The organism is Planomonospora parontospora, assembly GCA_014647935.1.
Taxonomy (GTDB): Bacteria; Actinomycetota; Actinomycetes; order Streptosporangiales; family Streptosporangiaceae; genus Planomonospora; species Planomonospora parontospora.
This window is the reverse complement of sequence record BMQD01000010.1, coordinates 1-56,329: the sequence shown is the minus strand read 5'-3', so window position 1 is coordinate 56,329 and position 56,329 is coordinate 1. Positions and strand designations below refer to the sequence as shown.

The following is a 56,329-nucleotide window of genomic DNA, read 5'->3' as shown; positions in this document are numbered from 1 at the left end:
CTCGGCGAGCTCCTCCCGGTCGAGCGTCTCGATGCGCTCGGCCGGGCCGGAGACCGACATCGCGGCGACCGTCCGGGAGCCGTCGTGCACCCCGACGGCCAGGCAGTGCACGCCCAGCTCCTCCTCACCCAGGTCCATCGCGTACCCCCGGGCGCGGACCCGCTCCAGTTCGGCGAGCATGTCGGACAGGTCGGTGATGGTGTTGGCGGTCCGCCGGGGCATGCCGGTCCGCTCGACGAGCGCGGCGACCTCACCGGCCGGCCGGTCGGCCAGCAGCACCTTGCCCACCGCCGTGCTGTGCGGCAGGACCCGCCTGCCCACCTCGGCGAACATCCGCAGCCGCCGGGGGGAGGGCACCTGCGCGACGTAGACGATGAAGTCGCCCTCCAGCACCGCCAGGTTCGCCGTCTCGCCGGACAGCGCGACCATCTTCTCCAGGTACGGCTGCGCCCACGCGCCCACCATGCGCTCGGCCACCCCGCCGAGCCGTACCAGCGCCCCGCCCAGCGCGTAGCGCCGGTCGGACTCCTGGCGCACGTACCCCCGGGCCAGCAGCGTGCGCAGCAACCGGTGGATGGTCCCGTACGGCAGGCCGGTCGCGGCGGACAGCTCGGAGATCCCGGCCTCGCCGCCCTTCCCGGCGAGCGCCTCCAGCAGGTCCAGCGCCCGGTCGACGGACTGCACCGTGCCCATGGCACCGCCCGTCCCGCTCACCCGATCTCCCGCAGGGCCCGCAGGGAGGCGTCCAGGACCTGGGCGGTGTGGGCGACCGGGATCGGGGTCGCGCCGGCGCGGCGGATCGCCGCGGTGATCTGCATGGTGCAGCCGGGGTTGGCCGAGACCAGCAGGTCGGCGCCGGTGGCGAGCACCCGCTCCGCCTTGCGGTCGCCGAGCTCGCGGGCGGCCTCGGGCTGGAGGATGTTGTAGGTCCCGGCGGAGCCGCAGCAGATCGCCGACTCGGCGATCTCCCTCAGCTCCAGGCCGGGCACGGCGGCCAGCAGCTCGCGCGGCTGCGACCGGATCCCCTGGGCGTGGGCCAGGTGGCATGCGTCGTGGTAGGCGGCCGTCAGCGGGAGCGGGTGCCGTGTGGCGACCGGCCCCAGCTCGACGAGGTACTCGGCCAGGTCCGCGACCCTGATCGCGGCGGCCCGGTCGGCCCACCCGCCGTCGAGGATCCCGGTGTAATCCTTCATGGTGGAGCCGCACCCGGCCGCGTTGACCACGACCGTGTCCACGCCGGCCCGCTCGAAGGCGGCGATCGTCCGCCGGGCGAACCGCGCGGCCTGCCCGGGGCGGCCGGAGTGCAGCGACAGGGCGCCGCAGCACCCCTGGGCGGGCGGGATCACCACCTCGCAGCCCTCCATCGCCAGCACCCGGGCGGTGGCCGCATTGACCTGGGGGAAGAACTCCCCCTGCACGCATCCGGTGAGCAGGCCGACCGTGGCCCGGCGCCTGCCGACCGCCCGGACCCGGCGCGGCAGCCGCCGGTGCCGTACCGGCTCGGGGGCGAGGTCGGCGAGCGCGGCCAGGGACGGGCTGACCCGCTCCAGCGCCGGTGCGATCCGTCGCCGCAGGCCGGTGCCCAGCCGCAGCGGCAGCCGCATCGCCCGCAGCCGCCGGGGATAGGGGAACAGCCGGAAGACCAGCTCCCGCACGGCCCGGTCGGCGGGCGGGCGGACGTGCTCGCGCTCCACCACGGCCCGGGTCTGCTCGATCAGCCGGTCGTAGCGCACCCCGGACGGGCAGGCCGTCACGCACGCCATGCAGCCCAGGCAGGCGTCGAAGTGCCCGGCCATCTCGCCGGTCACCGGGGTGCCCGCCACGTGCTGGCCCATCAGGTGGATCCGGCCGCGGGGGGAGTCCATCTCCTCGCCCCACAGGACGTAGGTGGGACAGGACGGCAGGCAGAACCCGCAGTGCACGCAGTCGCCGATCAACCCGGGGTCGATGCCGGGCCCGATGCGGGGGTCGATGTCGGGGTCCACGTCAGAGGCCTTCCGCCAGCCGGCCGGGGGACATCCTCCGGCCGGGGTCGAACCGTTCCTTCACCCGCCGCATCAGCGGGAGCGCCCCGACCGGGCCCCAGGGGTCCACCCGCCGGGCGAGCTCCGGCGGCGCGGCGAGCACGGTCAGCCTGCCGCCGAGCGGACGGACGTCGTCGCGCACCCCGGACACGAACGCCGCGAACTCCGGCCCGCCGGTCTCCGCGGGCAGGGCGACGTGCAGGACCGCCGAGGCCAGCGAACCGCGCACCCGGGCGGGCAGCCCCCTGGCGGCGACCGCCCGCAGCGCGCGGTCGGCGGACGCGGGCGGGACGCGCAGCTCCAGCAGGATCTCACCCGGAACCCCGTTTCCCGGCGTCTCCCCCCACCACGCGGGCGCCTCCCCGGCGACCTCCCACGGTCCGCAGGCTCCGGCGAGGCCCTGTACGGCCTGCGCCCGCGCGTCCGCCGCGGCCCCCTCGAACAGCGCGGAGACCGTGACGCCCCCGGAGGGCGCGGCCCAGTCCAGCTCGACCGCGCTCGGTTCGGCCTGCGCGGCGGCGAGCGCTGACGCGAGCGCGGCCGGGCCGATCGGGCCGGCGGTATCAGCAGGGCCGACCGGATCGCCCATGCCCGCCGGTCCCGCCGGTCCCGCCGGTCCCGTCGGGCCGATCGGGCCGATCGGAGCCTCGAGCCGTCCGGAGCCGTCCGGAACCGTCCAGGAGTCCGGGCCGGGGAGGCGGACGGTGGTCCAGCGGCGGACCGGGGAGACCGGGTGGAGGCGGAAGGCGGCCTCGGTGATGATCCCGAGCGTGCCGTACGAGCCGGTGAAGAGCTTGCCGAGGTCGTAGCCCGCGACGTTCTTCACGACCTTCCCGCCGGACCGGGCGACCGTGCCGTCCGCGAGCACGACGGTGATCCCGATCAGCAGGTCGCGGGCGGTGCCGTAGCGGAGCCTGCGCGGCCCGGCGGCGGCCGTGGCGAGCACGCCTCCGACGGTGGAGCCGCCGGCGGGGACGTCCAGGGCGAGCTCCTGGCCGGCGGCGGCGAGGGCCCCGGCCAGGGCCTCTGCGGTCACGCCCGCTTGCGTCCGCACGACGAGGTCGCCGGAGGCGTGCTCCAGGATCCCGTCCAGGTGGCGGGTGCCGACCAGCAGGTCGCACCGCTCCGGCGGGCGCCCCCAGTGCAGCCGGGTGCCGCCGCCGGTGGGCACGGCCGCCAGGTCGAGGGAGGCGCAGACCCGCATCAGCGCCGCGACCTCCTCGGTGCTTCCCGGCAGGGCCACCCAGCGGGGCACGACTCCGGCGACGGTGTCGCCGGGACCCGCGTCCCGGATCTCCGCACCGGTCCCGCGCAGCGCCGCCACCGCGGCGCTCCCGTACGGCGCGCCCATCAGAACTGCTCCGCCCTGCCGGACTCCACCAGGGGGTGCGCCCCCCGGCGGACGCCCGGGACCTCGCCGCACAGGCGCGGGGTCGGGAAGACCTTGCCCGGGTTGGACAGGCCGCGGGAGTCGAAGGCGCAGCGGACCAGTTGCATGGTGTCCAGATCGTCGTCGGTGAACATCTTCGGCATATATCGTGCCTTGTCAACACCGACCCCGTGCTCACCGGTGATGGATCCGCCGTGCTCCACGCACAGGTCGAGGATCCTGCCCGAGACGGCCTCGGCCCGCTCGGCCGCGCCCGGCTCGGCGTCGTCGAAGAGCACCAGCGGGTGCAGGTTGCCGTCCCCGGCGTGGAAGACGTTGGCCACCCGGATGCCGTGCTCGGCCGAGAGCCGGTCGATGCTCGCCAGGACGCCCGGCAGCGCGGTCCGGGGGACCACGCCGTCCTGCACGATGTAGGCGGGGCTGATCCGGCCGACCGCGGCGAAGGCGGACCTGCGGCCCTTCCAGATCGCGGCCCGCTCCGCGGGATCGGCGGCGGTCCGCAGCTCGAACGCGCCGCTCTCGAGGCAGACCCGCTCCACCTCGGCGGATTGGAGCGCCGTCTCGGCGGCCGGCCCGTCCAGCTCCACGATGAGGACCGCGCCCGCGCCGGCGGGGTAGGCGCAGGCCACGGCCGCCTCCGCGGCCTCGATCGCCAGCGCGTCCATCATCTCGATCGCCGCCGGGACGATGCCGCCGCCGATGATCGCCGAGACGGCCCGCCCGCCCTGCTCGATGCTCCCGAACGCCGCCAGCAGCGTGGTCACGGCCTCCGGCGCGCGCAGCAGCCGTACGGTGACCTTCGTGGTGATCCCGAGCGTGCCCTCCGAGCCGACGAACGCGCCCAGCAGGTCGTAGCCCGGGTCGTCGGCGTCCAGGGTGACGATGTCGCCGTCCGGGGTGACGATCTCCAGGGCCAGCACGTGGTTGACCGTGAAGCCGTACTTCAGGCAGTGGGCGCCGCCGGAGTTCTCCGCCACGTTCCCGCCGATCGTGCAGACCTGCTGGCTGGAGGGGTCGGGCGCGTAGTAGTAGCCGTGCGGGCGGACCGCCTCGGTGATCGCCAGGTTGGTCACGCCGGGCTCCACCACGGCCCGCCGGTTCGGCAGGTCGACCTCCAGGACGCGCCGCATCCTGGAGGTGACGACCAGCACGCCGTCGGTCCGCGGGAGCGCGCCGCCGGACAGCCCGGTGCCCGCGCCCCGGGCCACGAACGGCACGCCGTACTCGTTGCAGATCCGCACCACGGCGGCGATCTGCCCGGCGGTCTCCGGGAGCACGACGACCCCGGGGACGGCCCGGTGGTGGGTCAGCCCGTCGCACTCGTAGGTGCGCAGCCGCACCGGATCGGTGATCACCGCCCCGGGCGGCAGGACCGCCGCCAGCCGCCGGGCGATCCTGTCGAGCGCGGGGCCGCGCACGGGTGTCGCGCCTGTCGTGTCCGTCAACGCGCCTCCTCCGGCGGCCGCGGGGCCGCGGTGGGATCCTCTCCGGACGAGGAGGATCCCACCGCGGGATCCCCCGTGTCACGGCATGCGGGCATACGCGGGCAGGGTGAGGAACTCGGCGAAGTCGTCGTCGAGGGCGACCTCCTTGAACAGCGCGGTGGCCTGGGCGTAGAGGGCCTCGTCGTAGCCCGGCTCGGCCTCGATCCTGGCGAGCTCCTCGTCGATGATCCGCTCGACGAGCTCCTTGGTGACCACGGCCCCGGTGTCGGCGAGCTCGATGTCGTTGTGGATCCACTGCCAGATCTGGGAGCGGGAGATCTCGGCGGTGGCGGCGTCCTCCATCAGGTTGTGGATCGCCACCGCGCCCAGGCCGCCCATCCAGGCGGCGAGGTAGCGCAGCGCCACGTCCACGTTGTTGCGCAGGCCGGCCTCGGTGATGTCGCCCGGGGTCTTGGAGATCGCGAGCAGGTCGGCGGCGGAGACGGAGACGTCCTCGCGGAGCCGGGCGAGCTGGTTGGGCTCGTCGCCGAGCACGCCGTCGAAGACCTCGCGGCAGATCGGGACCAGGTCGGGGTGGGCGACCCAGGAGCCGTCGAAGCCGTCGCCGGACTCGCGGGTCTTGTCGGCGGTGACCTTCTCCAGGGCGACCCTGTTGACCTCGGCGTCGCGGCGGGAGGGGATGAAGGCGGCCATGCCGCCGATAGCGTGCGCGCCGCGCTTGTGGCAGGTGCGGACCAGCAGCTCGGTGTAGGCGCGCATGAAGGGGGCGGTCATGGTCACCGCGTTCCGCTCGGGCAGCAGGAACTCCCGGCCCCGGGTCCGGAACTTCTTGATGACGCTGAACAGGTAGTCCCAGCGGCCCGCGTTGAGCCCGGCCGAGTGGTCGCGGAGCTCGTAGAGGATCTCCTCCATCTCGAACGCGGCCGGGTAGGTCTCGATCAGCACGGTCGCGCGGATCGTGCCCTGCGGGACGCCGAGCAGGTCCTGCGCCCGGACGAAGACGTCGTTCCAGAGGCGGGCCTCCAGGTGCGACTCCATTTTCGGCAGGTAGAAGTAGGGGCCCTTGCCCTTGGCGAGCTGCCGGGCGGCGCAGTGGAAGAAGTAGAGGCCGAAGTCGACGAGCGAACCGGAGAACGGGGCGCCGTCGCAGGTGAGGTGCTTCTCCTCCAGGTGCCAGCCGCGCGGGCGGACCACGATGGTGGCCAGCTCCTCGTCGTGCTTGAGCGCGTAGCTCTTGCCGCCGGTCTCGAAGTCGATGGTCCGGTCCAGCGCGTCCCGCAGGTTGAGCTGGCCGTTGACGGTGTTCTCCCAGGTGGGGGCGTTGGCGTCCTCGAAGTCCGCCAGCCAGACCTTGGCCCCGGAGTTCAGCGCGTTGATCGTCATCTTCCGGTCGACCGGGCCGGTGATCTCCACCCGGCGGTCCACCAGGCCGGGCGCGGGCGGGGCGACCTTCCACTCGGACTCGCGCACGTGCCTGGTCTCGGGAAGGAAGTCCAGGGTGCCGCCGGCCGACAGCTCCTCCTGCCGCGCCCGGCGGGCGGCCAGCAGCTCCAGCCGCCGGGCGCCGAACTCGCGCTGGAGGGCGGCGACGAAGGCCAGCGCCTCCGGCGTGAGGATCTGGTCGAACCGCTCCAGCATGGGGCCGGTGATCTCAACGCCGTCCATGAGCTTCCTTTCCGTCTGGTGGAAAACGACTTCTGAATTGTGGAATCGACGCTACTGGACGGTCACTTACGGGTCAAAGGCCGGGGTCCTCTCAGGGCCCCCTCCGGGGTCTCCCGGATGGGATCATGAGGACGGCCGGGCCACAGTTGGATCAGTTCCCTCCGACGGAGAGGGCGCGGAACCGGTCGTGAGGGGGAGGCGGAGCGCCTCCCGGAAGTCGAGGATCAGTCTCATGAAGAAGAACATGCTGGCCGCGGGGGCGCTCCTGGGATCGGCACTGGTGCTCTCCGGCTGCGGGGTCGGTCCTCTGGCCACTCAGCAGACCGCCGTCTCCTACGACGTGGCCGACGAGGTGCTGGTGCTCTCCGTGGACGCGGAGGCCGGGGACATCGTGGTGAACGAGTCCGGCCGGAGCGGGATCGGCGTCACCGAGACCCTCCACTGGAGCAACGACAAGCCGAAGACGGAGCACTCCGTCGACGGCGGCACCCTCACGCTGAAGTACACCTGCCCGTCCGGGTTCAGCCTGGGGAGTTGCAGCGTCGACTACAAGGTCGAGATCCCCAAGGGGGTGCGGGTCCGGGTCGAGACCGGCGCGGGCGACATCACGCTGCGCTCCCTCACCGGCGAGGTGGAGGCGGGCAGCGGGGCCGGTGACATCGAGGCCGGCGGCCTGGCGGCCAAGACGTTCACCGCCGACACGGGGGCCGGCGACGTCGAGGCGGAGTTCACCGCCGCACCGGACCGGGTCGACGTGGAGACCGGCGCGGGCGACGCCACGGTACGGCTGCCCAAGGGCCCCTACCGGGTGGACCTCGGCAGCGGCGCCGGGGACGAGACGATCCAGGTCGAGCAGGACCCGTCCGCGACCCGCACCGTGAAGGTGAGCAGCGGTGCCGGGGACGCGAAGGTGCTCCCGGTCTGAGCCCCGCCCGCCGGCTCCGGGCCCCGTCCGCCGATCCCGGGGCCCGCCCGCCGGTCTGAGCCCCGCGGCCGGCCCCGGGCTCGCCCGCCGGGTCCGGGTCCCGCCCATCCGGGCGGGCGGGCCGCAGGGGATAACCAGGTGAGGTCCGGACGTCGACATGGCACCATCGGCGGGAAGACATCCGAGGAGTCCGGGCGTTGTCATAGGTGTCACGCCATGGGCGTCACAGGATGACGCACACGGAAACCGAGCATCCGAACAGGAGCAACGACATAGACACTCGTGAGTCGCTGGACTTTGACCAGTTCGACGATCTGCCCGAGACCGGTGAGATGGACCTGGCCGAGCGCCAGGCGCTGCGCCGGGTGGCAGGGCTCTCCACCGAGCTCGAGGACGTCACCGAGGTCGAATACCGTCAGCTGCGGCTCGAGAGGGTCGTCCTGGTCGGTGTCTGGACCTCGGGCACGGTGACCGACGCCGAGAACTCCCTCCTGGAGCTCAAGCTCCTCGCGGAGACGGCGGGCTCGGAGGTGCTGGAAGGACTGATCCAGCGCCGCCAGAAGCCCGACACGGCGACCTACATCGGCTCCGGCAAGGCGCAGGAGCTGGCGGACATCGTGGCGGCGACCGGCGCCGACACCGTGGTCTGCGACGGTGAGCTGAGCCCCGGCCAGCTGCGGCAGCTGGAGGAGGTCGTCAAGGTCAAGGTCATCGACCGGACCATGCTGATCCTCGACATCTTCGCCCAGCACGCCAAGAGCCGGGAGGGCAAGGCCCAGGTCGAGCTCGCCCAGCTCAACTACCTCCTGCCGCGCCTGCGCGGCTGGGGCGGAAACCTGTCCCGCCAGGTCGGCGGCCGGGCCGCGGGCGGCGTCGGCATCGGCGGACGCGGTCCAGGTGAGACCAAGATCGAGCTGGACCGCCGCCGCATCCGCGAGCGGATGGCCAAGCTCCGCCGGCAGATCGGCGAGATGACCACCGCGCGCGAGACCAAGCGCGCGCGGCGGGTGCAGCGCGAGGTCCCGGCCGTGGCCATCGCCGGCTACACCAACGCCGGCAAGTCCTCGCTGCTGAACCGGCTGACCGGCGCGGGCGTGCTGGTGGAGAACGCGCTCTTCGCCACCCTCGACCCGACCGTCCGCAGGGCCTACACCCCCGAGGGGCGGCTGTTCACGCTGGCCGACACCGTCGGGTTCGTCCGGCACCTGCCGCACCAGCTGGTCGAGGCCTTCCGCTCCACGCTGGAGGAGGTCGGCGACGCCGACCTGATCCTGCACGTGGTCGACGGCTCGCACCCCGACCCGGAGTCGCAGCTCGCCGCAGTGCGGGAGGTCTTCTCCGAGATCGAGGGCGCGGGGGACATCCCCGAGATCGTGGTCGTCAACAAGGCCGACGCCGCCGACCCGGTGGTGCTGGCCCAGCTGACCGCGCGGGAGAAGCACACCGTCGTCGTCTCGGCCCGCACCGGCGCCGGGATCGACGAGCTGAGGGCCGTGATCGAGCGCGAACTGCCGCGTTTCGACCGGGAGGTCCGGATGCTCGTGCCGTACCAGCGCGGAGACCTGGTCTCCCGGGTGCACCAGGAGGGCGAGGTCCTCGACGTCGAGCACACCGAGGAGGGCACGATCCTGCACGCCAGGGTCCTGCCCGGTCTGTTCGCCGAACTGGAGCGGACCGCCAGGCCGGTCGAGACCGTCTGAGGCGGCCGGAGCGGCGCGGCGGCGGCCCGCAGGAGCGATCCGTGAGCCGGGCCGGGGACGTGCGGACGTCCCCGGCCCGGCTCCCGTGCGTTCCGAGGGCGTTCAGGAGCCGTCCGGTCCGTCCGCCGTGCGGCGGAAGATCACGAGCGCCACGTCGTCCTCGCGGGCCCCGAAACGGGTGATCAGGCGGTCGCAGAACGGCTCCAGGTCCTCCGTGACCGCCTCCGCCACCTGCCGGGCGGTCTCCAGGCTCTCGTCGAGCAGCGTGTCGCGGTCCTCGATGAGGCCGTCGGTGAACAGCAGCACCGAGCCTCCCGAAGGGACCGAGAGCCGGTCGACGCGGTAGGTCTCCTCGGCCACGCCCAGCAGCAGGTTGCCCAGGCCGTGGTAACGGGCCCCGCCGCGGCCGTCGGTGAGGAGCGGCGGGATGTGCCCCGCGTTGGCGATCTGTGCCTCCCCGGTCGCCGGGTCGATGAGGACCAGGCACACGGTGGCGGTCATCCCGGGGTGGTAGCGCCGCAGCACGTCGTTGAGCAGCGCCATGGAGGCGCCCAGGTCCACCGCAGGCCCGAGGAGCGAGGCGCGCAGCGCGTGGCGGAGCTCGGCCATCACGGTGGCGGCGAGCAGTGAGTGCCCCTGGACGTCGCCGATGCCGACGAGGACCCGCTCACCGAGCTGGACGACCTCGTAGAAGTCCCCGCCGACCTCGACGTTGTCCACCGCGGGCTGGTAGCGCCAGCTGATGTCCAGCCCGGCGACCTCGGGGATCCGGGCCGGCAGGAGGCTGCGCTGCAGGGTGAGCGCGATCGCGTGCTCCTCGGCGTACGCGCGCAGGTTGTCGACCGTCAGGGCGAGCGCCTGCCCGAGCTGGCGCAGGATGTTGCACTCGTCCTGGTCGAGCGGGGGGACCGCCTCCACTCCCAGGGCGACCGGGGGACGGCCGGGTTTGGTCCGGGAGAGCACGGACAGGATCTCGTTCTCGACGAGCGTGTCGGGCATCAGCTCCGCCCAGAACGCGGGGGAGAAGGTGAGGATCTCCGTTCCCACGGCGTTCCCCGTGGCGCGGGCGCTCAGTTCGGTCAGGACGCCGGGGGCGGCGGCCCTCGGCACGGCGGTGCCGTCCGGGGGCATGGCGGTGAACCTGCGGACCCGGCCGTCGGGCGGGAGGACCAGCACGCCCGCGTGCCTGCCCAGGATCCGGCAGGTGCCCTCGACGGCGGAGGCGACGAGCTCGTCGAACGTTCCGGCGGCGTTCATCGCCAGGGTGACCTCGGTCAGGGCGGCGAGCCGCCGGGCCATGCGCTCGGCACGCTGCCGCGCGCGGTAGTAGCGCAGCGTGGCCTCGATCGTCGCCGCGAACTCGTCCGGTTCGACGGGTTCCGCCAGATAGGCGTCCGCGCCGCGTTCCAGTCCCCGGGCCCGGTCGGCGGCGGTGATCGCCGCCCCCGAGATCTGGACGACCGGGATCGCCGAGGTGGCGGGATCGGCCTTGATCTGTTCGCAGACCTCGTAGCCGCTGAGGTCGGGCAGGCGGACGTCGAGGACCACGAGGTCGGGGTGGACCTCCCTGACCCTGGCCAGCGCCTCCAGGCCGCCCGCCGCCTCCACGACCCGGTGCCCGGCCCGCCGCAGCCAGCTGGACAGGATGTAGAGCTTGGTCGGCGTGTCGTCCACGACGAGCACCGTCGCCTGCTCCGTGCCGGCCGTCCGGCCCGCCCGCTCGTCGGTCATCCCCGGTCGTCCTCGTGTTCCAGTGCGTGCCGTACGGTCTCCAGCAGGACGTCCCGGCGCAGCCCGTGCTTGGGGAGGACCGCGCGGACGTTCGGCGGGTGGTGCTGGGAGGTCGCGGCGGTGACCATGACCACGGGGACGTCGCGCAGCCGCTCGTCGTCGGCCATCCGCTGCATCAGGGCCGCCCCGTCCATCCGGGGCATCAGCAGGTCCACCAGCGCGAGGTCCGGAGGGGCGGCCGCCATCGCCTCCAGCGCGGCCAGCCCGTCGGAGGCCTCGTCGATGCGGGCGGCGAAACCGGTGAGCATCCGCCGTACGTCCTCGCGGAACTCCGCGTCGTCGTCGGCGACGAGGACGCGGCCGACCACCGGTACGGCGTCGTGGCCGTGCGGGAGCCGTACCACGACGGTGGTGCCCCGCCCCGGCGCGCTGCTGAGCCGGAGCGTGCCGCCCATCGCCTCGGTCAGGCGCCGGGCGTACGGCAGGCCGAGCCCGGTGCCCCGGGCCCGCACCTGGATCGGGCCCGGAACCTGGTAGAACTCCTCGAAGACGCGGTCGAGGTGCTCGGCGGGGATGCCGATGCCGGTGTCGGTCACCGTGAACACCACCTCGCGGGTCGTCTCGTCGTACGTCACGTCGAGCCGGACCTCTCCCTCCTCGGTGAACTTCAGGCCGTTGGCGAGCAGGTTGCGCAGGACCCTGGTGAGCATGACCTCGTCGGCCAGGATCTCGGGCGGCCCTCCGGTCACCCGGACCGAGAGCGCGACCCCGCCGGCCTCGCCGGTCGGGTGCAGCGTCATGCGCAGCCGCTCGGCCAGCTCGACCAGGTCCACTGCGGCGGGCTGGGGGTCCAGCCGTCCCGACTCGGCCTTGGCCATGTCGAGCAGCTCGCTGACCAGCGCCAGGAGCGTCTCGGCGGAGGAGCCGATGAGCTGGACCTGGTGGAGCTGCTCGGCGCCGAGCGGGTCCCCGCCGGGCCCCACCAGCAGGCGGACCAGGCCGATGATCGAGTTGAGCGGGGTGCGCAGCTCGTGGCTGACGGTGGCCCAGAACCGCTTCCTGGCGTCGCTCGCCTCCCGCAGCTGCCGGGACTTCTCGTCCAGCTCCGCGTAGAGCGCCACGACGCCGCGGTTGGTCTCCTCTAGCTCCGCCGAGAGCTGGTTGTACAGGGCGAGGACGCCCTGGTTGGTCTCCTCCAGCTCGGTGTTGAGCTGCCGCACCTCCTCCAGGGTCTCGGCGAGCTCGCGGTTCTGCTGGCGGAGTTCGTCCAGGGCGGTCGCCGGCGTCAGCCGGTCGAGCCTGGCGCGGATCTCCGCGGCGGAGAGCCGGACCCGGCCGGGCGGGAGCCGCTTGCGCATGCTCACCCGCCCGCCGGCGGGATCGGCCTCGATCGAGTCCATGAGGCGGCCCGCCAGCGTCACGCCGGTGGTCGGGCGGAAGCCGCCGTCCGCGGTGAAGGTGAGGGAGACGACGAGCTCGTCCTGGTCGAGCAGGAAGACGACGGCGACGTCGTCGAGCCCCTCGATGGCGATCTCCCGCCCCAGCTCGCTCAGCGCCGTGGCGACCCGGATCTGGTCCTGTGCCGTCATCCCGGCCGTCTCGGCGACCTCGCGGCCCAGCCGGCGCATCGCGAACACGTCCTGATCGTCCAGGACGCGGATCCTGATCAGCTCCTCACCGGTCATGCGGCCGGTCTCACCGTCACCACGCAGGCGTCGTCCCGGCGGGTCCCGGCGTCGCGCAGCAGGGTGACGGCGGCGACGGAGGGCGTGCGCGCCACCAGCCCCGGATCGGCGGCGACGTCCCAGCGGTCGGAGAGCCCGTCGGAGTGGAGCACGACCATGGCGTTCTCCGGCAGGGTGTACTCGTACTGCCGGAGGGTGCGGCCCTGGTGGCCGGCGATGCCCGGCACCGAGATCATCCCCTGGCGGCCCTCCGGATGGGCGATCCACGCCGAGACGTTGCCCAGACCGGCGAAGCTCACCGGGCCGCCGGCCGCGCCGATCCGGGCCACGGCGACGGCGCCCCCGCGCGTGCGGGCGATGCCGCGGTGGATCCGCTCCAGGGCGGAGACCGGCTCGAAGCCGGGATGCCGGTCGGCGTGCTCCAGGAAGACCCGCACCGCCTCGCGCGAGGCCAGGGCCGCGGCCTCGCCGTGCCCCAGCCCGTCGCACACCATCACGGTGGTCGACGTGCCGCTCTCGACGACCGCGAAGGCGTCGCCGCAGACGACCTCCTCCCCGATCGGGCGGGTCACCCCGCTGACCCGCGACGGGGGGAGGACCGCGCTCCGGGCGGTGAAGCACATGCCCACCACCGTGCCGCGGCCGGGCACGGAGTGCACGTCGTACCCGCTGGCCATGCGCGCGATGCCGCCCAGCCCGATGCCGAGCGTGCCCTTGGTGGAGTATCCGTCCCGCAGGGCACGGGAGAAGTCGTGCATGCCCGGTCCCCGGTCCATGGCGACCACCTCGACCGCGGAGGCCAGCTCCGGGTGCGGCCGGATCAGCATGACGCCCTCGACCGCGTGCTTGACCAGGTTCGAGGCGGCCTCGCTCACCGCGACGGCGACCCGGCCGGTGTCCTGCTCGTCGAACCCGCACGCCTCGGCCAGCGCGACGGCGGTACGGCGGAGCGAGCCGACGGCGCTCTCCTCCTCGGTCCTGATCCAGACGTCGTTGTGGGAACGGATCACCTGGCCCATTTCGTCACCGTCACCAGCGTCCCCTCGCCGGGAGCCGATCTCAGGTCGAACTCGTCGACGAGGCGGCGGGAGCCGCTCAGGCCGAGTCCCAGACCGCCGCCGGTGGTCCAGCCGTCGGTGAGCGCCTGCTCGATGTCGGGGATGCCGGGCCCGTCGTCGCTGAAGGTGAGCCGCAGGCCCGAGCGCGCGCCGTTGTGCACGATCTCGATCCGGGCCCGGCCGCCCCCCGCGTAGACCAGGGCGTTGCGGGCCAGCTCGCTGGCCGCGGTCACCACCTTGGTCTGGTCCACGAGGGACAGCCCGACCTCGACGGCGGTGGCGCGGACCTGCTGGCGCACCAGTACGACGTCGCCGTTGCCGGTGATGGGCAGTTCCGCGGGAGACGTCACCGCGTCGCCGCAGTCGTCCGCGGGCCGCCGCGGCGGTCGCGCTGGTCGAGCAGGGCGACGCCCTTCTCGAGGTTGAGCGCGGTGCGCACGCCCCCGAGGGAGAGCCCGAGCTCCACCAGGGTGATCGCGACGGCCGGGCGCATGCCCACCACGATGGTCTCGGCGTCGAGCATGCGGGAGATCGAGGCGATGGTGGCGAGCATGCGGCCGATGAACGAGTCGACGATCTCCACGGCGGTGATGTCGATGATCACTCCGCGTGCGCCCGTCGCGACCACCCGGTCCGCCAGGTCCTCCTGGAGCGCCAGGACGCTCTGGTCCTGCAGGTCGATCTGGATGGAGACGATGAGGATGTCCCCGAGCTTGAGAACGGGCACGCGGTCCATCAGACCTCCTCGGCCCGTACGGCGATGCGGGTCCTGCGGCCCGAGTCGATCTCGACCCCGCTCCGGCGCAGCGCGTGGGCCAGGGCGTCGGCCAGGGAGGCCTTGGTCACGATGTCGCCGAACTCGATGCCGAGGGTCACGATGGTGTGGGCGATCTGCGGGCGGATGCCGGAGATCACGCACTCGGCGCCCATCAGCCGGGCCGCCACCACGGTCTTGAGCAGGTGCTGGGCGACCTGGGTGTCGACCGCGGGCACGCCGGTGATGTCGATCACCGCGTGCTCGGAGCCGGTGTCCACCAGGGTCTGCAGCAGCTTCTCCATGACCACCTGGGTCCTGGCCGAGTCGAGGGTGCCGACCAGCGGCACCGCGACGATGCCCTCCCAGAGTTTCACCACCGGGGTCGACAGCTCCAGGAGCTGCTCGGCCTGATCGATGATGATCTTCTCCCTGGCCGCCGCGTAGGTCTCGAAGGTGAAGAGCCCGAGGTCGTCGACGATCTTGGTGAACCAGATGAAGCCCCGCAGGGCCTCCGCGCCGCCGTCGGCCTCGACGATCTCGTAGACCGCCTCCTTCACCCCGAAGACCGCGACGGCGGTCGCCGTCGGGCTGTGCCCCTCGCGGGCGCGGGACCGGGACAGGTCCGCGAGCAGGCCTCGAAGGTCGCTGGTGTCGCCGGACTCCAGGGAGTCGCGCAGGGCGTGGTAGACGTCGCGGAGCCGGCCCGCGAGGTCGCTCCGGTCCGCCGGTCCACCGGAGGCGCTCTCCAGCCAGCGCTTGAGGATGCGCTCCTCGTGGTCCCGGAGAAGCTCTTCGATGCGACGCCGACCGGCGTCCGCGTGGACGGTCAAGATCACTCCCAATGCATACGAGGCGCTCGCAGGCAAGGCTACAGCGCTTGTCGTGATGCGCCCCATTCGTGAAGCGGGGCCGGGAAGGAGCCGCAGAACTCGTGGAGCGGGGCCGGGAGAAGGCTTCGGAGTGGTGCCGGAGTGCCGGTGACGCGGCCGGTCGCTGTGTGAGATTAGAAGGACATCGGCTTTGAGGGCAATGCCGATGCTTGCGCTGCAGGTCCCGATTGGGAAGAACTGACACTTCCTAAAAACCGTATATATCCCCGTAAATCGGGCACTGGCCGGTCAAGGTTTAGGTTGCTACCATGGGGCAAACCTAACGAGATGTTAGGGCACAGGTCTGTTTGTCGCCCGATGTTACAGGTGGGGAACAAGTGATCTGAGCTGCGGAAACATGCTCGCTGTGGGCTGCGGGCGCGGGGCCGGCGAACCGGCGGCGGTTACGGCGAATCGGCGTTCTTCCCCATTAGCCTGTACAGCGGGCCAAGCTGTGAAATAACGTAACTGAACCGAAACCGCCGGATCATGGCTCCGGCGCTACTGTCGCCGCACACACATGAGCGGATGAGAGCAGGAGACCCCCCAATGTCGTCCGGACTCGGAGCGGACCCGGTGGGCACCACGCCCGGCACCGGCCGGGCTCCCTCGTCGTCTCCGGAGACGCCCTCCGCTCCGGTGCCCTTCCCTGCGCACAAGGCGGTGATGCGATGACGGTCCGCCTGCTGACCAACATCGGCCGGCTCTGGACCGGCAACGACGTCTGCAGCAATGCCGCGATCCTCGTGCACAACGACCGCATCGCCTGGGTCGGCCGCGCCGCGGACCTGCCGCAGAGCGTCCCCGGCGTGGTGGACGACATCGTCGACGTCGACCACGTCGAGAACCTGGGCGGCGCGCTCGTCACGCCCGGTCTGATCGACGCCCACACCCATCCCGTCTACGCGGGCAACCGCTACGCGGAGATGGCCATGCGCTCGGGCGGCTCCACCCCGTCCGCGATCACCGCGGCCGGCGGGGGCATCGGTTCCACCGTCACGGTCACCCGCGGGACCGACCCGTGGACCCTGTGCAACGGCGTCCGCGAGCGCCTGCGCGAGTGGCTGCTCAGCGGCACCACCACGGTCGAGGCGAAGACCGGCTACCACCTCACCCGCGACGGCGAGCTCGCCGACGTGCGGCTCCTGCGCGAGCTGGAGAAGGAGCCGATGATGCCGCGCGTGCACGTCACGTTCCTCGCCGCGCACGTCGTCCCGCCGGAGTACTTCGGACGCCAGCGCGACTACGTCGAGGCCGTCGGGGCCTGGTGCGCCGACGCCGCCGCGGCCGGTGCCGACAGCGTGGACGTCTACTGCGACGAGGGCCACTTCACCACCGACGAGGCCCGCTGGGTGCTCGCCTCGGGGCGCAACGTGGGCCTGCTTCCCCGCCTCCACGCCGGCGCCTACAGCCGCCGGGGCGCGGTCCAGCTCGCGGCCGAACTCGGATGCGCCTCGGCGGACCTGCTCCACCACACCTCCGACGAGGACATCGCGGTCCTGTCCCGCTACGGGGTCCCCGCCGTGCTCTGTCCCGGCACCGCGCTCCAGCGCGGCAGCCTGCCCCCCGTGCGCCGGATGCTGGCCCAGGGCGTCACGGTGGCCCTCGGCAGCGACCACAACCCCGGCCACTGCGGCATCACCTCGATGTCCCTGGTCGTCAGCCTCGCGGTGGCGGCCTTCGGCATGAGCGTGGGCGACGCCCTGCGCGCTGCCACCCTGGGCGGAGCCACCGTTCTCGGGGCCCCCGACCGGGGTGTCCTGGCTCCCGGCCGCCTGGCCGACATCGTCCAGTGGGACGCGGACCACGAGGGCGCCTTCGCCTGGGCCTTCGGACTCAAGCCCCGGCGCGTCTGGCGGGGCGGCACCCCCGTCCAGTAGCACCCGGCGCGGGCTCCCGCCCCGGCCTGCGGGCCGGAGCTCCGGCCCGCAGGCCGACGGCACTCCGGTACGGAGCACCGCCCGTCCGCTCCACCCCCGATCATGCGATCTCCTGCGGATAATCTCTGGACATGCCACCATCGGTCGCCGTCGTCACCGACTCCACCGCGTACCTCCCACCCGAGGAGGCCGCCGGGCTGGGGATCGTCGTGGTGCCGCTCCAGGTGATCGTCGGCGGCAGGGCCTTCGACGACGGGGTGCGGGCGGGCGGGGCGGAGCCGGGTGGGGGAGGGCGGAGCGGTACGGAGCCGCCGACCGGGGGAGGGCCGGGCGGTACGGGGACGGCCGGCGCGGGCACCGTGGGGGCGGGCGATACGGAGACGGCCGCCGCCGATGCGGGCACCGCGGGAGCGGACGGAGCCGTGCCGGGCGGCGCCGGCGCGGGCAGGCGCGGAACGCGCGGAGGTGGAGCCGGCGGCGGTGAAACGGTCAGGGCGTTCTGGGAGCGGACTCCGGTCACGACCTCCCGCCCCGCGCCCCGGCGTTTCACGGACGCCTACGCCGAGGCGGCCGCCGCCGGCGCCGAGGCGGTGGTCTCCATCCACCTGTCCGGGAAGATGTCGGGCACCGTCGAGGCGGCCAGAGCCGGCGCCGTCGACTCCCCGATCCCGGTGGAGGTCGTCGACAGCGGGTCCGTCGCGATGGGACTCGGCTTCCCGGTCCTCGCCGCGGCGGAGGCCGCCGCGCGGGGGGCGGCCCGTGGCGACGTGGCCGGGGCCGCGCGCCGTCGGATGGCGGAGACCCGCAGCTTCTTCTACCTCGACACCCTGGAGTACCTGCGCAGAGGAGGCCGTATCGGCGCGGCGGCGACCATGCTCGGCTCCGCTCTGATGATCAAACCGCTGCTCCACATCACCGACGGCGTGATCGCCCCCCTGGAGAAGGTGCGTACGGCGAGCCGGGCCATCGCCCGCCTGGAGGACCTCGCGGTCCGGGCCGCCGCGGACGCCGGGCCGGTCGAGGTGGCCGTCCAGCACATCTCCTCCCGTCCCCGGGCCGAGGCGCTGGCCGCACGGCTTCCCGAGCGCCTCCCCGGCCTCGTCAGGGTGGTCGTGGTCGAGGTCGGGGCGGTCCTCGGCGCCCACGCGGGACCGGGCATGCTCGGGGTGACGGTCTCCCCGGTCTCCCCGGTCTCCCCTGTCTCTGCATGACGCCCGTCCACAGGGAGCCCGGGATCCGGCCGGTCGTCCACAGAACCGGATTCGGCCGACGGTCGTGCCGAGGCGGCGGCCTAGCGTTCCGCACGTGGGCACAGATCAGGACAGCGAGCGGTTCCGCGCGGAGTCGCGGCTGCGGACGCTGACGGCGTTCCGCGATCCCGTCGTCGCCGGGCCGGCCACGGGGCCCGGGGCGGATCCCGGCGCCGCCGGCCACGCCGCTGCCGTCGGCGGGACCGGCTCCATCGGTCGCACCGACGCCGGCGGTCCCGGCGGCCGGGCGCCTTCCGTGCCGGTCCCGCCCTCCTTCGAAGCACTCCGGGCGGCTGTCGCCGCCCAGCGTCCCGCGTTCGATCCCGGCCGCCCAGGTCTGAAGGTGCTGCTCCTGGTCGCCCTGGTGGCGGTCGTCGCCGGAGGCGTCCACGCCTGGCGGTCCCAGCCGGAGCCCGAGCCCCTCGCCCCGCCCGCGCCGATGTCCGGCCCCTCCGTCACGGAGGCCGCCGTTCCCCGGCCGCTGCACTCGGCGGTGGCCGAGGTCACCGTCCACGTCGCGGGGAAGGTCCGCCGTCCCGGTGTCGTCGTCCTGCCCGGCGGCTCGCGGGTCGCCGACGCGGTCAGGGCTGCCGGAGGCGCGCGCGGAGGGTCCGCCTCGAGCTCCCTGAACCTCGCCCGGAAGCTCGTCGACGGAGAGCAGATCGTCGTCGGCGCCCCGGCCCGGGGGGTGCCCGGAGCTGCCGGTCCGGCGCTTCCCTCCGATCCCGCTGATCCCGCCGCGATGATCCTCGACCTCAACAGCGCCACGCCGGAGCAACTGGAGGAGCTGCCGGGTGTCGGAGAGGTGCTCGCCCGCCGCATCACCGAATACCGCGACGGCCACGGCGGATTCCGGAGCGTCGAGCAACTTCGCGAGGTCAGCGGCATCGGCGAGCGGAAATACGCCGAGATGAAAGACAAGGTCCGCATATGACTCCGCCCGCCTTTCCCGGTGCCTCTACGACCGGAGCCGGTGGCCGCACCGCCGGGCGCGGTCCCGCTCCCACGCCAGTCCTCCGCTCCGGCCCCGGCCCCGACCCTGACGTCGGCCCCGGCTCCGATCCCGGCCTTGATTCCGGCCCCGGCCACCGTGCGGGAGGCGCCGTCCCAGAGGGCTCGGCGCACGCTCTCCGACTCGTCCTGCCCGCCCTCGCCGCCTGGGCGACCGCGCTCGTCCTCCTGGGCTGTCCGGTTCCGGCGGGCGCCGCGGTGAGCGTCATCGCCGCGGCCGGTGCGCTGCTGGCCGCCGTGCCGGTCCGCCGCGCCGGTGCGCGCCCGGTCAGGAGGGCACCCGGCCCCGCGCCCGCAGGAAGGAACACGGTGATCGCGGTGCTCGGTTGCGTGGCGGCGACGGCCGCGACCGTGACGTTCCGGGTCCACGCCGCCGACACGGGACCGGTGGCGGACCTGGTACGGAAGGGGGCCTCGGCGACGGCGGAAGCGGTGCTGACGGACGATCCCCGGGAGATGAGGGGGCAGGCGTCGGTCTTCCGGAGGGAGAGCTTCGTCGTGCCCGCCAGGATCGAGGCGGTGATCACGGCCGCGGGCAGGACGCGGGTGCGGGCTCCGGTGGTGCTGCTCACCTCGGGGAGGGAGTGGCGGCCCCTGCTGCCGAGTCAGCGGATCGAGATCCGGGGGCGGTTCGGCCCGGCCGAGTCGGGAGAGCTGCTCGCCGCGGTGGTCCTCGTCCGGGACCTGCCGAGGGTGCTGAGCGGGCCGTCGGTGGTGCAGAACGCGGCGGGCGCGTTCCGGGCCGGCCTCCGGGCCGCCGCCGACGTGCTGCCACCGGACCGGCGCGGCCTGCTTCCCGGCCTGGTCGTCGGAGACGTGTCCCGCATGGACGAGGAGGTCAGGGCCGATTTCAAGGCGGCAGGGCTCAGCCACCTGACGGCGGTCAGCGGTGCCAACCTGGCCATCGTGGCCGGGGCCGCGGTCGCGCTGGCCCGGACGGCGGGTCTGCCGCTCGCCGCCAGAGCGGTGCTCGCCGTCCTGGCGATGCTCGCCTTCGCGGTCATCGCCCGGCCGTCGCCCAGCGTGCTCCGGGCCCTCCTCATGGGCTCCGTCGCCGCACTGGCACTCGGCACGGGCCGGTCCCGCGACGGTGTCGCGGCCCTGTCGGTGACCGTCCTGCTGCTGATCCTGTTCGACCCCGCGCTCGCCCGTTCGTACGGCTTCGCCCTGTCCGTGTGCGCCACCGGCGGCATCCTGGTGCTCGCTCCGCGCTGGCGCGACCGGATCTCGGGACGGATGCCCCGGGTGCCCCGCTGGGCGGCCGAGGCGATCGCCGTGCCCGCCGCCGCGCAGGCCGCCGTCACCCCGGTGCTCGTGCTGATGTCGGGTCAGCTCGCCCCCGTCGCGATCCCCGCCAACCTCCTCGCGGGTCCGGCCGTCGCTCCGGCGACCCTGCTCGGCTTCGCCGCCGCGCTGGTCGCACCCGTGCTGATGCCGGCGGCCCGGTTGCTGGTCCATCCGGCGGGGCTGGCGACCGGATGGATCATCGAGGTGGCGGAGCACGCGGCGGGTTTCCCGCTGGCGGTGCTGCCCTGGCCGGCCGGGCTCACCGGGCTGGTCCTGCTGGCCGCCGCCGCGCCGGTGGCCGTCCTGGCGCTGAGGCGCCGCCGGGTGCGGTGGATCGCCGGTGCCCTGGCGGCCGGAGCGCTGGCGGCGGTCGTTCTCGTCGGGCCGGTGGTGTCCCGCTGGCCGCCACGGGACTGGCTGCTGGTGGTCTGCGACGTCGGCCAGGGGGACGCCTTGCTGGTCGCCGCGGGACGGGGCCGGGCGGTGGTCGTGGATGCGGGGCCGGATCCGGTGCAGGTGGACCGCTGTCTGCGCACCATGGGGGTCGAGGCGGTCCCACTGGTCGTCCTGACCCATCCCCACTTCGACCATGTCGGCGGCCTGGACGGTGTGTTCCGCGGGCGCAGGGTGGGCGCCGCGCTGCTCGGCCCCGGTGGGGAGGGGAGGGAGAGCGCGAGGCTGCACGGTGATCTCGACCGGCGCGGGGTCACCCGGTGGACGGCCCGGCCGGGGATGCGCTGGCGCTTCGGGCCGTCCGAGTTCACGGTCATCGGCCCGGTGGAAGAAGGCGGACGGGCCGCCCGCGGTGGAGGGGAGGGGACGGAGGTCAACAACGCCAGTGTCGTGATGCACGTGCGCTGGGCGGCCGGGACGGCGCTGCTCACCGGTGACATCGAGACCGAGGCCCAGGAGGACCTGCTCCGGCGAGGACTCCCGACCGCCGACATCATCAAGATCCCGCATCACGGATCCGGAGGCCACCACCCGGGCTTCTTCGCGGCCTCCGGCGCCCGTGCGGCACTGATCAGCGTCGGGGCGGGCAACGGCTACGGCCATCCGGCCTCCGCGACCCTGGCCCGGCTGAACCGGCTCGGTGTGCGAACCCACCGGACCGACGTGTCGGGGGATCTGGCGGTGGTGCTCCGTGACGGAGGCCTGGCGGTCGTCCCCCGGGGACGCTGAGCCGCCCGCGGCGGGTGCGTCGTCACGGGGGAGGTCCTGGGGGGAGGTGCAGGACCTCGTCCGGGCCGGCCGTCCAGGGGGAGGGCGGGGGTCCTCTAGGCGGGCGTCCTGGCCTGGCGGCGGAACTCGGTGTTCACATCGGCGGCGTAGACCGAGCGCTTGCACCGCGCACAGCGGTACATGATGGGGCCCTCGTCGAGGACCGTTCCGCAGCGCGGGCAGGTGTGACGGCGAATGGTGGACGTCATCATGGTTTTCACCTCCTCTGTCCTCATCTGATACTGCCCCGGAGCGCCTGCACTCCGATTGCGGATGGCTTGCTGATTGCGATTCGGTCGCCGTCACATGGCATGCTGCTCGGCATGGCGGCAACCGATCCAGCACCCGTGACCCTGGTGACCGGCGACGAGGAACTGCTGGCAGACCGCGCGGTGGGCGAGGTGATCGCGGCGGTCCGGGCGGCGGACCCCGGTGCGGACGTCGTCGATCTGGTGGGCGGAAAGGTGGAATCGGGCGAGGTGACCCGCTTGACCTCGCCATCGCTGTTCGGTGACCGCTCCGTGGTGGTCATCCGCTCGGCACAGGACCTGACGAAGGACGTCGTCTCCGAGATCGTCTCCTACGCGGCGGACCCCTCCGACGACGCCGTGCTGGTTCTCGTCCATCCCGGAGGGGTGAAGGGCAAGGCCCTGGTCGACGGGGTGAAGAAGGCCGGAGCCCGGGTGGTCACCGTCAGCAAGCTGACCAAGCCCGCCGAACGGCTGGCCTTCGTGAAGGCCGAACTGAAGCGTGCGGGGCGGACCGTCAGCGCAGACGCGGCCGGAGCCCTGCTCGACGCGGTCGGCAACGACCTGCGGGAGCTCGCGGCGGCCTGCAGTCAGCTCGCCTTCGACACTCCGGGCAAGGCCATCGACGAGGCCGCCGTGGCCCGTTACCACCGGGGCCGGGCGGAGGTCAGCGGGTTCACCGTGGCCGACTCCGCCATCGCGGGCAGACTGGGTGACGCGCTCGAACAGGTGCGGTGGGCCCTGGCCACGGGGACCGCGCCGGTGCTGCTGGTGAGCGCACTCGCCAGGGGGTTGCGCTCGCTGGCCAAGGTGGGCGGAGCCCCGCGCAACCTGCGGGGCGGACAGCTCGCCGCCCACCTCGGCATGCCGCCCTGGCAGGTCGGCCGGGTCCAGGAGCAGCTGAACGGCTGGGGGCCCGTCGGCATCGCGCGTGCGCTCCAGGCGGTCGCCGCAGCGGACGAGCAGGTCAAGGGCGGCGGCGCGGACCCGGCCTATGCGCTGGAGCGGGCCGTGCAGACCATCGTGGCCAGTCGCGACGGCCGCTGACGGCCGTGCCGCGCGAAGCGGCCGGGCCTCGTGCGAGGAGGTCCGGCCCCGCTCAGGGTTCCAGCGGTGCGCGGGCATCCGAGGGCCCGGCCTCCGGGACGGGGAGCGGAGCCGTGGAACGCCGAAGCGCCACGACCCGTTACGGGGCCGCGGCGCTTCGGTGAAGAACCGGGACTGACTACTTGGCGGCCGTCAGGGTGGCGGCGCGCTGGGCGATCGCCGACTTGCGGTTGGCGGCCTGGTTCTTGTGGATGACGCCCTTGCTGGCGGCCTTGTCCAGCTGACGGGAGGCGGCGCGCTGGAGCGCGATGGCCTCGTCGACGTTGCCCTGCTCGGCGGCCTCGCGGAACTTGCGGATCGCCGTCTTGAGGGACGACTTGACAGCCTTGTTGCGCAGCCGGGCCTTCTCGTTCTGCCGGTTGCGCTTGATCTGGGACTTGATGTTCGCCACGAAGAAGCCTCGGTGATGTCGTCGGATGGGGCGCGCGGGCAGAGAGGGCGCGCCACACGCAGTTGAACAGGCTACCAACTGCCCAAGTGGTCGCTCAAATCGACGGCCGGGGCAGAAGGATGCATGTACAGCTTACCGTGCCGGTCTCAGGGCCGGTACCAGGAACCGACGTATTCGGCCCAGTCCTCGTCCGTGGCGGCGAAGTCCACGTAGAGCGCGAGCCCGAACCTCTCTCGCGGCCTTCCGTGGTGGGTCAGCGCCAGCCGCGCGCCCTCGGCCGCCGCGGCGACGCTCTCGGCCGCGTCGCCCCAGGGGAAACCGTGGTCGTGGTAGGCGGGCGCGCCCAGCAGCAGGGTCTTGCCCTCGGGCGCGAGCTCCAGCGCGATCTCGCCCTGCTGCACGACGTAGCCGCCGTAGAGCGAGCCGAGCGGCAGGTAGGAGTCGTAGGTCATGATCGCCACCTGGTCGGTGCGGGCCACGACCTCGCCGAAGTAGTCCCGCAGCCAGTACTTGTCGTGGCCGATGACGGCGCGGGAGACCGGGCGGAGACCGGGGAGGGGCTCGATCTGCGGGGTCGAGGTGGACAGGAGGCCGTCGCCGACGAGGGGGCGGGTCCTGTCCAGCAGGTCGAGGAAGTCCGCGTCGCCGCTGGTGACCGGCTCGAAGTTGTAGTGCACGCCGTCGAACCCGGCGGCCATGACGTCCCGCGCGCCGTCGAGCACACGCTGCCGGGCGGCCGGGTCCCCCAGGTCGAGTCTTCCGCCGTTGACCTTCTGCCCGAGCCAGGCGGAGACGCGGACGTCCGGCAGTTCGGCCCGCCACCATCTCAGCAGATCCCGTGCGTTGGGATACTTCGCGGGCGGGAGTCCCCCGTCGAAGTCGAACGGGCCGGCGTGGACGTAGGCGTCCCGGATCCCGGTGCCGCGCAACCGTACGGCCAGGGCCTTCACGTCGGCCTCGGTCCTGCGGCCGTCCACCCAGGCGTGGCCCAGCCAGAGGGCGTCGTGGCCGGTGCTCCGCGCCCAGGAGGCGGGTGTGCCGGCGAACTGGATCCAGAAGAAGGCGGCGGCCATCGAGGGAAGCGCCAGGAGGACGGCCGTCACCGCGGCGAGCACGCGCAGGCAGCGCCGTACCGTGATCTTTTCCGCCAGCCGGAATTTCGTCATCCGGACATGTCATCCTGACCCGCCCGTTCCGTCAACGAGCGGGCGGCGGGAGCGGCGGGCGGGCGCCGGGGTGGACGGGTACGGCTGAGCGGTACGGCGAGCACCGGGGTGAGCGGCGGGAGGGACGGCTGAGCGGTACGGCGAGCACCGGGGTGAGCGGCGGGAGGGACGGCTGGGCGGTACGGCGAGCGGTGCGTGGACGGCGCCGCGGGTGGTGAGGGAAGCGTGGCGGCGGAACGGCTCGCCCGGCGGCGTGAAGTCATCGCCCCTCTCGCTAAACTTGCTGGGAAGATAGCTGGATTTGCCAGCCCCTTGATCAACATCAATCCCGTCGAAACGGACACCGGTGCGTAATCAGCCTGGCCAGACCGATCCCGCGGTGATCCGCAACTTCTGCATCATCGCGCACATCGACCACGGCAAGTCGACGCTTGCCGACCGCATGCTGCAGCTCACCGGCGTGGTCGACGACCGTTCCATGCGCGCCCAGTACCTCGACCGGATGGACATCGAGCGCGAGCGCGGCATCACCATCAAGTCCCAGGCGGTCCGGCTGCCGTGGAAGGTCGGCGGGACCGACCACGTCCTCAACATGATCGACACCCCGGGGCACGTGGACTTCACCTACGAGGTCTCCCGGTCGCTGCAGGCGTGCGAGGGCGCGATCCTGCTGGTCGACGCGGCGCAGGGGATCGAGGCGCAGACGCTGGCCAACCTCTACCTGGCCATGAACGCCGACATGACGATCATCCCGGTGCTCAACAAGATCGACCTGCCCGCGGCCCAGCCGGAGAAGTACGCCGCGGAGATCGCGCACCTCATCGGCTGCGAGCCGGAGGACGTGCTGAAGGTCTCCGGCAAGACCGGTGCCGGCGTCCGCGAGCTCCTGGACCACGTGGTCGAGCGCGTCCCGGCCCCGGTCGGCGCGGCCGAGGCGCCCGCCCGTGCGCTGATCTTCGACTCGGTCTACGACACCTACCGCGGCGTCATCACCTACGTCCGGGTGATGGACGGCCACCTGGGCAAGCGCGAGCGCATCCTGATGATGTCCACCGCCGCGACCCACGAGACGCTGGAGATCGGCGTCATCTCGCCGGAGCCGAAGATCGCCGACCAGGGCCTCGGCGTCGGCGAGGTGGGCTACCTGATCACCGGGGTGAAGGACGTCCGCCAGTCGCGCGTGGGCGACACCGTGACCTCCGTGGGGCGTCCCGCCGCAGAGGCGCTCGGCGGCTACGAGCACCCCAAGCCGATGGTCTTCTCCGGCCTCTACCCGGTCGACGGCGACGACTACCCGGAGCTGCGCGAGGCCCTCGACAAGCTCCAGCTCAACGACGCCGCCCTGGTCTACGAGCCCGAGACGTCGGCGGCGCTGGGCTTCGGCTTCCGCTGCGGCTTCCTCGGCCTGCTCCACATGGAGATCGTCCGCGAGCGCCTGGAGCGGGAGTTCAACCTCTCGCTCATCTCCACGGCGCCGAACGTGGTCTACCGGGTGATCATGGAGGACGGCAAGGAGGTCGTCGTCACCAACCCGTCGGAGTTCCCCACCGGCAAGGTGGACAAGGTCTTCGAGCCGATGGTGAAGTCGACCGTGCTGGTCCCCTCGGAGTTCATCGGCGCGATCATGGAGCTCTGCCAGAACCGGCGCGGCAACCTGCAGGGCATGGACTACCTGTCGGAGGACCGCGTCGAGATCCGCTACACCATGCCGCTCGGCGAGATCATCTTCGACTTCTTCGACCAGCTCAAGTCCCGCACGCGCGGTTACGCCTCGCTCGACTACGAGCCCTCCGGCGAGCAGGAGTCGGAGCTGGTCAAGGTCGACATCCTGCTGCAGGGCGAGGCCGTCGACGCCTTCAGCGCCATCGTGCACAAGGACAAGGCGTACGGCTACGGCGTCGAGATGGCCAAGAAGCTCCGCGAGCTGATCCCGCGGCAGCAGTTCGAGGTGCCGATCCAGGCCGCCATCGGCGCCCGGGTCATCGCCCGGGAGAACATCCGCGCCATCCGCAAGGACGTCCTCGCCAAGTGCTACGGCGGCGACATCTCCCGTAAGCGCAAGCTGCTGGAGAAGCAGAAGGAGGGCAAGAAGCGGATGAAGATGGTCGGCCGGGTGGAGGTCCCCCAGGAGGCCTTCGTCGCCGCGCTGTCCACCGAGTCCTCCACCGACAAGCCCAAGAAGTAGCGCCGCAGGGCGAGCCGGGGGCGGGCACCGGTCGGTGCCCGCCCCCGGCCTCCGTCTCCCGCGGCGGTTCACACCGCGGGCGACCTCCGGCAGGCCCCCGCGTTCGTGGGCGGGGGTCCCGCGGAGCCGCCTGGGCGGGGGCCCTGCGGAGCCGTCAGCGCAGGACCCTGTACAGCGCCGAGGTGAGCGAGCCCTTGGCGTCGTCCTGGTCGAGCGACCACATCATGGAGCCGCCGAGGCCCTTCAGGCGGACGTAGAGCGCCTTCTGGGTCACGACCGCCGGGTCGTCGTAGGACCAGAACTCGTTGCCGTCGTAGAGCCACATGGCGCCGGTGCGCAGGTCGCGGTAGCGCCTGCCGGGCTTGTTCACCAGTTCCTTGTAGTCGTCGGTGCCGGCGGCCCACTTGCCCTGGGCGGGGCCGGTGCTGGTGCCGTACAGGCCGTTCCTGCCGCCCTTGACGCCCGTCCAGCCCTGGCCGTAGGCGGGCACGCCGACCACGATCTTCCTGGCGGGGGCGCCGCGCGACAGGTAGTCGCGGACGGTCTGGTCCACGCTGTAGGTGAACTCGTGCGGGTCGCGCCGGTCGGTGAACAGGTTGCCGTTGTGACCGGTGACCTTCTCCCACGAGCCCTGCAGGTCGTAGCCCTGGATGTTGCCGAAGGTCAGGTTCCTGAAGACCTCCCGGACGTCGAAGCCCGCGTCGATCTTCGCCGCCGAGGCGGGCAGGTAGGCGGTGATCTCGCTCTTCGGGTCGTACTCGTTCATCTGGCGGCGGAGCTCGGCGAGGAACAGGGTGAAGTTCCACCGGTCCTCGGGCCGGATCACGTTGCCCTCGTTGCCCTCGGAGCCGGGCCACTCCCAGTCGAGGTCGATGCCGTCGAAGACGCCGGCGCCGCTCCCGGCCGGCATGCCGGTCAGGTCGCCCTTGAGCCAGAGGTCGATGCAGGAGGCGGCCAGCTTGCTGCGGCCCTCGGGGGTGAGGACGGCGTCGGAGAAGTACTTCGAGCCGCTCCACCCGCCGAGCGAGATCAGCGCCTTGAGGCCCGGGTGCTTGGCCTTGAGCTCCTTGATCTGGTTCAGGTTGCCCTTGAGCACCTGGTCGGCGGTGTCGCCGACGCCGTCCACGCTGTGCGCGTCGTCCAGCGGCATCTGCCAGTCCGCCCAGGGGTCGGCCGAGACGCAGGCGCCTTCCTCGCTGACGTTGCCGAAGGCGTAGTTGAGATGGGTCAGCTTGGCGGCGGCACCGCTGGTGTCGACGTCCTTGACGAAGAACTGGCGGCCGTAGACGCCCCACTGGATGAAGTAGCCGACCCGCTTGAAGCGCTCGCCGTGGCCGGTCTGCGCCTCGGCGTGGGCGGCGGCGGGGGTGACTGCGGCGGCGAGGCCGGTGGCGATGACCGCCGCGACCATCGGCCGGAGGAATCTCTTCACGGATTCTCCAACGTTCGGGGGGGAGAACTTATAGGAAACTTTCCTTTAAGTTTTCCCGGATCGTAGGCGCGGCCGATCCACGCGTCAACGGCCTGCCGCCGAATTGCTGCGCAGCGATGCGACCCCTCGCCGCGGCCGCGCCGGCGCCCGCCGCCCCCGGAGGCGTACGGCCGGCCGTCCCGGGCACCACGGCGGGGACGGCAGACTTGGGAGGTGCCATCCACACTTCCCGACGGCGATCCCGTACCCTCCTCCGGAGAGCTGCCCGAGAGCGCGCTCGCCGGTCTCGGCACGCGGCCCTTCGGCTTCTACGTCCACGTGCCCTTCTGCGTGACCCGGTGCGGTTACTGCGACTTCAACACCTACACGGCGTCCGAGCTCGGTCCCGGCGCCTCGCACGCGGACTACGCCGGCACCGCGATCGAGGAGGTGCGGCGGGCCCGCGCGATCCTGGGCGGCGCCGGCCCGAGGGTCGAGACCGTGTTCTTCGGCGGCGGCACCCCCACCCTGCTGCCCGCCCGCGACCTGGTGCGGATCCTCGGCGCGATCGACGAGGAGTTCGGCCTGGCCCCGGGCGCCGAGGTGACCACCGAGGCCAACCCCGAGTCCGTCGGCCCGGCCTACCTGGCCGAGCTGAGGCGCGGCGGGTTCACCCGGATGAGCTTCGGCATGCAGAGCGCCCGCGAGCACGTGCTCGCGGTGCTGGACCGCCGGCACACGCCCGGCCGGGCGGTGCAGGCCGTACGGGAGGCCAGGGCCGAGGGGTTCGAGCACGTCAACCTGGACCTGATCTACAGCACGCCGGGGGAGAGCGACGACGACTGGCGGGCCTCGCTGGCCGCGGCGATCGAGGCCGGGCCCGACCACGTGTCGGCGTACTCGCTGATCGTGGAGGAGGGCACCCGGCTCGCCGCCCGGATCCGGCGCGGGGAGCTGCCGATGCCCGACGACGACGTGGCTGCGGACCGCTACCTCATCGCCGAGGAGATGCTCACCGGCGCGGGCTTCGGCTGGTACGAGGTGTCGAACTGGGCGACCTCGCCGCAGGCGCGCTGCCGCCACAACCTGCTCTACTGGACCGGCGGCGACTGGTGGGGCGTCGGCCCCGGCGCGCACAGCCACGTCGGCGGCACCCGGTGGTGGAACGTCAAGCACCCGGCGGCCTACGCCGGGCGCCTGGCCGCGGGGGCCTCGCCCGCGCACGCGCGGGAGGTGCTGGGACCGGAGGACCGCGCGGTGGAGCGGCTGATGCTGGAGCTGCGGCTGGCCGACGGCTTCCCGCTGGCGGGGATCGACCGCCCCATCGTGGTGGCCAGGGCGCTGGGCGGCGGCCTGCTGGAGACCGAGCCGTTCAAGCGGGGCCGCGCGGTGCTGACGCTCCGCGGCCGCCTGCTGGCCGACGCCCTGGTGCGCGACCTGGTCGGCTGATCCGCCCGGCCGCCGCGGGCCGTCCGTCAGCTGACGAAGCGGACGGACATCGGATAGCGGTAGCTCTCCCCGCGGTTGGCCGCCACGGCGGCGAGGACCATGAAGACGACCGACCCGATCCAGATCAGGGGCAGCAGCAGGAAGCCGACGAACACGAACATCAGCACCGAGGCGACGACGTAGGCGATCATCAGGGTGAGCTGGAAGTTCAGCGCCTCGGCGGCCTGGTCCCGCACGTAGGGGGACTCGTCCCGCTTGACCAGGTACATCACCAGGGGGCCGAGGAACCCGGTGAGCAGGCCCAGCAGGTGGGAGACCATGGCCAGGGTGGTGTCGTCGGTGCCGGGACGCGGGCCGTACGACCCGTACCGGCCGTGGCGGCCGTACGGATCGTACGGCCCGTACGGTTCGGGGAAGCCGGGCGCGGGCCGGGCGTAGGGGTCGTGAGCGCCGTAGGGGCCGGGTGCGGCCTGGCCGTACGGGTCGTAGGGATCGGGCACCGCCTGGCCGTACGGGTCGTAGGGATCGGGCACCGCCTGGCCGTAGAGGCCGGGTGCGGGCCGGCCGTACGCGCCGCCGGGCGGGGGCTGGGGTCCGGGGTGGCCGCCGCCGTGGGCGCCGTAACCGCCGGAGCCGTACGGCGAGGCGGGCGGGGGCCGGTGGTCGTGTCCCTGGCCGGGCCGGGCGCCGCCGGAGTCGTATCCCCGGCCGGGTCGCGTCGGGTCGTCTTCTTCGGTCCCGTGCCGGGGCTCCCCGGAATTGTCGCTCATGGACCCTCCTGGTGGGTCTTCGGGATCAGCCGGCCTCGTCGGGGGCCGTCACGAAGTCGATCAGCTCCTCGACCGGGCCGAGCAGCTCCGGCTCGAGGTCAGCATATGTCGCGACCGCCCCGAGGATCCGGCGCCAGGCGTCACCGGGTTCCAGGTCCCAGCCCAGGGCGGCGACGACGCCCTCCTTCCACGGCCGGCCGCGGGGTACGGACGGCCAGGCGGGGATGCCGAGCGCCGACGGCTTGACCGCCTGCCAGACGTCCACGAAGGGGTGGCCGACGACCAGCACGTGCGGGGAGGTGATCCGCTCGGCGATCCGGCTCTCCTTCGACCCGGCGACCAGGTGGTCGACGAGCACGCCCAGCCGGCGGTCCGGGCCGGGCCGGAACTCCTCGACGATCGCGGGCAGGTGGTCGACGCCCTCGAGGTACTCCACGACCACGCCCTCCACCCGCAGGTCGTGGCCCCAGACCCGCTCGACGAGCGCGGCGTCGTGCACGCCCTCGACGTAGATTCGGCTCTCCCGGGCGACGCGGGCGCGCAGCCCCTCCACCGCGATGGAGCCGGAGGCGCTGCGCCGGGGGGCCTTCGGCGCGGAGGCGGGCCGCACCAGGGTGACGACCCGGCCCTCCAGCAGGAACGCGGCGGGCTCGAGCGGGAACACCCGCCGCCGCCCGAACCGGTCCTCCAGGGTGACGGCCTCCTTGTCGCAGGCGACCACCGCACCGCAGAAACCGCCCTCGGCGTCCTCCACGACCAGGTCGGGCTCCGCCGGAACCAGGGGGATCGTCCCCCTGCCCGGCCGCCGCCAGTCGCCCGCCAGCACGTCGCGTTCGTACATCGCCCCTCCTGCGTCCGCGTCGACGCATGGGACGCTAGCAGCGCACGGGGCGGGGCCGCGATCACCCGCGGTAGGGACCGCCCGGCCCCCACCCGCCCACCGGGACGGCGGCGTTGAGCTTGCGGGCGCGGCTCCGCTTCACCAGTACGACGATGGTCACGACGATGGCGAGCAGGACGCCGAAGCCCGGGATCAGGAAGAACGCCGCGACGCCGCCCACGAGGGCGCCGGCGGCCAGCTCGCGGCCCACGCCGAAGCGGGCCTGGCCCTCACCCTCGACGGAGCAGCCGAGTTTGTACTCGCCCGCCTGGTCGACGCCGATCCGGAAGGCCAGCTCCCAGGGGATCCCGTCACTGCCGGTGACGGTCGTCCGCACGGACGAGTTCTCCAGCCGGCCCTGGGTCCCCTCCTGGAAACCGCACTGGAACCTGGTCCCCTGGGCCGCGGAGACGTAGAGGGCGGGGCTCTCGGCCGGGTCCAGCCGCACGGTGAAGACCTCGCCCGGGCCGTAGGAGGCCGGGGGCGCGGCGTCCTCGGCGAAGCTGAGCACGCCGCCGGCGAAGACCGCGATGCCGGCGATCACGGAGACCACCGCGAGCAGCCAGGCGCCCACGATCCAGCCGATGCTCGGGCCCGCCTTCGCCTTCGGCGGCGGCCCCTGCGGGGCGCCGTAGCCGGGCGGGGCGTAGCCGTAGGAAGGGGCGCCGCCGTACGGCTGGGCGGAGGGGTGCTGCGCCGGCTGCTGGGCGGGGTGCTGGGGGGTGCCGGAGGGGGAGGCGAAGCCACCGGAGGGGTTGCCGAAATCGTGTGACATAAGGCAAGTGTGGAGGTTGTCGCTTGTATCCGAATAGCAGTTGACTTGACGACCGTGCGGACCCCGGTTGCGGGCCGCGTCATCCCACCCCGCGGGCGGGAGCCGTACACTGGCACTCGGGAACACCGAGTGCCAGCTCCGGTGTTCTCCGTCCGGGCGCGCAGGGTGCAGGCAGGGAGGTGAGCACGTTGGTCGATGACCGCAAGCTCGCGGTGCTTCGCGCCATCGTCGAGGACTACGTGTCCACCAACGAGCCGGTGGGCTCCAAGGCTCTCGTCGAGCGGCACAACCTGGGCGTGTCGCCCGCGACGATCCGCAACGACATGGCGGTGCTGGAGGAGCAGGGCTACATCGCCCAGCCGCACACCAGCGCCGGACGGGTGCCCACCGACAAGGGCTACCGGCTGTTCGTCGACAGGCTCTCCCAGGTCAAGCCGCTGTCGGGGGCCGAGCGCCGGGCCATCGAGACGTTCCTGGCGGGCGCGGTGGACATCGACGACGTCGTGACGCGCACCGTGCGGCTGCTGGCGCAGCTCACCCGGCAGGTCGCCGTGGTGCAGTACCCGTCGCTGACCAGCTCCACGGTCCGGCACGTCGAGCTGGTCCCGCTGAGCGAGCGCCGGCTGATGTTCGTGCTCATCACCAACACCGGCCGGGTCGAGCAGCGCGTGGTCGAGCTGCCCGACGTGGTGGACGAGGGCCGCGTCGCCCACCTGCGCGCCGTGCTCAACGCCTGCCTGGACGGCTGCGGGCTGACCAGCGTGCCGGACAAGGTCGCCGACCTGCCCGAGCGGCTGCCGGCCGAGGACCGGCCGCTGGCCGCCACGGTCCTGTCGGTGCTCCTGGAGTCCCTGGTGGAGCGCCAGGAAGAGAAGATCGTCTTTGCGGGGGCCGCCAACCTCGCGGGGGCCGACTTCACCGTCGGCCTGCGCGACGTGCTGGAGGCGCTGGAGGAGCAGGTCGTGCTCATGCGCCTGCTCGGCGAGACCTCCGACCCGTCCACACTGACCGTGCGGATCGGTTCGGAGAACCCCTACACCGGGCTGCGGGGGACGTCGATCGTCGCCGCCGGATACGGTTCGGGGGACAAGCAACTGGCCCGGCTCGGTGTGCTGGGGCCGACACGAATGGACTACCCGGTCACGATGGGCGCGGTGCGCGCGGTGGCACGCTACGTCAGCCAGATCCTGGCTGCATCCTAAGAGGTCGACTAAGTGGCTAAGAGTGACTACTACGGCACCCTCGGGGTGCGCCGTGACGCCAGTGCGGAAGAGATCAAGAAGGCCTACCGCCGGCTGGCCCGTGAGCTGCACCCTGACGTGAACCCCGATCCCGCGACCCAGGAGCGGTTCAAGGAGATCACCCAGGCCTACGAGGTGCTGTCCGACCCCGGCAAACGGCAGATGTACGACCTGGGCGGCGACCCGTTCGGCGGGGCCGGCGGCGGCGCGGGGGCCGGCGGGTTCGGCGCGGGCTTCCCGTTCAGCGACATCATGGACGCCTTCTTCGGCACGGCCGCCGGGGGCGGCGGACGCGGCCCCCGGTCCCGGGCCCGCCGGGGGCGCAACGCCACCATCCGGGTCGAGCTCGACCTGCGCGAGTCCGCCTTCGGCACCACCCGCGAGCTGACCGTCGACACCGCCGTGCTCTGCGAGGTCTGCACGGGCTCCGGGGCCGCGGCCGGCACCCACCCCGACACCTGCGACATGTGCAACGGCCGGGGCGAGGTGTCCCAGGTCACCCGCTCCTTCCTGGGCCAGGTCATGACCTCCCGCCCCTGCCCCCAGTGCGGCGGGTTCGGCTCGATCATCCGCCACCCCTGCCAGGAGTGCTCCGGCGACGGCAGGGTCCGCACCCGGCGCACCATCAAGGTCCGCATCCCGGCCGGGGTGGAGGACGGCACCCACATCCAGCTCGCCGGCGAGGGCGAGATCGGCCCCGGCGGCGGCCCGCCCGGCGACCTGTTCCTGGAGATCGTCGAGCGCCCGCACGAGATCTTCGAACGGCGCGGCGACGACCTGCACTGCACCGTGCAGATCCCGATGACGGCGGCCGCGCTCGGCACGATCCTGACCGTGGAGACCCTCGACGGCGCCGAGGAGATCGACGTCCGGCCCGGCACCCAGTCCGGGCAGACCATCTCCCTGTACGGCAGGGGCGTCCAGCGCCTCAACGAGACCGGCCGCGGCGACCTGCTCATCCACGTGAACGTGGAGACGCCGTCCCGCCTCGACCCGGCCCAGGAGGAGCTGCTGAAGGAACTGGCCAGGCTGCGCGGCGAGGAGCGGCCCCCCGGCAAGTTCGCCCCCGGCCAGCAGGGCTTCTTCTCGCGCCTGCGGGACGCGTTCAACGGCCGATGACCGTCCCCGTCTTCCTGGCGGACCCGGCGGACCTGGTCCTGCCCGAGTTCACGTTCGGCGGGCCGGAGGGGCGCCACGCCGCGGCCGTACGGCGGCTGCGGGAGGGCGAGCGGCTCGACCTGACCGACGGGGCGGGCACCGTGGCCGAGTGCGTGGTCCTGGCCCCGGGCAAGGACTCGCTGCGGGTGGAGGTGCTGCGCCGCTACGAGGTGCCCGAGTCCCGGCCGCGCCTGGTCGTGGTCCAGGGGCTGCCCAAGGGCGAGCGCGGCGAGCTGGCCGTGGAGATGATGACGGAGGCCGGGGTCGACGTCATCGTGCCCTGGGCCGCGCTGCGCTGCGTCACCCGGTGGAAGGGCGAGCGGGAGGCCAAGTCGCTGGCGCGGTGGCGCTCCACCGCGCGGGAGGCGGGCAAGCAGTCACGCCGGTTCCGGTTGCCCGAGGTGGCCGCGCCGGCGGGCACGGCCGAGGTGGCCGCGCTGCTGTCGGCTGCGGCGCTGGGGATCGTGCTGCACGAGGAGGCCGACTCGCCGCTCTCGGCGCTGGAGGTGCCGGGCGACGGCGACATCGTCGTGGTCGTCGGGCCCGAGGGCGGGATCGCCGACGAGGAGCTCTCCGCCTTCCGGGCGGCGGGAGCCGTGACGGCGCTGCTCGGGCCGACGGTCCTGCGGACCTCGACCGCCGGGGTCGCCGCCGCGGCGGTGCTCCAGTCGCGCACCGGCCGCTGGTGACCCCGGCCCGCCCGGTCTAACCCCCGATCGGGGTCGGCGTGACCTGCTCCGACGGGAGCGGCGGCTCCGGCTGCGGGGGTTCCTCCACCTGCTGGCAGCCGTCGGCGGGACAGGGGCTCTCCGAGGGCGTCGCGGACTCCGAAGGCGTCGGGGCCGGCGTCGCCGTCTCCTCGCACTCCGCCGGAGGCTCCACCGGGACGGCCTCCGCGGTCGCCGTCGGGCAGGTGGGGGTCGGCGTGGGAGTGGGCTTCCGCGTCGGGTCCGGAGTCGGCTGCGGAGGCGGGCTCGGAGTCGTCCGCCTGCTCTCTTCGGGAGCGGGCGGGGGCGGCGCGCCGGACCTGGTGACGGCGGGCGGGACCTGCCCGTTCTTCGGAGGCAGCGGCCGGGAGGTCCCGGACAGGTCGGTGTGGGCCGGAGTGACGGGCTTGACGTCTCCGGAGAAGGTGATCTGCGCCACCTGCTCGCGCAGGCCGGGGACCACCATGACGACGGAGGCCGCGACGAGCGCGGCCCCCGCGACCGAGGCTCCGGCGCGCCACCAGGTCAGCCGCCGGAGCCCGCGTCGTTCGATGCGAGCGCGGATGATCTCCAGCCCGTCGGGGGAGGGAACGACCGAGTCCGCCTCCGCGCTGAGGGCACGGCGGAGAAGCTCGCCGTACTCGTCGGGGGAGTCGGTCATGACAGTTGCTCCAGTGAGGTTCGTAGGGCGGCCATGCCGCGAGCCGTGTGACTCTTGACCGCGCCTTTGCTGATGCCCATCGCGTCGGCGATCTGCGCTTCGGACAGGTCTCCGTAGTAGCGCAGGACGAGCGCCTCCCGCTGGCGTGCGGGCAGCCCTCGCAGCGCCTCGATGACGGCTGACCGCTCCAGCTCGCCGATCGCGCCGTTCTCGGCGCTCGGCGCGTCGGGCAGGCCCTTGGGGGCGTACTTCTCGACGACCGCCCGGTGCCGGAGCACCGAACGTGATCGGTTGACGACCGACTGGCGCAGGTAGGCCAGTGCCTTGTCGGGATCGCGCAGCCTGCGCCAGGCACCATGAATGGCGACGAACGCGTCCTGCACGACCTCCTCCGCGGTTGCCATGTCGCGGACGAGCAGTACAGCGAGACGCACAAGGGACCGGTAGTGCGCGCTGTAGAGCGCGGTAACGGCCATGTCGGCATCCCACCCGACGGGCACCGCCCCGAGCGACCTGTCGGCCACGAGGGTCTCGGTGGTCACATCAGTGGGACGCTCGGCCTTCCCAGGGGGTTTACGCTCTTCCGGTTCATTAGGGGGCATGACCCTGTCGTGTCCTCGCCAGGCGGCCTCGGGGGGCGGCTCGCAAATGTCTTCCGCCGCAAGTTTCGCACACCCGCCCCGTTCAGGTGGATCTTTCCCGGCCGCCGGGACGGCAGGGAGGACCATTGCCGGACCCCGGCGTGCGGGAGGGCGGCGCATGGGCGGTCCCGGGCGGGGGCGGCGATAGGGTGCCGTCATGGTGAGTGAAGCCGACTGCCTGTTCTGCGGGATCGTCGCCGGGAGGATCCCGGCGGAGATCGTCCACGAGACCGAGCGCACGCTGGCCTTCCGGGACGTCAACCCGCAGGCGCCGACCCACGTCCTGGTGATCCCCAAGGACCACCACCCGACCGCGGCGGCCCTGGCCGCCGCCGACCACGGGCTGGCCGACGAGGTGCTCAGGGCCGCGCACGCGGTCGCCGAGCAGGAGGGCGTCGCGGACTCGGGTTACCGGCTCGTCTTCAACACCGGGCCCGGAGCCGGCCAGACCGTCTTCCACGTCCACGGGCACGTGCTCGGCGGCCGGGATCTGACCTGGCCGCCCGGATAGGGACGGGACGAAACGGGAAGGCGTGATCGCCCCCATCGCGGATACGATGACGGAGAGGGTGCCCTGCGGGGCACTCCCGCACATCCGCCGTCGATGTCTGGAGGCGAACAGGCCGCTAGGCCCGCCCATGTCCGAGTCAAACGATTCCAGCAGAACACCGTCTCCGCGCTCGAAGGGTCCGAGCCGGGTTCAGGCGAAGGTGGTGATCCCGGACGACCACTCGATGCTCAGCATCCTGGGCTCGAGCGACGAGCTGCTGCGGGTCATCGAGAACGCCTTCCGCGCGGACATCCACGTCCGGGGCAACGAGATCACCATCACCGGCAGCCCGGAGGAGAGCAGCATCGTGGTGCGGCTCTTCGAGGAGCTGACCGAGCTGGTCAGCGGAGGCGCCGAGCTGACGGCGGACGCGGTCGAGCGGAGCATCGCGATGCTGCGGATGACCTCCGACCGCCCGGCGGAGGTGCTCTCCCTCGACATCATCTCCTCGCGGGGCCGGACCATCCGGCCGAAGACCGTGAACCAGAAGCGCTACGTCGACGCGATCGACAGGCACACCATCGTCTTCGGCATCGGCCCGGCCGGCACCGGCAAGACCTACCTCGCGATGGCCAAGGCCGTGCGGGCGCTGCAGGAGAAGAAGGTCAACCGGATCATCCTCACCCGCCCGGCGGTCGAGGCGGGCGAGCGGCTGGGCTTCCTGCCCGGCACGCTCTACGAGAAGATCGACCCCTATCTGCGCCCGCTCTACGACGCGCTGCACGACATGCTCGACCCGGACTCGATCCCCCGGCTGATGGCCGCGGGCACGATCGAGGTCGCGCCGCTGGCGTACATGCGCGGGCGCACGCTCAACGACGCCTTCATCATCCTGGACGAGGCGCAGAACACCTCGCCGGAGCAGATGAAGATGTTCCTGACGAGGCTGGGCTTCAACTCGAAGATCGTCGTGACCGGCGACGTGACCCAGGTCGACCTGCCGGGCGGCACGCAGAGCGGCCTGAGGGTCGTGCAGGACATCCTCGACGGCATCGCCGACATCCACTTCTCCAAGCTGACCAGTGCCGACGTGGTCCGCCACAAGCTGGTGAGCGACATCGTGGACGCCTACGGGCGCTACGACGAGACCCTGCGGCAGAGTGCGCCGCAGGCGATCAAGGGCGCGGTCAAGCGCCCCAGGGGGAGACAGTGAGAGAGCGGAGCGGACGATCCGATGGGGTGCTCCGATGAGCATTGAGGTCAACAACGAGTCCGGCGTCGAGGTCGACGAGGGGCTGCTCGTGGCGCTGGCCGGGCACGTGCTGGAGAAGATGGGCATCAACCCGCTCGCCGAGCTGTCCATCCTGGTCGTGGACGAGGGCGCCATGTCCGAGCTGCACGAGCGGTGGATGGGGGAGCCCGGCCCGACCGACGTGCTGGCCTTCCCGATGGACGAGCTGCGCCCCGGCGGCGGCGCCGGAGCCCGGCAGGAGGGCGACGCCCCCGCCGACCCGGCGCTCCTCGGCGACGTGGTGCTCTGCCCGCAGGTGGCCGCCAAGCAGGGGGCCGAGGCCGGGCACGGCACCGAGGCGGAGCTGGAGCTGCTGTGCACGCACGGCATCCTCCACCTGCTCGGCTACGACCACGCGGAGCCCGAGGAGCACAAGGAGATGTTCGGCCTGCAGGGCGAACTCCTCGAGTCCTGGCGGGAGGTGCGCCCCCAGCGGTGAACCTCGCCAACGGGTGGTTGCCCGCGGCCGTCGTCCTCGTCGTGGCCGGCGGCCTGATCGCCAGCGCGGAGACCGCGCTCACCCGCATCTCGCGAGTGCGCGCGGAGGAGTTCCTCCGGGAGGAGCGCCGGGGCGCGGTGCGCCTGCAGGCGATCGTCGCGGATCCGCCGCGCTACCTCAATCTCCTGCTGCTGCTCCGGCTGAGCTGCGAGCTGGTCGCCACGGTGATCGCCACGCTGCTCTTCATCGACTGGCTCGGCGACCAGGGCTGGGCCTACACCGCCGCGGCCGCCGTCATGGTCGTGATCAGCTACGTGATCGTCGGGGTCTCGCCGCGCACGCTGGGCCGCCAGCACGCCGAGCCGATCGCGCTCGCGAGCGCCCCGATCGTGTACGGCCTCACCCGGATCTTCGGTCCCCTCCCCAAGCTGCTCATCCTGCTGGGCAACGCGGTGACGCCCGGCAAGGGGTTCCGGGAGGGGCCGTTCACCTCCGAGGCCGAACTGCGCGACCTGGTCGACCTGGCCGAGCAGCGCAGGGTCATCGAGCCGGACGAGCGGGAGATGATCCACTCGGTCTTCGAGCTCGGTGACACCCTGGTGCGGGAGGTCATGGTGCCGCGCACCGACATGGTGTTCATCGAGCGCGGCAAGACGCTGAACCAGGCCCTCTCGCTCGCGCTGCGCAGCGGCTTCTCCCGCATCCCGGTGGTGGGCGAGAACGAGGACGACGTCATCGGCATCGTCTACCTCAAGGACATCGTCCGCCGGGTGCAGGACACCGGGGACGCGGGCCGCGCCGAGCCGGTGGAGTCGATCATGCGCCCGGCCACCTACGTGCCGGAGAGCAAGCCGATCGACCAGCTCCTCCGCGAGATGCAGGCCCGCCAGATCCACCAGGCCATCGTCATCGACGAGTACGGCGGGACGGCCGGCCTGGTCACCATCGAGGACGTCCTGGAGGAGATCGTCGGAGAGATCACCGACGAGTACGACCAGGAGACTCCCCCCGTGGAGCCGCTGGCCGACGGCTCCGTCCGGGTGACGGCCCGGCTCCCCGTCGGGGACCTGGCCGAGCTGTTCGACGTCGAACTGGACGTGGAGGACGTCGAGACGGTCGGCGGACTGCTGGCGCACGCACTGGGGCGTGTCCCGATCGCGGGCTCGGAGGCCGTGGTGGAAGGGCTCAGCCTGACCGCGGAGAGCCTCGCCGGACGGCGCAACAGGATCGGCACGGTCGTCGTCCGGCGGCTGGAGGAGGCCGGCCAGGACGTGGTGGCGGCCTCCTCCGACCACGACTGAGCGGCCGCCGCGAGCTCGGCACGACTCCGCCGCCCGCCGGATGACTCCGCCGGGAGCCCGCCCGGCACGGTTCCGCCGGCCGGGCTTCCCGCGGAGCCGTGCCGGGCCGTCCCGGAAGGCCGGTCGCGAGCCCGCGGGCGGCGCGGCCCCGTCAAGCCCGCCGCAAGCGTCCTGCAAGCACGCCGCGTCATTGTTTCCCCGCGGCTCCCCCCAGTGGGGGGCCGGAGAGAAGGTCCGAGCGCCGGGGAGGGGTTCGCGGCGCGAAGGGCGGACTCTCGGGGGGAAGGGTGCGCACGGCCGCCGTCCGGCTGCGCGCCGCCCGACCTAAGGGTGTCCTCGTCCGCGTTACGCGGACGAGGACACCCTTAGGTGTTTCCAGGTGATTGTCGTTTTTGTCGAGCGGGAAGGAAGCGGATCGGCGGGGGCGACCACCCCGCGTGACATTCGGGGGAAGCCATGGGGCGGGGGATTCGGGCTGCCGCCGTGATCGCCGTATGGGGGGTTCTGGCGGGGCTCCCGGCGGGGTGCGGCACGGGACCGGCGGCCGGTGGAGGCACGCGCGCGGGTGCGCACGCGGGGAGCGGTGCGGTCTCGGACGCAGGGGCGGAGACCGGTGCGGGCACGGGTGCGCGGACGGATGTGCGGGCGGACGCCGTGGCAGGCGGGGACGCCGGCGCAGGTACGGAGACGGTGCTGCACTCGGGTGCGGCGGGGACGGGCGCCGACCGGACCCGGTTGCGAGGGCTGCTCCTGCAGACGCAGGACCTGCCCGAAGGGTTCTCGGCCCGGCTCCGCGGGGGCTGGCGGCCCCCGTTCCGCCCGGCCGCCGGTGACTGCCGCCGCGTGCTGGAGAGCGCCGGGCACAGGGCTCCCCAGGGGGCTTCGGACGTACGGGTGACCGCGACCTACCCCGGGCACGGTCTGGGCGAGCTGGCGGGGATCGGCCTGGAGAGCCATCCCGGCGAGGGCGCCGAGCGTCGTTTCGCCGCCCTGGCCGCGGCACTGGACCGCTGCCGGGTCGCGGCCGTCCCCGCGACCGGCGCCGCGGCGGACCGGGAGACCCTGCTCACGGGATCGGACCTGGCGTTGGACGCGGTCGGGGACGACATGCGGGCCAGGCGCCTGCACGGCAGGCTGAACGGATACCCGTACGAGATGCACGTGGTCCTCATCCGCTCGGGGAGGACCCTGGTGTCGCTGGTGCACGCCGGGATCGCGGACGTCGACGCCGGACGCACCCAGCGGCTCGCGGGGTTCCTGGCCGACCGGGCGGGCGGTTCGGCGGGGGACGGGGACGAGACGTGACCGGGTGCGCGGGGGCGCGGCGGGGCTGAATACCCTTGTGCCGTGAGTGAAGCGACCCTCGACCCCGAGGACAACAAGATCATCTTCCTGGCCCGTTCGGCCCGTGCCCGCAACGGCGCCGCCGAGGGCGCGGCCGTACGCGACGAGACCGGCCGGACCTACTCGTCGACCAACGTCGACCTGCCCTCCCTGACCCTGTCCGCGCTGCAGGTCGCGGTGGCCATGGCGGTCTCCAGCGGAGCCCGGTCCCTGGAGGCGGCGGCGCTGGTCACCGCGGGCGACGGGCCGAGCGAGGCGGACACCCGGGCGGTGCGCGACCTGGGCGGCGAGACCCTGCTCGTGGCGGCCCCGGACGGCACCCTGCGCCGGAGCTGAGCACGGTCCCGGAGGGCGGCCGAGGGGCGGTCCCGTCAGAGCGGGCCTCCGCATCGGGGACAATGGACGACGTGAGTTCCTCAGCTGCTGATTTCCGCGCGGGTTTCGCCTGCTTCGTCGGCCGGCCCAACGTCGGCAAGTCCACGCTGATGAACGCGTTGGTCGGCACCAAGGTGGCGATCACCTCGTCCAAGCCGCAGACCACCCGGCGCGTCATCCGCGGCATCGTGCACCGCCCGGACGCCCAGCTCATCATCGTCGACACCCCCGGCCTGCACCGGCCGCGCACGCTGCTCGGCGAGCGGCTGGACAGCCTGGTGCTGTCCACCCTCACCGAGGTCGACGTGATCGGCTTCTGCCTCCCGGCCAACGAGCCCATCGGCAAGGGCGACCGCTTCATCGCCGAGAAGCTCGCGGCGGTGAAGCGGACCCCGGTGGTCGCCGTGGTCACCAAGTGCGACCTGGCCGCCCGCGAGCAGATCGCCGAGCAGCTGCTCGCGGTCTCCCGGCTCGCCGAGTTCGCGGAGATCGTCCCCGTGTCCGCGCAGTCGGGGGACCAGCTCGACGTGGTGAGCGACCTGCTGATCCGGCGCCTCCCCGAGAGCCCCCCGCTGTACGAGGGGGGGCAGCTCACCGACGAGCCGGAGCAGGTCCTGGTCGGCGAGCTCATCCGGGAGGCCGCGCTGGAGGGCGTGCGGGACGAGCTGCCGCACTCGATCGCGGTCGTCGTCGACGAGATGCTGCCCCGCGAGGGCCGCGACGACCTGCTCGACATCTACGCGCACATGTTCGTCGAGCGCCCCTCCCAGAAGGCCATCGTCATCGGGCACAAGGGCACGCGGCTGAAGGACGTCGGCAGCCGCGCCCGCAAGCAGATCGAGGCGCTGCTCGGCACCCGGGTCTACCTCGACCTGCGCATCAGCGTCGCCAAGGACTGGCAGCGCGACCCCAAGCAGCTGCGCCGCCTCGGCTTCTACGACTGACGGAGCCGGCGGCCGGAGGTCAGGGCGGTGACCGCGGACCCGGTCACCGCCAGCGCCGCCGCCAGGGCGACGAACCAGCCGTACTCCACGGTCGGCTCGACCCGCACCAGCTCGCCGATCGCGAGGGAGGCGCTCCGGCCCCCGCCCTGCGGGTCGCTGAGGAAGACCAGCAGCACCGCGGTGGTGACCGCACCGGGCAGGGCCGCGAGGGCGGTGAAAGGCCGGTCACCGCCCGCGACCCCGATGACCGCGGCCATGACCCCGCCGACCAGTGCGAGGATCCCGGACCAGTCGTCCACGCCCCGGACGTGCCGGCTCAGTGAGCCCAGGACGGCGATGTCGGCCGTGACCCCGGCCCACGGCAGGAACGCGGCCACCACCAGCAGGGCGCCCCCGGCGATCACCCCGACCGGCGCGATCCGGTTGGGGGAGGCGGGGGTCGTGAGATCGGCCATCGGCCAAGGGTAGTTTCACCGGGACGCCTCGGGCAGGCGCATCCCGCACATTCCCGCCGGGCTTCTTGTCCGCCCGTGCGCGGTCACCGGCTCGGACCCGCCCCCGCTCGGGCGGTCCCCCTCTCCGTCCGGAACGCGCTCGGCGGCGGCGTCGTGCACTCCGGCGCGGTCGTGAGCCCGCGGCCATGAGGCCCGCGGGAGGAGCCGCGCGGGAGGAGGCGCGCGGCCGTGAGCCCCGCGGGAGGAGGCACGCCGATTCGATCACTTCTTGGTGACTGTTGCCGGTGGCGCGCGCGCCGCCACCGGCGGCTGGCGTACTCTGCCCCCAGATTTTCATGGAATCGGGGGGAATCGGATCCGGGGGGCGTCATGCGCATCAGAAGGACGAAACCGGAGCCCGACCCCGGAGCGGGACAGGCGGCCGGACCGCCCCCGCCCGTGGAGCCGCCGGAGCCCGACCCCGCAGGCCGGCCGGGACCCGGTGACGTCCTGCCGGGCGGCCGCGGCCTGCGCCTCGCCGGGTGGCTCGCCGCCGTCGTGGCGGCGGTGGTCGTCGCGGGCTGGGCGGTCTGGGAGACGGGACCGCCGACCGAGGCGGAGCTGCTGGAACAGGCGGGCCTGAACGGCAGGCGGAGCCTGTTGGTCGGAGTGAAGGACGACACCCCCGGCATCGCGCTCCGCAAGCCGGACGGCACCTACGAGGGGTTCGACATCCAGATCGCCCTCATGATCGCCGCCGACCTCGGCTTCCGCGCGAGTGAGGTCGAGTTCCTGTCCATCGAGACCGAGGACCGGGCCCGGATGACGGCCAGGAACGCCGCGGGCCAGCACGTGAAGGTCGATCTCGTCGTGGCCACGTTCAGCGTGACACCGGCTCGCAGCGCCAACCGCGCGATCGGGTTCTCCGCGCCCTACCTGGAGACCCAGCAGTCCGTCATCACCCGGAAGGGGCATCCCGACATCACCTCGCTGACGCAGCTCCGGGGCAAGAAGGTCTGCACGCTCGCCGCCTCGACCTCCGAGACCGAGATCGACCGGGCCGGGGCGGAGGTCACCAGGAAGAACCGCATCAGCGACTGCGTCACCGGGCTCAAGACGAAGGAGTACGAGGCCGTCACGACCGACACCGCGATCCTCGCCGGGTTCGTGGCCGGAGAACCCGGCCTCCTCGAACACCACGACATCGGCCTGGAGACCTCCGAGCAGTGGGCCGTCAACGCCGGGGCCAACGGGGCGCTGCGCACCCTCGTGGACCTCTCGCTGCACCGGTCGGCGACCGACCCGCAGGACATGCGCTGGGAGGAGGCCTACGAGCGGTTCGTCACCCCGATGCAGGCGCACAACCCGAGGGAGCAGATCGCCGGCCGTACCCAGCCCGCCGTGCCGGAGCCCGACGTGCGGCGCTGGCCCTGGGAGCGGGGGATCCCTCAGCGGAACGCCGGATGAGCGGGACCGGGGAACCTTCGGCCGCCGGTGCGGCAAGGAAGGCTCCGCCGGTGGACGGGCCGGTGGACGGGCTGGGGGAGACGCCGGGGGAGCAGTCGCTCTCCGGAGGGTTCCCGGGGTATGCGTCCCCCGGCGGGTTCCCCAGGCGCCCGGTGGCCGGAGGGTTCGGGGACCGCGGATCCACGGGGTGGCCCGGAGTGTTCCGGGACCGCGGCTTCGCGGGACGGCCCGGGGGCGCGCGGGGCGGCAACCAGCAGTGGATGCTCGCGGCGCTGCCGGCCTTCCCGCTGGTGCTGCTCGTCGTGCGGCTGTGGTACGCCAGCCGCCAGGACACCCAGACGCTGCTCCTGCTGGTCCAGCACGTCAGTGCGCTCGGGCTGCTCACCGCGGTGCTGCTGACCATCCTGTGGGTGCTGCCTGCCCTCGTGCTGGCGGCCCGCGCGCTCGGCGTCCTGTACCGGGTCAGCACCGGCCGGTCGTCCTGGCTCTCGGTGGCGGCCGACCGGATCCCCGACTGGGTCGTGGTGGTCTCCGTCGTGGTCGGACTGGTGAGCTGGCAGCTCAGGTTCCTGCCGACCCTCGCCATGCTCTCGCTGGCGGTGCTCGGGCTGAGCGTCCACGACCGCAGGCCCGGCCGGCGGGACCTGGTCGTCGTGCTCACGCTGGCGCTGCCCGGCGTGGTGGGCGCCGGGCTCTACGCCTGGCTCGCCCCGGCCATCGGCCAGGCGTTCGCCGAGGGGGACGTCGTCACCGCCGTGCTGCTCACGCTGCCGCCGGGCCTGTCGGTCCTGCTGACCGGCCCGATCCCGGCCCGTGCCGCGGCCGCGCTGACGTCCGGTCTGGCCGTCGCCGTACTCGCGCTGACGCCGCTGTTCACCGCGGCCGTCGTCGTGCAGGCGCCGATCCTGCCGCTGGTGGGGGTGGAGGTCGCCGCGAAGGGCGCCGACGAGGAGATCGCCGGGAAGGTGCTGCTCGGATACGTCATCGCTACCGACGACCGGGTCTCCACCTTCCTCGACCGCGACGGCACCGTGCGGTTCATCGCCAACGGGGCGGTGGTCTCCCAGTTCCTCTGCCCGGACCTCGGCCAGATCCCCCGCAGCCGGGTGGCGCTGCACCGCTGGTACGTCGAGCACAGCGTGCTCGCCTGGTTCGCCCCCGACCCGCTGGAGAAGCCCAGCGACTCCCGCTGCCCGGGCCGTCCGACGGGGCGGAGCGACCGGGAGCGCCCGGGGCCCGGCGGCGCGACCGGGTGACCGGACGCGCTCGCGGCGTCCGCGGGTGCGACGGGGCGGCCCACGGTCCGTGGCGGCGGATCGCCGGTGCGACGGGCCGGTCCACGGTGCGTGGCGGCGGGTCGCCGGTCCTACTGGCGGTACTCCTCGACCTCGTCGACCGGGCGCGGCTCCGCCGCGTTGGGGTCCTCGCCGAACTCCCGGTGGGCCCGGCGCTGCCTGAGCAGGTCCCACGCCTGGTCGAGGGCCTCCTCGATGGATCTGATCCGGTGGTTCTCCTCGTGGGAGGAGATGGAACCGGACGCCAGCAGCGCGCGGAGGTCGCGTTCCTCGGCGATGAGGTGGTTGATGTGGGCGAGAATGTCGACGTCCTTCATTGCGGACCCTCCCTTTCTGCGCTCCCTTTCGGACTGTATCCGACGGGCGCCGCCGTACTCCGCGGCAGGCGGGAGCAGGCGCCGGTCCCGCCCGGGAGCGGCGGCGCCCGCGGGCGTCCGGGCATTCGGAAGTCCGGGATGTGAGATCGGCGTCCGGGGATTTGGAACCGTCTGTTAACGTGGCATGCATGCTGCGCGGGCTGCTTCTTAGCTGCCGCGACGAGGGCCTGTAACAGGCCGGCTCCCTCGTCGCGGAGCGAGCCATGCGTGTCGGCCGTGATCGTCTTTCCAGTCGAGGAGCCGAAGCGATATGTATCCGCAGCAGCCCAGCCCCATGCCGTTCCAGCGCTACCAGCCCTTTGAGCCGGTGCGCCTGCCCGACCGCACCTGGCCCGACAAGGTCATCGACAAGGCGCCCCGGTGGTGCGCGGTGGACCTGCGGGACGGCAACCAGGCGCTGATCGACCCCATGGACGCCCACCGCAAGCTCAAGATGTTCGAGCTGCTGGTACGGATGGGCTACAAGGAGATCGAGGTGGGCTTCCCGGCCGCCTCGCAGACCGACTTCGACTTCGTCCGGCAGATCATCGAAGAGGGCCGGATCCCCGAGGACGTGGTGATCCAGGTCCTGACCCAGGCCCGGCCCGAGCTGATCGAGCGGACCTTCGAGGCGATCCAGGGCGCGAAGTCGGCCATCGTCCACCTGTACAACTCGACCTCCACGCTGCAGCGCCGGGTCGTCTTCGGCCAGGACCGCGAGGGCATCACCGCCATCGCCGTCGAGGGCGCCAAGCTCTGCAAGAAGCTGGCGGACGCCTCCGACGTGGACGTCTACTTCCAGTACTCCCCGGAGTCCTTCACCGGGACCGAGCTGGAGTACGCCGTGGAGGTGTGCGACGCCGTCAACGACGTCTGGCAGCCCACCCCGGAGCGCAAGGTCATCGTCAACCTGCCCGCCACCGTCGAGATGGCCACGCCGAACGTCTACGCCGACCAGATCGAGTGGATGCACCGCAACCTGGCCCGCCGCGACTCGATCATCCTGTCCCTGCACCCGCACAACGACCGGGGTACGGCCGTCGCCGCCGCCGAGCTGGGCTACCTGGCCGGGGCCGACCGGATCGAGGGCTGCCTGTTCGGCAACGGCGAGCGCACCGGAAACGTCTGCCTGGTCACGCTGGGCATGAACCTGTTCTCCCAGGGGATCGACCCGGAGGTCGACATCTCCGACATCGACGAGATCCGCCGCGTCGTGGAGTACTGCAACCAGCTGCCCGTCCACCCGCGCCACCCCTGGGGCGGCGAGCTGGTCTACACGGCCTTCTCCGGCTCCCACCAGGACGCCATCAAGAAGGGCTTCGAGCACCTGGAGCGCGACGCCGCCGCGGCGGGCGTGCCGGTGGACGAGTACACCTGGGCGGTGCCGTACCTGCCGATCGACCCCAAGGACATCGGCCGCAGCTACGAGGCCGTGATCCGGGTCAACAGCCAGTCAGGCAAGGGCGGCGTCGCCTACATCATGAAGGCCGACCACCATCTGGACCTGCCGCGCCGGCTGCAGATCGAGTTCTCCCGGGTCGTGCAGGCCCGCACCGACGCCGAGGGCGGCGAGGTCACCCCGGCGGCGATGTGGGAGGCCTTCGCCGACGAGTACCTGCCGAACCAGGCCAGTCCGTGGGGCCGCTTCGGCCTGCTGGCCCACCGCAACACCTCCGGCTCCGACGGCAAGGACGTCATCGGCGCCGACCTGCGGGTGGCGGGGGAGATCCGCGAGGTCGAGGGCGTCGGGAACGGCCCCATCTCCGCCTTCTGCGACGCGCTGTCCGGCATCGGGGTGAAGGTCCGCGTGCTCGACTACGCCGAGCATGCGATGAGCGCCGGAAGCGACGCCAAGGCCGCCTCCTACGTCGAGTGCGAGGTCGGCGACCAGATCCTGTGGGGCGTCGGCATCGACGCCAACACCACCACCGCCTCCCTGAAGGCGATCATCTCCGCGGTCAACCGCGCCGCCCGCTGACCTCCGCGGCGCTCCTCCGGCGGAGCCTGTACGGCTTCCGCCGGCGGGTCCCCGCGGTTCCCGCCCGGACCCGGCACGACCTGCCGGGTCCGGCTCCCGGCGCGCGCCCATGAGGCCCGTGCCGTCCTCCCGGCCGCGCTCACCGTGGAATCCACGCGGAGAGCGCGGTCGCGCCATTCTCCGGTGGTGCGTGGAACCGTGACCGGTCGTACGGAAGCCTGCCAGCCGGCAGGGAGGCCGATCTCGGCCACCCGTCACATGCTAGCCGTACTCGAATTAGGCTAGTTGTAGTACGGCTAAGGAGCGGATGGCGATGATTGAGAAGCCCGCTGATGTTTTCGGTAGGACGCACGAGTGGGACGACCTCGTACGCTTCGCCTGCGACGACTCGCCGGGCCTGCGCATCGGGGTGGTCCGGGGGCGTCGGCGGCACGGCAAATCGTTCCTGCTGGAACACCTGTGCCGGGCGGTGGACGGCACCTACACACTGGCGCTGAGGCAGAGCCGCACCATGGCCCTGAACCGGTTCGCCGACTCCCTGTCGTCGGCCCTGGGGTATCGGATCGGCCGTTTCGATGACTGGGTCCATGCGCTCGACACGGCTGTGGACTCTCTGACGAGGTCGGAGGGATCCGCTCCTCCGCTCCTGGTCCTCGATGAGTTCCCCTACCTGAGCGCCCACTCACCCGAGCTGCCCACGGCCGTTCAGGCGCTCTATGACCAGCGCGGGCCCTCCACCGGGCATCCACCCTTCAAACTGATCTTGTGCGGGTCCGCCCTCTCGGTGATGTCCACACTGCTCTCCGGCGATCAGGCGCTCCGGGGCCGCGCGGTGCTGGATCTGAAGATCGGCCCGTTCCGTCATCGGGACGCCGCGGCCTTCTGGGACTCCGAACCGGAGACCGCGTTGCTCATCGACGCGGTCATAGGAGGCGCGCCCGGATACCGCGACGTGATCGGAGCTCCTCCCCGCTCCGGTGCTTTCGGGGAATGGCTGGAGACGAGCCTGCTGAACCCCTCGCACATCCTCTTCGCGGAGCCGGACTATCTGCTGGCGGAGGACCCCCGCATCGGCGACCGCGCCGTATACCACTCGATCTGGGAGGCCGTCTCGTCCGGGGCGGCCACTCCGACGCAGATCGGCGGGCTCATCGGTATGGACGCCAAATCCCTCGGCTACCACCTGAAGATCATGAGAGACGGCGGATTCATCCGCCACGATCAAGACATCCTCCTGCAGCGCAAACCCGTGATCACGGTGGCGGATCCGGCCGTGCGTTTCCACCACCTCATCGTCCGGCCGAATCTGCTGGATCTCGAGATGCGCAACAGCCGGCTCGTCTGGGAGCATTCGGCGGAGACGTTCTCCTCGAAGATCCTCGGACCCCACTTCGAGGAGATCGCCCGGGAGTGGGTGCGCTGGCACGGCCGCGAAGCGGGTCTGGAGGATATCGGCCAGGTGGGCACCACCGAGGTGGCCTGCCGGGAGCACCGCGGTCATGAGGTCGACGTCGTCGCGCTGTCCCGGAGGTCCATGGCCCGTGCGAAGGGGGCCGGGATCAGTCTGCTGGGTGAGGCCAAATGCACGAACAGGCCCCGAGGAGTCTCCGATCTCGCCCGTCTGGAGCACATCCGGGACCTGCTCGTCTCCCATGGCTGGGACGCCCGGGACGCGAGGTTCGCCCTCTTCTCCCGCTCTGGCTTCACCGATGACCTCAAGGCCGCGGCGGATCCCCGGAGCCTGCTGATCGATCTCCCCGAGTTGTACGGGAAAGCCTCCTGAAGGGGCGGTTGCGCCGACCGGTCCGGCCTGTCAGGCGGGCAGGCCCAGGAGGGCGGCGTGGCAGCGCATGGCGTGCTCGAAGGCCGGGGCGGGGTCGAGGATCGTGTTGTTGAACTGGCCGAACAGCTCGAAGCCGACCCAGCCGAACAGTCCGGTCCAGGCGGTCAGGGCGCGGGCGACCACCTCGTCGGGGACGCCGGGCATGAGCCCCCGCACCCGCTCCGCGTCCCGGCCGAACGAGGCGGGGACGGGCGGGCAGAGGTCGGGCGGGTTCAGGACCCCGGCCCGGTGGGCGTCGGAGACGATCCGGCCGTAGACGACGGTGTCGCGGATCGCCGCGGCGACGGTGTCCATCGGGGCCTTGTAACCGGGCACCGGGGAGCCGTACAGCAGGGCGTACTCGTGCGGGTGGGCGAGAGCCCAGTCCCGCACGGCGTGGCAGACCGCGAGCCACCGGCCGGTGTGGTCGCCGGGTGCGCAGGCCGCCTCGGCGTTCTCCACGGCCTCGCCGAGGGCGTTGTAACCGTCGATGATCAGCGCCGTGAGCAGGTCGTCCCGCGAGGGGAAGTAGCGGTAGATCGCCGAGGAGACCATGCCCATCTCACGGGCCACCGCGCGCAGCGAGAGCCCCGCCGCGCCGTCGACGGCCAGCTGCCTGCGGGCGATGTCGGTGATCTCGCGGGTCAGCTCGGCCCGGACCCGCTCACGTGCTGTACGGCCTGCGCTCATGGGCTCGACCGTACCAGAGCGCCCGAAGAGAACGAGAGCACCGCTCTTGACGATAACCGCTCCTATGAGAGAGCATTGCTCTCAGAACAGAACGGCAATCTGAAACGGAGTTCTCCATGCGCGGCCCGGCGATCGCCTTCGCCGTCAACGCCGTTCTCCGGCTCGTCTGGCAGCAGTGAGAACCGGTCCGGAAACCAGTGAGAGGAAGATCGAGATGAATAGGCACGTCGTCGTGGGAGCGGGGCAGGTCGGCTCCGAGGTGGCCCGGCTGCTGGCGGAGCGGGGGCACGAGGTCGTCCTCGTCAGCCGCTCGGGCTCGGGCCCGGACCTGCCGGGCATCCGCAAGGAGGTCGCCGACGCGGCCGACCGCGAGCGGCTGACCCGGCTGGCCGCAGGCGCCGAGGCGATCTACAACTGCGTCAACCCGCCCTACCCGAGGTGGGCGCAGGACTGGCCGCCGATGGCCGGATCGCTGCTGGCCGCCGCCGAGGCCACCGGTGCCGGATACGTCATCCTCGGAAACCTCTACGTGTACGCGGCCCCCGGCCGGCCTATGAAGGAGAGCGATCCGCTCACCCCGCCCAGCGCCAAGGGCGCCGTCCGGGTCCGCATGTGGCAGGACGCGCTGGCCGCGCACGAGGCGGGCCGGGTCCGGGTGACGGAGATCCGCGGCTCGGACTACTTCGGCCCCGGCTGTCTGGACCAGTCGCATCTGGGAGAGCGGTTCGTCCCCCCGCTGCTGGCGGGCCGGACCGTGCGCCACGTCGGCGACCCCGACCAGCCGCACAGCTGGACCTACGTGCCCGACGTGGCCCGGTCCCTGGTGGCCGCCGCGGCCGACGACCGGTCCTGGGGCCGCGCCTGGCACGTCCCCACCGGCCCGGCGATGACCTACCGGGCCGTGGCCGAGCGGCTGTGCGAGCTGGCGGGTGCCCCCGGCCCGGCAGTGAAGACGATGCCCCACTGGCTCGTCCGGACGGCGGGGGTCTTCTCCCCCATGCTCGGCGAACTGGAGGAGCTGCGCTACCAGTTCGTCCGGCCCTTCGTGCTCGACTCCACCGACTTCCAGACCGTCTTCGGCACGGCGCCCACCCCGCTGGACGAGGCGCTGACCGCCACGATCGTGTGGTGGCGCGACCGCCTGGCCGCCGCGGCGTGACCTGCGGGGCCGGAGGCCGTGCGGTGCGCCGTACGGCGGGCAGGGCGGGACGTACGGGGGAGGCCGTCCCCGGCGGTGGAGGGGTGGAGGCGTGCAGGGCTACCCGGCGGACGCGCGGCCGGCCGCCTCGCGGACGATCTCCTCGCAGAGGGCGTGGGTGGCCAGGGCGTCGTCGGCCCGGATCACCCGGCCCGTCCGGACCGCGTCGAGGAAGTCCAGGCAGGCCTGCTCGATGCCGCGCTGCCGGGCGACCGGGGTCCAGTCGGCGCGCCGGGTGAGCGTCTCGCCGCCCGCGTGGTCGACCACGTCGCCGAGATTGACCACCCGGCGCTTGACCCCGTCGCCCATGACCTCGCAGGTCTCCTCGGAGGCTCCGCTCACCCGGTTCATGACGCCGATCGCGGTGAAACCCTCACCGGAGAGCTCCAGCACCACGTGCTCCAGCAATCCGTCCCGGACCCGTGTGCGGATCCCGGTCCGGGTCACCTCGCCGGGTACGAGGAAGCGCAGCGTGTCCACGACGTGGATGAAGTCGTCGAAGACCGCCCGCCGCGGCTCCTCGGCGTGGTCCACCCGGTTCTTCTGCATCAGGACCAGATGCCGGGGCAGGTCCAGCAGGGCGGCGTACCCGGGCGCGTACCGGCGGTTGAACCCGGTCATCAGGCTCACCCCCGCCTCGTCCGCCAGCCGGGCCAGCCGCTCGCAGCCCGCCAGGTCGTCGGTGATCGGCTTGTCGACGTAGACGTGCACGCCCGCGCGGAGCAGCGGTTCGACGATCCAGGCGTGGGCCGGGGTGGCCGCGTGCACGAACGCCGCCTCGACGCCGGCCGCGACGACCTGGTCCACCGAGGTGGAGCGCGCCGTGACCCGGTAGGCGTCCCCGAGCCGGTCCAGCGTCGCGCGGTCGCGGGTGCACAGGTGCAGGTCGAGGCCGGGGAGCGCGGAGAGCACCGGCAGGTAGGCCTTCTGCGCGATGTCCCCGAGTCCGATCATGGCGATTCTCATGCGCCGAAGCCTATTGCCGGGCTGCGGGACGGCCCCGTACAGGCCCCGGGAGAGGCCGGCACGGGGCCGCCGCGGCAGGTCAGGGGTACAGGCCCCGCATCCGGTGGGCCTCGGCGACCCGGCCGACGCCGATGATGTGGGCCGCCTGGCGCAGGGTCACGCCGCGCTCGGCGGACGTCGCCGCGACCGCGTCGAACGAGGACTCCATCAGGTCGCGGAGCCGCACCTCGACCTCGTTCGCGTTCCAGGAGCAGGCCTGCAGGTTCTGCACCCACTCCAGGTAGGAGACGATCACACCGCCCGCGTTGGCCAGGATGTCCGGGACCACCGTGGTCCCGGCGTCGGCGAGGATGCGGTCCGCCTCCGGGGTGGTGGGGCCGTTGGCGCCCTCCACGATCAGGCGGGCCCTGATCCGGGGGGCGTTCTCCTCGGTGATCACGCCCTCCAGCGCCGCGGGGACGAGGACGTCGACGTCCAGCTCCAGCAGCTCGGCGTGGGAGAGCGCGTCGGCGCGGCGGTAGCCGTACACGCCGCCGGTCTCGGCGACCCAGGCCCGCAGGTCGTCGACGTCGAGGCCGGAGCGGTTCACCACCGCGCCCGTGACGTCGGAGACGGCCACCACCCGGCAGCCGGCGTCGGCGAGGTAGCGGGCGGCGAGCGCGCCGACCTTGCCGAACCCCTGGACCGCGACCGTGCGGCCCTCGGGCGAGCCCGGCAGGGCCTTCAGCGCGGCGAGCTGCACGCCGCGCGAGGTGGCCCCCGCCCGGCCGAGGGAGCCGCCGAGGGTCGTCGGCTTGCCGGTCACCACGCCGGGGACGGGGTAGCCGGTGTTCACCGAGTAGGTGTCCATGATCCAGGCCATGGTCTGCTCGTCGGTGCCGACGTCGGGCGCCGGGATGTCCCGCTCCGGGCCGATGATCGGCAGGATCTCGTTGACGTAGCGGCGGGTGACGCGCTCCAGCTCGCGCGTGGTCAGCGAGGCCGGGTCCACGGAGACGCCGCCCTTGGCGCCGCCGTACGGGATGCCGACCAGCGCGCACTTCCAGGTCATCCACATGGCCAGTGCGGTGACCTCGTGGATGTCGGTGGAGGGGTGGAAGCGGATGCCGCCCTTGGCCGGGCCGCGGGTGATGTTGTGCTGGACCCGGAAGCCCTGCACGACGTCCATCCGGCCGTCCTCGCGGCGGACGGGCACCGCGACGGTGAGCGAGCGGCGCGGGGTGGCGAGCATGGTGCGCAGGCCGTCGTCCAGGCCGAGCCGGTCGGCCGCCTGGTCGAGCTGGAAGAGCGCGGAGTCGAGGGCCTGGCGGCCCGGGCTGAGCAGAGAGGTGGTTGCCGGCGTCGTTGACGGCACCGTGATCGACATGAAGGAGGACCTCCATACGGTGGGCGGGGCGCCGTTGCCCCGCCCGAGGCGGTTGTTCGTGATCAGCGTAACCACGCGGCGTCACCGGGCGAAGGCGACGGTGTTGCGTTCTCGTGGCCGGTTGTTGTGCGATTCCGCACTTGTCCGCCGATCCGTTGTTACCGATCAAACCGGCTGGGCACTGGGAGGGGAACACACCGATATGGCAGGCTCGTGATGATGAGTCCGCCATTCCGTAGTGGCTGATCCGTAGGGCTGAGGGGACGAACGACGTGCCGGAACTTGTGGTCGGGCCGCTGCTGCGCTACGTCGACGAAACGAGCGCCTCCATCTGGGTGGAGACCAGCGAGCCGTGCGAGGTGACGGTCCAGGCGGGGCGGGCGCGGGGGAGCGGGCGGACGTTCACCGTGCACGGCCACCACTACGCCGTGGTGGACGTGGAGGGCGGCGGAGCCTACGAGGTCCGGCTCGACGGCGAGCCCGTCTGGCCGCTGCCGGACCACCCGCCCAGCCGCATCCGGCTGCTCGGCTCCGCCGGCCCCCGGAAGGTGATGTTCGGCTCCTGCCGGACCAGCGTGCCGCACGACACGCTGCACACGATCTCGCACGGGGTGGACGTCCTGCGCTCGTACGGCTGCAGCCTCATGGAGGCCTCCGAGGAGGACTGGCCCGACCTGCTGCTCCTGCTCGGCGACCAGGTCTACGCCGACGAGCCGTCCGCGGAGATGCTGGAGTTCATCAAGAACCGCAGGGACACCGAGCCGAAGAAGGAGATCGCCGACTTCGAGGAGTACGCCGAGCTGTACCGGGTGGCCTGGACCGACCCGGAGATCCGCTGGATGCTCTCGACCGTGCCCACCGCGATGATCTTCGATGACCACGACCTGCGCGACGACTGGAACACCTCGGCGGACTGGCGCGAGCAGATGTCCAAGGTGGAGTGGTGGCCGCGCCGGGTGATCTCGGGACTCGGCGCCTACTGGGTCTACCAGCACCTGGGCAACATGTCACCCGCCGAGCGCGAGGCCGACGGCCTGCTCGGCAAGCTGTGCGCCGCGGAGGGCGACGGGGCGGAGATCCTCGACGCGTTCGCCGCGCACGCCGACGCGGTCCCCTCCGAGAGCAGGTGGAGCTACGCCCGCGACCTGGGCTCGACCCGCCTGATCATGCTCGACACCCGCTGCGCCCGGCAGCTCACCCCGGGGGACCGGCGCATGATCGACCCGGTCGAGTGGGAGTGGCTCACCGAGCAGCTGGAGCGGGAGGGCGCCGAGCGCTTCGTGATCGGCTCGTCGGTGCCGTTCCTGCTCCCGGCCGGCATCCACCACATCCAGACCTGGAACGAGGCGCTGGCCCAGGGGGCGTGGGGCGGCCGGGTCGCCCGCCTGTCGGAGATGCTGCGCCAGGCCATCGACCTGGAGCACTGGTCGGCCTTCCGCCGCTCCTTCGAGGACCTGGCACGGCTGCTGGTCGCAACGGGCAGGCCGGTGGTCATCCTCTCCGGCGACGTGCACTACTCCTACGTCGCCAAGGCCAGGCGCCACCCGATCCACCAGCTGGTCTGCTCGCCCATCCGCAACCCGCTCAGCCGGACGCTCCGCCTGGCCAACATCGTCGCCCAGTTCGGCGTCGCGACCCTGATCGGCGGCTCGCTCTCCCGCCTGGCGCGGATCCCCCGCCCGCCCATCCGGTGGCGGATCACCGACGGCCCGTGGTTCTCCAACGCGATCGCCACGCTCGACCTGGACGGCCCGCTCTCGGCCCGCTGGGACACCGCCACCAGCACGGGCGTCACCGAGGTCGCCACGGTGGAGCTCAAGGCCTGAGTGACTGTTGCGAAACCGGTCAGGCGGTATCGCGGCGCTCGTCTTCGGCAAGCCGTCGG

50 protein-coding genes (1 of these 50 cut by a window edge) are annotated in these 56,329 nt (G+C 72.7%); 25 read left to right on the top strand and 25 right to left on the bottom strand.

The features are described from left to right. The 5 genes from IEZ07_RS16950 to aceB form a co-directional block, all read right to left on the bottom strand. Nucleotides 1–714, bottom strand: partial view of an IclR family transcriptional regulator gene (locus IEZ07_RS16950; protein ID WP_275413819.1) — the 5' portion only. The gene continues 54 nt to the left of window position 1, outside the view; only the first 714 of its 768 coding nucleotides appear in the window; the start codon lies at nt 712–714; the stop codon falls past the left edge of the window. Continuing rightward, nucleotides 711–1,949 (bottom strand): (Fe-S)-binding protein, encoded by a 1,239-nt coding sequence (locus IEZ07_RS16945; RefSeq protein ID WP_191895791.1) that lies wholly within the window; start codon nt 1,947–1,949, stop codon nt 711–713. The genes IEZ07_RS16950 and IEZ07_RS16945 overlap by 4 nt, the downstream gene beginning before the upstream one ends. 37 nt (nt 1,950–1,986) lie before the next feature. Continuing rightward, complete coding sequence (locus IEZ07_RS16940; RefSeq protein ID WP_191895641.1) at nt 1,987–3,375, bottom strand: FAD-binding oxidoreductase; 1,389 nt, start codon at nt 3,373–3,375, stop codon at nt 1,987–1,989. After that, nucleotides 3,375–4,808, bottom strand: a complete 1,434-nt coding sequence (locus IEZ07_RS16935) for an FAD-linked oxidase C-terminal domain-containing protein (protein ID WP_239320098.1) — start codon at nt 4,806–4,808, stop codon at nt 3,375–3,377. Before IEZ07_RS16935 ends, IEZ07_RS16940 begins: the two co-directional genes overlap by 1 nt. A gap of 129 nt (nt 4,809–4,937) precedes the next feature. Continuing rightward, on the bottom strand, nt 4,938–6,524 hold the full coding sequence (gene aceB / locus IEZ07_RS16930) for a malate synthase A (RefSeq protein ID WP_191895640.1): 1,587 nt from the start codon (nt 6,522–6,524) through the stop codon (nt 4,938–4,940). 232 nt (nt 6,525–6,756) lie between these two features. Between aceB and IEZ07_RS16925 the strand changes: the two genes are divergently transcribed. Both IEZ07_RS16925 and hflX read left to right on the top strand, forming a co-directional pair. Next, complete coding sequence (locus tag IEZ07_RS16925; protein ID WP_068896900.1) at nt 6,757–7,449, top strand: DUF4097 family beta strand repeat-containing protein; 693 nt, start codon at nt 6,757–6,759, stop codon at nt 7,447–7,449. Nucleotides 7,450–7,781: 332 nt separating this feature from the next. Next, the gene (gene hflX, locus IEZ07_RS16920) at nt 7,782–9,149 is read left to right on the top strand and encodes a GTPase HflX (protein ID WP_191895789.1); all 1,368 of its coding nucleotides are present in this window, start codon (nt 7,782–7,784) and stop codon (nt 9,147–9,149) included. 102 nt (nt 9,150–9,251) lie between these two features. On the opposite strand, the gene IEZ07_RS16915 is transcribed toward hflX, so the two are convergent. The 6 genes from IEZ07_RS16915 to IEZ07_RS16890 are packed head-to-tail and all read right to left on the bottom strand — an operon-like array spanning nt 9,252 to nt 15,216. Further along, nucleotides 9,252–10,880: a fused response regulator/phosphatase gene (locus IEZ07_RS16915; protein WP_191895639.1), complete on the bottom strand. Its 1,629-nt coding sequence runs from the start codon at nt 10,878–10,880 to the stop codon at nt 9,252–9,254. Beyond that, nucleotides 10,877–12,565, bottom strand: coding sequence for an ATP-binding protein (locus IEZ07_RS16910; protein ID WP_191895638.1), 1,689 nt, complete (start codon nt 12,563–12,565; stop codon nt 10,877–10,879). Before IEZ07_RS16910 ends, IEZ07_RS16915 begins: the two co-directional genes overlap by 4 nt. Beyond that, nucleotides 12,562–13,584: an ATP-binding protein gene (locus IEZ07_RS16905; protein ID WP_191895637.1), complete on the bottom strand. Its 1,023-nt coding sequence runs from the start codon at nt 13,582–13,584 to the stop codon at nt 12,562–12,564. The genes IEZ07_RS16910 and IEZ07_RS16905 overlap by 4 nt, the downstream gene beginning before the upstream one ends. Beyond that, nucleotides 13,572–13,973 carry an anti-sigma regulatory factor gene (locus IEZ07_RS16900; protein WP_191895636.1) on the bottom strand — a complete coding sequence of 134 codons (402 nt, stop codon included), beginning with the start codon at nt 13,971–13,973 and terminating at the stop codon, nt 13,572–13,574. Before IEZ07_RS16900 ends, IEZ07_RS16905 begins: the two co-directional genes overlap by 13 nt. Next, a complete protein-coding gene (locus IEZ07_RS16895; RefSeq protein WP_204054392.1) occupies nt 13,970–14,359 on the bottom strand; it encodes an STAS domain-containing protein in 390 nt (129 codons plus the stop codon). Before IEZ07_RS16895 ends, IEZ07_RS16900 begins: the two co-directional genes overlap by 4 nt. Beyond that, nucleotides 14,359–15,216, bottom strand: a complete 858-nt coding sequence (locus IEZ07_RS16890) for an STAS domain-containing protein (RefSeq protein WP_373868856.1) — start codon at nt 15,214–15,216, stop codon at nt 14,359–14,361. Before IEZ07_RS16890 ends, IEZ07_RS16895 begins: the two co-directional genes overlap by 1 nt. A 704-nt stretch (nt 15,217–15,920) precedes the next feature. Here IEZ07_RS16890 and hutI point away from each other — a divergent pair. The 4 genes from hutI to IEZ07_RS16865 all read left to right on the top strand — a co-directional run bounded on the left by hutI (nt 15,921) and on the right by IEZ07_RS16865 (nt 21,859). Further along, a complete protein-coding gene (hutI, locus tag IEZ07_RS16885) occupies nt 15,921–17,129 on the top strand; it encodes an imidazolonepropionase (RefSeq protein ID WP_068896894.1) in 1,209 nt (402 codons plus the stop codon). A 131-nt stretch (nt 17,130–17,260) separates the two neighbouring features. After that, nucleotides 17,261–18,340: a DegV family protein gene (locus IEZ07_RS16875; protein WP_239320043.1), complete on the top strand. Its 1,080-nt coding sequence runs from the start codon at nt 17,261–17,263 to the stop codon at nt 18,338–18,340. A 94-nt stretch (nt 18,341–18,434) separates the two neighbouring features. Further along, nucleotides 18,435–19,313 carry a ComEA family DNA-binding protein gene (locus tag IEZ07_RS16870; protein ID WP_191895634.1) on the top strand — a complete coding sequence of 293 codons (879 nt, stop codon included), beginning with the start codon at nt 18,435–18,437 and terminating at the stop codon, nt 19,311–19,313. A 275-nt stretch (nt 19,314–19,588) separates the two neighbouring features. After that, the gene (locus IEZ07_RS16865; RefSeq protein ID WP_239320040.1) at nt 19,589–21,859 is read left to right on the top strand and encodes a ComEC/Rec2 family competence protein; all 2,271 of its coding nucleotides are present in this window, start codon (nt 19,589–19,591) and stop codon (nt 21,857–21,859) included. A gap of 95 nt (nt 21,860–21,954) precedes the next feature. Here the strand turns inward: IEZ07_RS16865 and IEZ07_RS16860 are convergent, their stop codons facing one another. Next, entirely contained in the window at nt 21,955–22,107 is a 153-nt protein-coding gene (locus IEZ07_RS16860) for a hypothetical protein (RefSeq protein ID WP_191895632.1), read from the bottom strand. A gap of 114 nt (nt 22,108–22,221) precedes the next feature. On the opposite strand from IEZ07_RS16860, the gene holA reads away from it, so the two are divergent. Next, nucleotides 22,222–23,193: a DNA polymerase III subunit delta gene (gene holA, locus IEZ07_RS16855; RefSeq protein WP_204054391.1), complete on the top strand. Its 972-nt coding sequence runs from the start codon at nt 22,222–22,224 to the stop codon at nt 23,191–23,193. Nucleotides 23,194–23,371: 178 nt separating this feature from the next. Here holA and rpsT read toward each other — a convergent pair whose 3' ends face one another. Beyond that, entirely contained in the window at nt 23,372–23,644 is a 273-nt protein-coding gene (gene rpsT, locus IEZ07_RS16850; protein WP_068896890.1) for a 30S ribosomal protein S20, read from the bottom strand. A gap of 146 nt (nt 23,645–23,790) precedes the next feature. Next, nucleotides 23,791–24,810, bottom strand: coding sequence for a glycoside hydrolase family 18 protein (locus IEZ07_RS16845; protein WP_191895630.1), 1,020 nt, complete (start codon nt 24,808–24,810; stop codon nt 23,791–23,793). Nucleotides 24,811–25,156: 346 nt separating this feature from the next. Between IEZ07_RS16845 and lepA the strand changes: the two genes are divergently transcribed. Then, nucleotides 25,157–26,995, top strand: coding sequence for a translation elongation factor 4 (gene lepA / locus IEZ07_RS16840; RefSeq protein ID WP_191895629.1), 1,839 nt, complete (start codon nt 25,157–25,159; stop codon nt 26,993–26,995). 154 nt (nt 26,996–27,149) lie between these two features. Here lepA and IEZ07_RS16835 read toward each other — a convergent pair whose 3' ends face one another. Then, complete coding sequence (locus tag IEZ07_RS16835) at nt 27,150–28,427, bottom strand: glycoside hydrolase family 18 protein (protein ID WP_239320038.1); 1,278 nt, start codon at nt 28,425–28,427, stop codon at nt 27,150–27,152. A gap of 213 nt (nt 28,428–28,640) precedes the next feature. On the opposite strand from IEZ07_RS16835, the gene hemW reads away from it, so the two are divergent. Beyond that, a complete protein-coding gene (gene hemW / locus IEZ07_RS16830) occupies nt 28,641–29,855 on the top strand; it encodes a radical SAM family heme chaperone HemW (RefSeq protein ID WP_191895628.1) in 1,215 nt (404 codons plus the stop codon). Nucleotides 29,856–29,881: 26 nt separating this feature from the next. Here the strand turns inward: hemW and IEZ07_RS16825 are convergent, their stop codons facing one another. The 3 genes from IEZ07_RS16825 to IEZ07_RS16815 form a co-directional block, all read right to left on the bottom strand. Beyond that, on the bottom strand, nt 29,882–30,625 hold the full coding sequence (locus IEZ07_RS16825) for a DUF4870 domain-containing protein (RefSeq protein WP_191895627.1): 744 nt from the start codon (nt 30,623–30,625) through the stop codon (nt 29,882–29,884). Between the two features lie 25 nt (nt 30,626–30,650). Continuing rightward, nucleotides 30,651–31,466, bottom strand: a complete 816-nt coding sequence (locus IEZ07_RS16820; RefSeq protein WP_191895626.1) for a DUF3097 domain-containing protein — start codon at nt 31,464–31,466, stop codon at nt 30,651–30,653. A gap of 61 nt (nt 31,467–31,527) precedes the next feature. After that, nucleotides 31,528–32,280 carry a hypothetical protein gene (locus tag IEZ07_RS16815; protein ID WP_191895625.1) on the bottom strand — a complete coding sequence of 251 codons (753 nt, stop codon included), beginning with the start codon at nt 32,278–32,280 and terminating at the stop codon, nt 31,528–31,530. Between the two features lie 188 nt (nt 32,281–32,468). Here IEZ07_RS16815 and hrcA point away from each other — a divergent pair, with 188 nt between their 5' ends. Genes hrcA through IEZ07_RS16800 form a run of 3 tightly spaced genes read left to right on the top strand, consistent with a single transcriptional unit; the run spans nt 32,469 to nt 35,368 of the window. Then, complete coding sequence (gene hrcA / locus IEZ07_RS16810; protein WP_191895785.1) at nt 32,469–33,482, top strand: heat-inducible transcriptional repressor HrcA; 1,014 nt, start codon at nt 32,469–32,471, stop codon at nt 33,480–33,482. Between the two features lie 12 nt (nt 33,483–33,494). Then, a complete protein-coding gene (gene dnaJ / locus IEZ07_RS16805) occupies nt 33,495–34,640 on the top strand; it encodes a molecular chaperone DnaJ (protein WP_068896882.1) in 1,146 nt (381 codons plus the stop codon). Then, nucleotides 34,637–35,368: a 16S rRNA (uracil(1498)-N(3))-methyltransferase gene (locus IEZ07_RS16800; RefSeq protein WP_191895624.1), complete on the top strand. Its 732-nt coding sequence runs from the start codon at nt 34,637–34,639 to the stop codon at nt 35,366–35,368. Before dnaJ ends, IEZ07_RS16800 begins: the two co-directional genes overlap by 4 nt. A gap of 16 nt (nt 35,369–35,384) precedes the next feature. On the opposite strand, the gene IEZ07_RS16795 is transcribed toward IEZ07_RS16800, so the two are convergent. Together IEZ07_RS16795 and IEZ07_RS16790 are read right to left on the bottom strand one after the other, a co-directional pair. Further along, entirely contained in the window at nt 35,385–36,047 is a 663-nt protein-coding gene (locus IEZ07_RS16795; RefSeq protein WP_191895623.1) for a hypothetical protein, read from the bottom strand. Beyond that, on the bottom strand, nt 36,044–36,523 hold the full coding sequence (locus tag IEZ07_RS16790) for a SigE family RNA polymerase sigma factor (protein WP_068897087.1): 480 nt from the start codon (nt 36,521–36,523) through the stop codon (nt 36,044–36,046). Before IEZ07_RS16790 ends, IEZ07_RS16795 begins: the two co-directional genes overlap by 4 nt. A gap of 325 nt (nt 36,524–36,848) precedes the next feature. Between IEZ07_RS16790 and IEZ07_RS16785 the strand changes: the two genes are divergently transcribed. From IEZ07_RS16785 to era, 7 genes are all read left to right on the top strand, one after another. Then, nucleotides 36,849–37,199 carry a histidine triad nucleotide-binding protein gene (locus IEZ07_RS16785; protein WP_068897086.1) on the top strand — a complete coding sequence of 117 codons (351 nt, stop codon included), beginning with the start codon at nt 36,849–36,851 and terminating at the stop codon, nt 37,197–37,199. A 127-nt stretch (nt 37,200–37,326) separates the two neighbouring features. After that, a complete protein-coding gene (locus tag IEZ07_RS16780; protein ID WP_153054195.1) occupies nt 37,327–38,391 on the top strand; it encodes a PhoH family protein in 1,065 nt (354 codons plus the stop codon). A gap of 34 nt (nt 38,392–38,425) precedes the next feature. Further along, nucleotides 38,426–38,908: an rRNA maturation RNase YbeY gene (ybeY, locus tag IEZ07_RS16775; protein WP_068896879.1), complete on the top strand. Its 483-nt coding sequence runs from the start codon at nt 38,426–38,428 to the stop codon at nt 38,906–38,908. After that, nucleotides 38,905–40,209, top strand: a complete 1,305-nt coding sequence (locus IEZ07_RS16770) for a hemolysin family protein (RefSeq protein ID WP_191895622.1) — start codon at nt 38,905–38,907, stop codon at nt 40,207–40,209. Before ybeY ends, IEZ07_RS16770 begins: the two co-directional genes overlap by 4 nt. Nucleotides 40,210–40,899: 690 nt before the next feature. After that, nucleotides 40,900–41,514, top strand: coding sequence for a hypothetical protein (locus IEZ07_RS16765; protein ID WP_191895621.1), 615 nt, complete (start codon nt 40,900–40,902; stop codon nt 41,512–41,514). A 42-nt stretch (nt 41,515–41,556) separates the two neighbouring features. Continuing rightward, nucleotides 41,557–41,889 (top strand): cytidine deaminase-like protein, encoded by a 333-nt coding sequence (locus IEZ07_RS16760; RefSeq protein ID WP_191895620.1) that lies wholly within the window; start codon nt 41,557–41,559, stop codon nt 41,887–41,889. 62 nt (nt 41,890–41,951) lie between these two features. Then, nucleotides 41,952–42,872, top strand: a complete 921-nt coding sequence (era, locus tag IEZ07_RS16755; protein ID WP_191895619.1) for a GTPase Era — start codon at nt 41,952–41,954, stop codon at nt 42,870–42,872. Here the strand turns inward: era and IEZ07_RS16750 are convergent. Beyond that, nucleotides 42,863–43,327, bottom strand: a complete 465-nt coding sequence (locus tag IEZ07_RS16750) for a hypothetical protein (RefSeq protein WP_191895618.1) — start codon at nt 43,325–43,327, stop codon at nt 42,863–42,865. The genes era and IEZ07_RS16750 overlap by 10 nt on opposite strands. Nucleotides 43,328–43,696: 369 nt before the next feature. Between IEZ07_RS16750 and IEZ07_RS16745 the strand changes: the two genes are divergently transcribed. Together IEZ07_RS16745 and IEZ07_RS16740 are read left to right on the top strand one after the other, a co-directional pair. Then, nucleotides 43,697–44,773: a transporter substrate-binding domain-containing protein gene (locus IEZ07_RS16745; RefSeq protein WP_191895617.1), complete on the top strand. Its 1,077-nt coding sequence runs from the start codon at nt 43,697–43,699 to the stop codon at nt 44,771–44,773. A gap of 197 nt (nt 44,774–44,970) precedes the next feature. After that, nucleotides 44,971–46,029 carry a hypothetical protein gene (locus IEZ07_RS16740; RefSeq protein WP_191895616.1) on the top strand — a complete coding sequence of 353 codons (1,059 nt, stop codon included), beginning with the start codon at nt 44,971–44,973 and terminating at the stop codon, nt 46,027–46,029. A 110-nt stretch (nt 46,030–46,139) separates the two neighbouring features. Here the strand turns inward: IEZ07_RS16740 and IEZ07_RS16735 are convergent, their stop codons facing one another. Further along, nucleotides 46,140–46,385 carry a DUF2630 family protein gene (locus IEZ07_RS16735; protein WP_068896872.1) on the bottom strand — a complete coding sequence of 82 codons (246 nt, stop codon included), beginning with the start codon at nt 46,383–46,385 and terminating at the stop codon, nt 46,140–46,142. Between the two features lie 310 nt (nt 46,386–46,695). Here IEZ07_RS16735 and leuA point away from each other — a divergent pair, with 310 nt between their 5' ends. Both leuA and IEZ07_RS16725 read left to right on the top strand, forming a co-directional pair. After that, on the top strand, nt 46,696–48,402 hold the full coding sequence (gene leuA / locus IEZ07_RS16730) for a 2-isopropylmalate synthase (RefSeq protein WP_191895615.1): 1,707 nt from the start codon (nt 46,696–46,698) through the stop codon (nt 48,400–48,402). 307 nt (nt 48,403–48,709) lie between these two features. Further along, nucleotides 48,710–50,185, top strand: a complete 1,476-nt coding sequence (locus IEZ07_RS16725) for an ATP-binding protein (protein ID WP_191895614.1) — start codon at nt 48,710–48,712, stop codon at nt 50,183–50,185. 30 nt (nt 50,186–50,215) lie between these two features. On the opposite strand, the gene IEZ07_RS16720 is transcribed toward IEZ07_RS16725, so the two are convergent. Next, entirely contained in the window at nt 50,216–50,914 is a 699-nt protein-coding gene (locus IEZ07_RS16720) for a TetR/AcrR family transcriptional regulator (protein ID WP_191895613.1), read from the bottom strand. A gap of 214 nt (nt 50,915–51,128) precedes the next feature. On the opposite strand from IEZ07_RS16720, the gene IEZ07_RS16715 reads away from it, so the two are divergent. Continuing rightward, on the top strand, nt 51,129–52,073 hold the full coding sequence (locus tag IEZ07_RS16715; protein WP_191895612.1) for an NAD-dependent epimerase/dehydratase family protein: 945 nt from the start codon (nt 51,129–51,131) through the stop codon (nt 52,071–52,073). A gap of 99 nt (nt 52,074–52,172) precedes the next feature. Here the strand turns inward: IEZ07_RS16715 and IEZ07_RS16710 are convergent, their stop codons facing one another. Further along, a complete protein-coding gene (locus IEZ07_RS16710) occupies nt 52,173–53,078 on the bottom strand; it encodes a Gfo/Idh/MocA family protein (RefSeq protein ID WP_191895611.1) in 906 nt (301 codons plus the stop codon). A 79-nt stretch (nt 53,079–53,157) separates the two neighbouring features. Further along, complete coding sequence (locus IEZ07_RS16705; protein ID WP_068897083.1) at nt 53,158–54,444, bottom strand: Glu/Leu/Phe/Val family dehydrogenase; 1,287 nt, start codon at nt 54,442–54,444, stop codon at nt 53,158–53,160. Nucleotides 54,445–54,716: 272 nt separating this feature from the next. On the opposite strand from IEZ07_RS16705, the gene IEZ07_RS16700 reads away from it, so the two are divergent. Continuing rightward, the gene (locus tag IEZ07_RS16700) at nt 54,717–56,270 is read left to right on the top strand and encodes an alkaline phosphatase D family protein (protein ID WP_191895610.1); all 1,554 of its coding nucleotides are present in this window, start codon (nt 54,717–54,719) and stop codon (nt 56,268–56,270) included. Nucleotides 56,271–56,329: the final 59 nt, after the last annotated feature.

Excerpts from the sequence above, each read along its gene's own strand:
- IEZ07_RS16940 (WP_191895641.1), bottom strand. The coding sequence starts at position 3,375 with ATGGGCGCGCCGTACGGGAGCGCCGCGGTGGCGGCGCTGCGCGGGACC.
- aceB (WP_191895640.1), bottom strand. The coding sequence starts at position 6,524 with ATGGACGGCGTTGAGATCACCGGCCCCATGCTGGAGCGGTTCGACCAG.
- IEZ07_RS16925 (WP_068896900.1), top strand. The coding sequence starts at position 6,757 with ATGAAGAAGAACATGCTGGCCGCGGGGGCGCTCCTGGGATCGGCACTG.
- hflX (WP_191895789.1), top strand. The coding sequence starts at position 7,782 with ATGGACCTGGCCGAGCGCCAGGCGCTGCGCCGGGTGGCAGGGCTCTCC.
- IEZ07_RS16915 (WP_191895639.1), bottom strand. The coding sequence starts at position 10,880 with ATGACCGACGAGCGGGCGGGCCGGACGGCCGGCACGGAGCAGGCGACG.
- IEZ07_RS16910 (WP_191895638.1), bottom strand. The coding sequence starts at position 12,565 with ATGACCGGTGAGGAGCTGATCAGGATCCGCGTCCTGGACGATCAGGAC.
- IEZ07_RS16905 (WP_191895637.1), bottom strand. The coding sequence starts at position 13,584 with ATGGGCCAGGTGATCCGTTCCCACAACGACGTCTGGATCAGGACCGAG.
- IEZ07_RS16895 (WP_204054392.1), bottom strand. The coding sequence starts at position 14,359 with ATGGACCGCGTGCCCGTTCTCAAGCTCGGGGACATCCTCATCGTCTCC.
- hutI (WP_068896894.1), top strand. The coding sequence starts at position 15,921 with ATGACGGTCCGCCTGCTGACCAACATCGGCCGGCTCTGGACCGGCAAC.
- IEZ07_RS16875 (WP_239320043.1), top strand. The coding sequence starts at position 17,261 with ATGCCACCATCGGTCGCCGTCGTCACCGACTCCACCGCGTACCTCCCA.
- IEZ07_RS16860 (WP_191895632.1), bottom strand. The coding sequence starts at position 22,107 with ATGACGTCCACCATTCGCCGTCACACCTGCCCGCGCTGCGGAACGGTC.
- holA (WP_204054391.1), top strand. The coding sequence starts at position 22,222 with ATGGCGGCAACCGATCCAGCACCCGTGACCCTGGTGACCGGCGACGAG.
- IEZ07_RS16845 (WP_191895630.1), bottom strand. The coding sequence starts at position 24,810 with ATGACGAAATTCCGGCTGGCGGAAAAGATCACGGTACGGCGCTGCCTG.
- IEZ07_RS16825 (WP_191895627.1), bottom strand. The coding sequence starts at position 30,625 with ATGAGCGACAATTCCGGGGAGCCCCGGCACGGGACCGAAGAAGACGAC.
- IEZ07_RS16820 (WP_191895626.1), bottom strand. The coding sequence starts at position 31,466 with ATGTACGAACGCGACGTGCTGGCGGGCGACTGGCGGCGGCCGGGCAGG.
- IEZ07_RS16815 (WP_191895625.1), bottom strand. The coding sequence starts at position 32,280 with ATGTCACACGATTTCGGCAACCCCTCCGGTGGCTTCGCCTCCCCCTCC.
- IEZ07_RS16800 (WP_191895624.1), top strand. The coding sequence starts at position 34,637 with ATGACCGTCCCCGTCTTCCTGGCGGACCCGGCGGACCTGGTCCTGCCC.
- IEZ07_RS16795 (WP_191895623.1), bottom strand. The coding sequence starts at position 36,047 with ATGACCGACTCCCCCGACGAGTACGGCGAGCTTCTCCGCCGTGCCCTC.
- IEZ07_RS16790 (WP_068897087.1), bottom strand. The coding sequence starts at position 36,523 with ATGGCCGTTACCGCGCTCTACAGCGCGCACTACCGGTCCCTTGTGCGT.
- IEZ07_RS16780 (WP_153054195.1), top strand. The coding sequence starts at position 37,327 with ATGTCCGAGTCAAACGATTCCAGCAGAACACCGTCTCCGCGCTCGAAG.
- ybeY (WP_068896879.1), top strand. The coding sequence starts at position 38,426 with ATGAGCATTGAGGTCAACAACGAGTCCGGCGTCGAGGTCGACGAGGGG.
- era (WP_191895619.1), top strand. The coding sequence starts at position 41,952 with ATGGACGACGTGAGTTCCTCAGCTGCTGATTTCCGCGCGGGTTTCGCC.
- IEZ07_RS16750 (WP_191895618.1), bottom strand. The coding sequence starts at position 43,327 with ATGGCCGATCTCACGACCCCCGCCTCCCCCAACCGGATCGCGCCGGTC.
- IEZ07_RS16745 (WP_191895617.1), top strand. The coding sequence starts at position 43,697 with ATGCGCATCAGAAGGACGAAACCGGAGCCCGACCCCGGAGCGGGACAG.
- IEZ07_RS16735 (WP_068896872.1), bottom strand. The coding sequence starts at position 46,385 with ATGAAGGACGTCGACATTCTCGCCCACATCAACCACCTCATCGCCGAG.
- leuA (WP_191895615.1), top strand. The coding sequence starts at position 46,696 with ATGTATCCGCAGCAGCCCAGCCCCATGCCGTTCCAGCGCTACCAGCCC.
- IEZ07_RS16725 (WP_191895614.1), top strand. The coding sequence starts at position 48,710 with ATGGCGATGATTGAGAAGCCCGCTGATGTTTTCGGTAGGACGCACGAG.
- IEZ07_RS16720 (WP_191895613.1), bottom strand. The coding sequence starts at position 50,914 with ATGAGCGCAGGCCGTACAGCACGTGAGCGGGTCCGGGCCGAGCTGACC.
- IEZ07_RS16715 (WP_191895612.1), top strand. The coding sequence starts at position 51,129 with ATGAATAGGCACGTCGTCGTGGGAGCGGGGCAGGTCGGCTCCGAGGTG.
- IEZ07_RS16710 (WP_191895611.1), bottom strand. The coding sequence starts at position 53,078 with ATGAGAATCGCCATGATCGGACTCGGGGACATCGCGCAGAAGGCCTAC.
- IEZ07_RS16705 (WP_068897083.1), bottom strand. The coding sequence starts at position 54,444 with ATGTCGATCACGGTGCCGTCAACGACGCCGGCAACCACCTCTCTGCTC.